The 50,756-nt window shown below is 66.7% G+C and carries 43 protein-coding genes and 1 riboswitch (1 of these 44 only partly in view); of the genes, 22 read left to right on the forward strand and 21 right to left on the reverse strand.

Annotation, left to right across the window (positions count from 1 at the left end):
• Together CV023_RS16700 and CV023_RS16705 are read left to right on the forward strand one after the other, a co-directional pair.
• On the forward strand, positions 1–1,868 hold the 3' portion of the coding sequence (locus CV023_RS16700) for a primary-amine oxidase (protein WP_230747965.1). 82 nt of this gene lie to the left of the window's left edge; 1,868 of the gene's 1,950 nt are visible here — the last part of the coding sequence; its start codon lies beyond the left edge, outside the window; its stop codon occupies positions 1,866–1,868.
• Between the two features lie 195 nt (positions 1,869–2,063).
• Positions 2,064–3,686 (forward strand): GMC family oxidoreductase, encoded by a 1,623-nt coding sequence (locus CV023_RS16705; protein ID WP_230747966.1) that lies wholly within the window; start codon positions 2,064–2,066, stop codon positions 3,684–3,686.
• 99 nt (positions 3,687–3,785) lie between these two features.
• Here the strand turns inward: CV023_RS16705 and CV023_RS16710 are convergent, their stop codons facing one another.
• Positions 3,786–6,149 (reverse strand): transketolase-like TK C-terminal-containing protein, encoded by a 2,364-nt coding sequence (locus CV023_RS16710; RefSeq protein ID WP_230748055.1) that lies wholly within the window; start codon positions 6,147–6,149, stop codon positions 3,786–3,788.
• Between the two features lie 290 nt (positions 6,150–6,439).
• On the opposite strand from CV023_RS16710, the gene CV023_RS16715 reads away from it, so the two are divergent.
• Positions 6,440–6,928: an Lrp/AsnC family transcriptional regulator gene (locus CV023_RS16715; protein ID WP_230747967.1), complete on the forward strand. Its 489-nt coding sequence runs from the start codon at positions 6,440–6,442 to the stop codon at positions 6,926–6,928.
• A gap of 33 nt (positions 6,929–6,961) precedes the next feature.
• On the opposite strand, the gene CV023_RS16720 is transcribed toward CV023_RS16715, so the two are convergent.
• Together CV023_RS16720 and CV023_RS16725 are read right to left on the reverse strand one after the other, a co-directional pair.
• A complete protein-coding gene (locus CV023_RS16720; protein ID WP_230747968.1) occupies positions 6,962–7,912 on the reverse strand; it encodes an aldo/keto reductase in 951 nt (316 codons plus the stop codon).
• 89 nt (positions 7,913–8,001) lie between these two features.
• The gene (locus tag CV023_RS16725; protein ID WP_230747969.1) at positions 8,002–8,874 is read right to left on the reverse strand and encodes a DNA-formamidopyrimidine glycosylase family protein; all 873 of its coding nucleotides are present in this window, start codon (positions 8,872–8,874) and stop codon (positions 8,002–8,004) included.
• 213 nt (positions 8,875–9,087) lie between these two features.
• Between CV023_RS16725 and CV023_RS16730 the strand changes: the two genes are divergently transcribed.
• Entirely contained in the window at positions 9,088–11,022 is a 1,935-nt protein-coding gene (locus CV023_RS16730) for an aconitate hydratase (RefSeq protein ID WP_230747970.1), read from the forward strand.
• An 87-nt stretch (positions 11,023–11,109) separates the two neighbouring features.
• Here CV023_RS16730 and CV023_RS16735 read toward each other — a convergent pair whose 3' ends face one another.
• From CV023_RS16735 to CV023_RS16745, 3 genes are all read right to left on the reverse strand, one after another.
• Complete coding sequence (locus CV023_RS16735; RefSeq protein ID WP_230747971.1) at positions 11,110–12,594, reverse strand: catalase; 1,485 nt, start codon at positions 12,592–12,594, stop codon at positions 11,110–11,112.
• A 248-nt stretch (positions 12,595–12,842) separates the two neighbouring features.
• On the reverse strand, positions 12,843–14,252 hold the full coding sequence (locus CV023_RS16740) for a hypothetical protein (protein WP_230747973.1): 1,410 nt from the start codon (positions 14,250–14,252) through the stop codon (positions 12,843–12,845).
• Positions 14,253–14,500: 248 nt separating this feature from the next.
• Entirely contained in the window at positions 14,501–15,073 is a 573-nt protein-coding gene (locus CV023_RS16745) for a HutD family protein (RefSeq protein WP_230747975.1), read from the reverse strand.
• Positions 15,074–15,319: 246 nt separating this feature from the next.
• Between CV023_RS16745 and CV023_RS16750 the strand changes: the two genes are divergently transcribed.
• On the forward strand, positions 15,320–16,753 hold the full coding sequence (locus tag CV023_RS16750) for an MFS transporter (protein WP_230747977.1): 1,434 nt from the start codon (positions 15,320–15,322) through the stop codon (positions 16,751–16,753).
• Between the two features lie 72 nt (positions 16,754–16,825).
• Here the strand turns inward: CV023_RS16750 and CV023_RS16755 are convergent, their stop codons facing one another.
• Positions 16,826–17,188, reverse strand: a complete 363-nt coding sequence (locus tag CV023_RS16755; RefSeq protein ID WP_230747979.1) for a VOC family protein — start codon at positions 17,186–17,188, stop codon at positions 16,826–16,828.
• Between the two features lie 68 nt (positions 17,189–17,256).
• Positions 17,257–17,362: riboswitch (TPP riboswitch) on the forward strand.
• On the opposite strand from CV023_RS16755, the gene CV023_RS16760 reads away from it, so the two are divergent.
• The 4 genes from CV023_RS16760 to CV023_RS16775 all read left to right on the forward strand — a co-directional run bounded on the left by CV023_RS16760 (position 17,359) and on the right by CV023_RS16775 (position 21,417).
• Positions 17,359–18,051, forward strand: a complete 693-nt coding sequence (locus tag CV023_RS16760; RefSeq protein WP_230747988.1) for a TenA family protein — start codon at positions 17,359–17,361, stop codon at positions 18,049–18,051. Its footprint overlaps the riboswitch before it by 4 nt.
• Before the next feature lie 134 nt (positions 18,052–18,185).
• Entirely contained in the window at positions 18,186–19,193 is a 1,008-nt protein-coding gene (locus CV023_RS16765; RefSeq protein ID WP_230747990.1) for an ATP-grasp domain-containing protein, read from the forward strand.
• A 72-nt stretch (positions 19,194–19,265) separates the two neighbouring features.
• Positions 19,266–19,946, forward strand: a complete 681-nt coding sequence (locus CV023_RS16770; RefSeq protein ID WP_230747992.1) for a uridine kinase — start codon at positions 19,266–19,268, stop codon at positions 19,944–19,946.
• Complete coding sequence (locus tag CV023_RS16775; RefSeq protein ID WP_230747993.1) at positions 19,936–21,417, forward strand: phytoene desaturase family protein; 1,482 nt, start codon at positions 19,936–19,938, stop codon at positions 21,415–21,417. Before CV023_RS16770 ends, CV023_RS16775 begins: the two co-directional genes overlap by 11 nt.
• A 29-nt stretch (positions 21,418–21,446) precedes the next feature.
• On the opposite strand, the gene CV023_RS16780 is transcribed toward CV023_RS16775, so the two are convergent.
• Together CV023_RS16780 and CV023_RS16785 are read right to left on the reverse strand one after the other, a co-directional pair.
• A complete protein-coding gene (locus tag CV023_RS16780) occupies positions 21,447–21,776 on the reverse strand; it encodes a hypothetical protein (protein WP_230747995.1) in 330 nt (109 codons plus the stop codon).
• A 333-nt stretch (positions 21,777–22,109) separates the two neighbouring features.
• A complete protein-coding gene (locus CV023_RS16785) occupies positions 22,110–22,778 on the reverse strand; it encodes a hypothetical protein (RefSeq protein WP_230747997.1) in 669 nt (222 codons plus the stop codon).
• Between the two features lie 111 nt (positions 22,779–22,889).
• Between CV023_RS16785 and CV023_RS16790 the strand changes: the two genes are divergently transcribed.
• Entirely contained in the window at positions 22,890–23,768 is an 879-nt protein-coding gene (locus tag CV023_RS16790; RefSeq protein WP_230747999.1) for an AraC family transcriptional regulator, read from the forward strand.
• A gap of 22 nt (positions 23,769–23,790) precedes the next feature.
• On the opposite strand, the gene CV023_RS16795 is transcribed toward CV023_RS16790, so the two are convergent.
• Entirely contained in the window at positions 23,791–24,774 is a 984-nt protein-coding gene (locus CV023_RS16795) for an EamA family transporter (RefSeq protein WP_230748000.1), read from the reverse strand.
• 103 nt (positions 24,775–24,877) lie between these two features.
• On the opposite strand from CV023_RS16795, the gene CV023_RS16800 reads away from it, so the two are divergent.
• Positions 24,878–25,792, forward strand: coding sequence for a LysR family transcriptional regulator (locus CV023_RS16800; RefSeq protein WP_230748001.1), 915 nt, complete (start codon positions 24,878–24,880; stop codon positions 25,790–25,792).
• 22 nt (positions 25,793–25,814) lie between these two features.
• On the opposite strand, the gene CV023_RS16805 is transcribed toward CV023_RS16800, so the two are convergent.
• The 3 genes from CV023_RS16805 to CV023_RS16815 all read right to left on the reverse strand — a co-directional run bounded on the left by CV023_RS16805 (position 25,815) and on the right by CV023_RS16815 (position 28,214).
• On the reverse strand, positions 25,815–26,741 hold the full coding sequence (locus tag CV023_RS16805) for a hypothetical protein (RefSeq protein ID WP_230748003.1): 927 nt from the start codon (positions 26,739–26,741) through the stop codon (positions 25,815–25,817).
• A complete protein-coding gene (locus CV023_RS16810) occupies positions 26,738–27,331 on the reverse strand; it encodes a hypothetical protein (protein ID WP_230748005.1) in 594 nt (197 codons plus the stop codon). Before CV023_RS16810 ends, CV023_RS16805 begins: the two co-directional genes overlap by 4 nt.
• Positions 27,332–27,398: 67 nt before the next feature.
• Positions 27,399–28,214: a hypothetical protein gene (locus CV023_RS16815; RefSeq protein WP_230748007.1), complete on the reverse strand. Its 816-nt coding sequence runs from the start codon at positions 28,212–28,214 to the stop codon at positions 27,399–27,401.
• Between the two features lie 128 nt (positions 28,215–28,342).
• Between CV023_RS16815 and CV023_RS16820 the strand changes: the two genes are divergently transcribed.
• Positions 28,343–28,573, forward strand: coding sequence for a DUF3073 domain-containing protein (locus CV023_RS16820; RefSeq protein ID WP_230748057.1), 231 nt, complete (start codon positions 28,343–28,345; stop codon positions 28,571–28,573).
• Between the two features lie 111 nt (positions 28,574–28,684).
• On the opposite strand, the gene purM is transcribed toward CV023_RS16820, so the two are convergent.
• Genes purM through CV023_RS16835 form a run of 3 tightly spaced genes read right to left on the reverse strand, consistent with a single transcriptional unit; the run spans position 28,685 to position 31,876 of the window.
• Positions 28,685–29,785 (reverse strand): phosphoribosylformylglycinamidine cyclo-ligase, encoded by a 1,101-nt coding sequence (gene purM, locus CV023_RS16825; RefSeq protein WP_230748009.1) that lies wholly within the window; start codon positions 29,783–29,785, stop codon positions 28,685–28,687.
• A gap of 1 nt (position 29,786) precedes the next feature.
• Positions 29,787–31,268, reverse strand: coding sequence for an amidophosphoribosyltransferase (gene purF, locus CV023_RS16830; RefSeq protein ID WP_230748010.1), 1,482 nt, complete (start codon positions 31,266–31,268; stop codon positions 29,787–29,789).
• Between the two features lie 44 nt (positions 31,269–31,312).
• On the reverse strand, positions 31,313–31,876 hold the full coding sequence (locus CV023_RS16835) for a hypothetical protein (protein WP_230748011.1): 564 nt from the start codon (positions 31,874–31,876) through the stop codon (positions 31,313–31,315).
• A gap of 237 nt (positions 31,877–32,113) precedes the next feature.
• Between CV023_RS16835 and CV023_RS16840 the strand changes: the two genes are divergently transcribed.
• Positions 32,114–33,094 carry a universal stress protein gene (locus CV023_RS16840; RefSeq protein WP_230748012.1) on the forward strand — a complete coding sequence of 327 codons (981 nt, stop codon included), beginning with the start codon at positions 32,114–32,116 and terminating at the stop codon, positions 33,092–33,094.
• 168 nt (positions 33,095–33,262) lie between these two features.
• Here CV023_RS16840 and CV023_RS16845 read toward each other — a convergent pair whose 3' ends face one another.
• From CV023_RS16845 to CV023_RS16860, 4 genes are all read right to left on the reverse strand, one after another.
• A complete protein-coding gene (locus tag CV023_RS16845; protein ID WP_230748013.1) occupies positions 33,263–34,192 on the reverse strand; it encodes an EamA family transporter in 930 nt (309 codons plus the stop codon).
• Between the two features lie 122 nt (positions 34,193–34,314).
• Positions 34,315–35,757, reverse strand: coding sequence for an aldehyde dehydrogenase family protein (locus CV023_RS16850; protein ID WP_230748016.1), 1,443 nt, complete (start codon positions 35,755–35,757; stop codon positions 34,315–34,317).
• Positions 35,754–36,155: a sterol carrier family protein gene (locus CV023_RS16855; protein ID WP_230748018.1), complete on the reverse strand. Its 402-nt coding sequence runs from the start codon at positions 36,153–36,155 to the stop codon at positions 35,754–35,756. Before CV023_RS16855 ends, CV023_RS16850 begins: the two co-directional genes overlap by 4 nt.
• Positions 36,133–37,395, reverse strand: coding sequence for an asparaginase (locus tag CV023_RS16860; protein WP_230748020.1), 1,263 nt, complete (start codon positions 37,393–37,395; stop codon positions 36,133–36,135). Before CV023_RS16860 ends, CV023_RS16855 begins: the two co-directional genes overlap by 23 nt.
• A 33-nt stretch (positions 37,396–37,428) precedes the next feature.
• On the opposite strand from CV023_RS16860, the gene purD reads away from it, so the two are divergent.
• The 9 genes from purD (at position 37,429) to purQ (ending at position 48,597) form a co-directional block, all read left to right on the forward strand.
• Entirely contained in the window at positions 37,429–39,699 is a 2,271-nt protein-coding gene (gene purD / locus CV023_RS16865; protein ID WP_230748022.1) for a phosphoribosylamine--glycine ligase, read from the forward strand.
• Positions 39,700–40,194: 495 nt separating this feature from the next.
• Positions 40,195–41,844 carry an amidohydrolase gene (locus CV023_RS16870; protein WP_230748024.1) on the forward strand — a complete coding sequence of 550 codons (1,650 nt, stop codon included), beginning with the start codon at positions 40,195–40,197 and terminating at the stop codon, positions 41,842–41,844.
• Entirely contained in the window at positions 41,841–43,028 is a 1,188-nt protein-coding gene (locus CV023_RS16875) for an ABC transporter ATP-binding protein (RefSeq protein ID WP_230748026.1), read from the forward strand. The genes CV023_RS16870 and CV023_RS16875 overlap by 4 nt, the downstream gene beginning before the upstream one ends.
• Before the next feature lies 1 nt (position 43,029).
• Entirely contained in the window at positions 43,030–44,193 is a 1,164-nt protein-coding gene (locus CV023_RS16880) for a polyamine ABC transporter substrate-binding protein (protein WP_230748028.1), read from the forward strand.
• Positions 44,190–45,146 carry an ABC transporter permease gene (locus CV023_RS16885; RefSeq protein ID WP_230748030.1) on the forward strand — a complete coding sequence of 319 codons (957 nt, stop codon included), beginning with the start codon at positions 44,190–44,192 and terminating at the stop codon, positions 45,144–45,146. Before CV023_RS16880 ends, CV023_RS16885 begins: the two co-directional genes overlap by 4 nt.
• A 1-nt stretch (position 45,147) precedes the next feature.
• Positions 45,148–46,011: an ABC transporter permease gene (locus CV023_RS16890; RefSeq protein WP_230748036.1), complete on the forward strand. Its 864-nt coding sequence runs from the start codon at positions 45,148–45,150 to the stop codon at positions 46,009–46,011.
• Between the two features lie 79 nt (positions 46,012–46,090).
• Complete coding sequence (locus CV023_RS16895; RefSeq protein WP_230748037.1) at positions 46,091–47,512, forward strand: NAD(P)/FAD-dependent oxidoreductase; 1,422 nt, start codon at positions 46,091–46,093, stop codon at positions 47,510–47,512.
• A 90-nt stretch (positions 47,513–47,602) separates the two neighbouring features.
• Positions 47,603–47,860 (forward strand): phosphoribosylformylglycinamidine synthase subunit PurS, encoded by a 258-nt coding sequence (gene purS / locus CV023_RS16900; RefSeq protein ID WP_230748039.1) that lies wholly within the window; start codon positions 47,603–47,605, stop codon positions 47,858–47,860.
• Entirely contained in the window at positions 47,857–48,597 is a 741-nt protein-coding gene (gene purQ / locus CV023_RS16905) for a phosphoribosylformylglycinamidine synthase subunit PurQ (RefSeq protein ID WP_230748041.1), read from the forward strand. Before purS ends, purQ begins: the two co-directional genes overlap by 4 nt.
• Before the next feature lie 268 nt (positions 48,598–48,865).
• Here the strand turns inward: purQ and CV023_RS16910 are convergent, their stop codons facing one another.
• Entirely contained in the window at positions 48,866–50,533 is a 1,668-nt protein-coding gene (locus tag CV023_RS16910; protein ID WP_230748043.1) for a hypothetical protein, read from the reverse strand.
• Positions 50,534–50,756 lie beyond the last annotated feature (223 nt).

Consider the following 50,756-nt stretch of genomic DNA (forward strand, 5'->3'; position numbering starts at 1 on the left):
CGACCGTGACCGCGGCACTGCGGGAGGCGGGCGAGTTCCCCAAGACCGCACGCCTGGCCTATGTCGGTCTGCTCGATCCCGTCCGAGGTGCGGGTCGGGCCGAGCAGATCACCGCCGAGGCGGACCGCCGTTTCCGCGCCTTCGTCCTCGACAAGTCCGCCGGCACGGCGAAGGACATCATCGTCTCCGCCACACATTCCCGGCTGGTCTCCGTCGCCGAGGTGGACTCCACCGTCGAGGGCGAGTTCCCCGTCATGGAGGAGGAGTTCGAGGTCGTCGAGGCCGTCCTCGCCGCCGACCCGAGGTGGCAGGAGATCCTCGAGCGCCGCGGTCTGCCTCTCGACCAGGTGCGGGTGGCACCCCTGTCGGCCGGGGTCTTCGAGTACCCCGAGGAATCGAGGCGGCGGATCCTGCGCGGTCTCGCCTTCCTCCAGCAGCACAAGTCCGATTCGGCGTGGGCGCACCCGATCGACGGCCTCGTCGCCTATGTCGATGTCACCAACCGGACCGTCGATCAGATCCTCGACCTCGAAGACGTGCCCGTCCCCGCCGAGCACGGCAACTACACGGATCCGGAGCTGACAGGGCCACCGCGCACAAGCCAGAAGCCGATCGAGATCACCCAACCCGAGGGCCCGAGCTTCAGAGTCACCGCGGGCAATCACATCGAGTGGGAGAAGTGGTCGCTCGACGTCGGCTTCGACATGCGCGAAGGCCTCATCCTCCACAACATCGCCTTCGATGACGGCGAGCGCCGACGCAGGATCCTCGATCGGGCGGCGATCGCGGAGATGGTCGTCCCGTACGGGGATCCCTCGCCCGTACGGTCCTGGCAGAACTACTTCGACACCGGTGAATACCTCGTCGGGCAGTGGGCGAATTCGCTCGAGCTCGGGTGCGACTGCCTCGGCGACATCACCTATCTCTCCCCCTGGGTGGCGAACAACCTCGGCGAGCCGCGGCAGATCAAGAACGGCATCTGCATGCACGAGGAGGACGCCTCGATCCTCGCCAAGCACTCGGACCTGTGGTCCGGGGTGGCCTACACCCGGCGCAATCGGCGCTTCGTGGTCTCGTTCTTCACCACGGTCGGCAACTACGACTACGGCTTCTACTGGTACCTCTACCTCGACGGGACGATCGAGTTCGAGGCCAAGGCGACCGGCGTCGTGTTCACCTCGGCGCTGCCGAACGGCTCGAGCGATTTCGCCTCGGAGATCGCACCCGGCCTCGGCGCTCCGTTCCATCAGCATCTCTTCGGGGCGCGTCTCGACTTCGCCCTCGACGGCGGCAGGTGCCGGGTCGAGGAAGAGGATGTCGTGCGCCTGCCGAGCTCGGCGGACAACCCGCGCGGGAATGCGTTCAGCCGGTCACGAACGGTGCTGGGCACGGAGCTGGCAGCCCAACGCGACGCCGACCAGTCCAAGGCTCGGACCTGGGTGGTCACGAACCCGAGCTCGAACAACCGCCTCGGCGAACCGGTCGGATACAAACTCCATCCCACAGGGCTGCCGACGCTGCTCGCGGCCGAGGATTCCTCGATCCACCGGCGGGCGACGTTCGCCTCGAAGGCACTGTGGGTGACGCAGTATCACGAGGACGAACGCTACCCGACGGGCGATTTCCCGAATCAGCACCCGGGGCATGCGGGGCTGCCGGCGTGGACGGCCGCCGATCGCAGCGTCGACGGTGAGGACATCGTCCTCTGGCACAGCTTCGGCCTCACCCACTTCCCGCGGGTCGAGGACTGGCCGATCATGCCTGTGGACACGGTCGGCTTCAAGCTGCGGCCGGAGGGCTTCTTCGACCGCTCCCCCGTCCTCGACGTCCCGGCCCCGGCTGCCGGCGGGCACTGCTGCGAGGGCTGACCCCTCCCACTGCTACCTGACGGGCGCCCAGCAACATGGCGCGAGGTTGCTGGGCGCCCGCCGGGTAGTTCTGAGAGTTCAACTGAGGTGGGGAATTGACGATGCGTGCGTGGGTGCGCGGCCTGGATTGGCGACGCGTGCGGATTTGCTGCCGATCCCTTTCGCTGCGGTGACCCGGCTCACTAGCCTGACGCCATGACCATCACAGACTCCGGCACCGTCGCCGAGGCGAGCGCCACCTTCCCCACCGCACTGCCCACCAAACACTTCGACTACATCGTCGTCGGCGCCGGATCCGCCGGGTGCGTGATCACCCGCCGACTCATCGATGCCGGGAAGACGGTGTGCCTGATCGAGGCCGGCGGGGATGAGACGAATCCGAACATCGACCATCTCAACAACCTCGGCCTGATCTGGCATTCGGCTCAGGATTGGGACTATTACACGGTTCCGCAGCCCGGCGCGATGAACCGGAAGATCCATCTGCCGCGCGGCAAGGTCCTGGGCGGGTCGAATGCGCTCAACGCCGTGATCTGGGTCCGCGGCGACGCCTGGGACTACGAGCAGTGGGTCGACTCCGGGTGCCCCGGCTGGTCCTGGGATGAGGTGTCCCCGGTCTTCGCGGCCATCGAGAACTTCGACGGGGCGATCACGGAGACTCGCGGCACGGACGGCCCGATGGATGTGCGCATCGACTACCCGCGCAACCGACTCCAGGAGGACATGGTCGCCGCGGCCGAGCAGACCGGACTGGCCTACAACCCGGACTACAACTCCGGCTGCGTCGAAGGCGTCTCCCGGATCCAGCTCAACGTCCGGGACGGCAAGCGGCTGAACACGTGGCGCGCCTATCTCAAGCCCCGCCTCGGCGCCGACAATCTCACGATCCTCACCTCCGCGCACGCCCGCCGCCTGCTCATCGAGACCACACAGGTCACGGGCGTCGAGGTCGACTTCCGCGGTCGCACCGGTCAGATCAGCGCCGACGAGGTCATTCTCAGCTCGGGCGCCCTGGCGTCTCCCGAGCTGCTCCTGCGCTCGGGCATCGGCCCCGCCGAGGAGCTGCGTGAGGTCGAGGTCGAACCGGTCCACGATCTGCCCGGGGTGGGCAAGAACCTCCAGGATCACTGGCTCTCGCCCGTCGTCTTCGCTACCGGCGACACCGAGGTGCCGATGGGCGAGGTGGCACCTGCCGAGGTGCATCTGTTCTGGAAATCAGATCCGGAGCTTCCGGTCCCCGACACTCAGCCGCTCTTCTTCTCCGTGCCGATGTATGCCCAGGATTCGGCTCCCGCCGCCCAGATCGGGCCGGGACCCGGCGGCGCCTTCACCCTCCAGGGCGGACTCGTCCGACCCGAATCCCGCGGCGAGGTGACGCTGAGCGGACCGAATCCGCAGGACCCGATCATCATCGACCCGAACGTCCTATCCGAGCAGTCCGACGTCGACGCCCTCGTCGCCTCGGTGCGCCAGTGCCGGCAGATCGGTCGCGCGAAGGCCCTGGAATCGTGGCAGCCGGAGGAGATCTTCCCCGGCGCCGAGGTGGCCGATGAGGATCTCGAGGACTATGTCCGCGGTTCTGTGGTGACCTACCACCACCAGGTCGGGACCTGCCGGATGGGTCGGGACGAGACCGCGGTCGTCGATCCCGCCACGTTCAAGGTCCACGGACTCGAGGGGTTGCGCATCGCCGACGCCTCGATCATGCCGCTTGTGCCCACGGGCAATACGAACGCCCCGACGATCATGATCGCCGAACGTGCCGCGGCCGCCATGGTCGGCTCGAGCGTCGAGGGGATCACCGCGCCCGGTCAGTGAGCTGCGCAGTCATCCTCCCCACTGCTACCTGACGGCGGCCCAGCCACCTGGCGCCAGGTGGCTGGGCCGCCGTCAGGTAGCAGTGGGGAGGGTTGGGGCTCAGCCGCGCACCGCGTCGAGGGCGGCGAAGACGATCGAATCAGTGTCGATGCCGTGATGGCGGTAGACGTCGTCGATGTCACCGGACTGCCCGAAGCTGCTGACCCCGAGGGCCACGTGCTCGACGCGGTTGATCGTGGCGAGGAACGACAGCGTGTGCGGGTGGCCGTCGACGACGGTGACCAGCGGCGCGGTGCTCGAGGCCGGGAACACCTGGTCGAGGATCCACGACCCCTCGGCCGCCGAGTCGGTCCCCACCTCCCCGGCCGGCGCACGACGCTGCTTCGACTGCAGCGCCCGGTAGAGCAGTCCGGGACTCGTCACGCAGATGACCTCCGCAAGAACCCCGAGCTCCTCGAGACGGTCCGCGGCGGCGAGCACCTCGGTCATCAGCGCCCCCATTCCCACCAACCGCACGACGGTGCGCTCCGTCGACCGAATCCGGTAGGCTCCGGCGACGGCCTGCCGACGGCGACGCTCACGGGCGGCGGGATCGGCGGGCACAGCCGCCAGCGACTGGTCGACCCCGCGCGTGGACAGACGCAGGTAGGCCGACTCTCCGCCGGGCCTGCCCATCTGCGCCATGGCATGGAGCAGCGTCCACTCGACGTCCTGGGCGAACGCGGGTTCGTAGGTGATCAGACCGGGCACCTCGAGCCCCGTCGAAGGGGTCGTGATCGACTGGTGAGCACCGCCCTCCGGGGCGAGCGTGACACCCGAAGGAGTCCCGACGAGGATCGACTGCCCACCGGCGTAGATGCCGAAGGTCCACGGCTCGAGCGCGCGATTGACGAACGGGTCGTACATCACGCCGATAGGGAACAGCGGTTCGCCCCACCGACTCCAAGTCGCACCGAGTTCGCCGAGGAGGCCGACGAGGTTGGTCTCGGCGATGCCGAGCTCCATGTGCTGGCCGGTCGCCGATTCGTTCCACTGCAGAATCGTCTCCGAATCATCGGCGAACCAGTTCCTCGCCGCGTCCGCACTCCACACCCCGACCTTGTTGACCCATCCGCCGAGGTTGGTCGTTGAGGACACATCGGGGCTGACGGTGACGACCCGGCGGGCCGTCTCCGGGGACTGCCGACTGAGGTCCATGAGGACCCGCCCGAGCGCCGCCTGTGACGAGGAGGTGCCTTTGTGTGACCTGCCCAGGTCCCGCGGCAGGTCCACCGCCGGGGTCGGCGCGAAGTCCGTGCGCTTGAGACGTCGGGCGGCCGCCGTGACGAGACGTTCGGCGGGAGTTCCGGGGACGAACCGGGCCCAGGGCCGCTGCGGGTCTTGGCCGACTCGACTGGCCAGCTGGGCATACTCGGCCTCGTCGATGAGCGCCGAGTGGTTCTGCGGATGCCCGGAGCTCGGGAGCCCGTGTCCCTTGATCGTGTAGGCGATGATCACACTCGGTCGGGTGTCATCGATCCGTGCGAAGGCCTCGAGCAACGTCGGAATGTCATGCCCGCCGAGGTTCCTGATCGCGGCCAGCAGCGTGTCGTCATCGAGGTCGTCAATGAGGGCGCGCAGGCTTCCCGCGTCCTCGCCCTCGCCGGGCAGACGCTCACGCAGCTGCGCGGGAGTGCAGCGCAGGATCCGCTGATATTCGGGGTTCGACATCGTCAGGATGCGGGTGCGCAGCGCCGTCCCATCCTCCTGTAAGAACAGTTCCTCGAGCAGCCGACCGAACTTGACCGTGATGACCTGCCAGCCGGCGGCGTCGAACATCGCTTCGATCCGACCGGCCGCGATGTCGGGGACGATGCGGTCGAGCGACTGCCGGTTGAGGTCGACGATCCACACGATCTCGCCGAGGTGTTTGACCCCGGGATCGTTGACGGCTTCCCACACCGCTCCTTCGTCGAGTTCGGCGTCGCCGACGAGTGAGTACTGACGGCCGGTGCCAATGGGCCGCAGACCGGAGTCGACGTAGCGGCGGGCGACGGCGCCCCAGATCGGAGCGGTCGCCCCGATGCCGACGGAGCCCGTCGAATAGTCGGCTGGGACCGGGTCCTTGGTGCGGCTCGGGTAGCTTTGGAGACCGCCGAAGGCGCGCAGGCTCGTCATCTGCGTCTCGTCGAGGTCGCCGAAGAGGTAGTTGATGGCGTGCCAGACGGGACCGGCGTGCGGTTTGATGCTCACGCGGTCCTCGGGCCCGAGCTCGTGGAACCACAGAGCGGTCATGATCGAGGCGATCGACGCACACGAGGCTTGGTGGCCGCCGACTTTGAGGCCGCTGCGGTTGGGGCGGACGCGATTGGCGTGGTGGATGATCGAGGTCGCCAGCCACAGGAGGCGGTCGTGGATCTCCTCGAGTGCGGCGAGATCGGCGGGTGCGGGTGCGGGTGCGGCTGGGTGCTCCGGACGGGCGATGGCGGACACGGTTTCCTCCTCGAAACTGGCATGCTGGGCCCCGGGTTCGTGTGCAGGTCCAACGCGATGTGTCGCGCGTGGACCTGCACACCGAGGGCGGGGTCGCCCGAAAGTTCGCCAACGGGATCGGTCGGCGGGGCACCGATCAGGATGCCGATCAGTGTAATCAGGATCCAAACAGATCTGCGCGGAGTGCTCAATACTCAGAATCGAAACTGAGCACATTGCTCAATTTCGTACAACGTGACCTATCGTTGAGTAACAGTTTCGTTCACGGAAGTTGGTGCCCCATGCCCGGAGCCAGGCAGCGCAGAATCGCCGATGCCCTCGATGCGAAGATCCTTCTCGAACTCGTGCGCGAGCCGCGGGCGACCGTGGCCGGCATAGCCCACCGGGTGCGCGCTGCCCGCAACACCGCCCAGGCGCGGCTGAGTCGGCTCGAGGCCGAGGGGCTGCATCCCTTCGATCATCGCGTCGACGCCGCGGCACTCGGCTATCCGCTGCGCGCGCATGTGATGGCCAACCTCAAACAGTCACGACTCGACGAGGTCGGTGACGAACTCGGCCGGATCCCCGAGGTGCTCGAGGTCATCGGCGTCTCCGGCACGGCCGATACGCTCATCCAGGTCGTCGCCCGGGACACGGACGATCTCTACCGCATCGCCGGCCGTATCCTCGCCATCCCCGGGGTCAAGCGGACTCGGACCCTGGTGACGATGAAGCAGATGGTCCGCTACCGGGTGACTCCGCTGCTCCACCGCACGATCGAAAGCAGCTGACAGCCGCTCGCCCCAGCGGCGACGGTCCTCGGCTCAGGCGAAGGCGGCCGAGGCCCGATCGAGGCGGGCGACCTCCTCGGCGCTGAGCTCGAGGGTCGGGGCGGCCATGAGGGCGTCGAGCTGGCCCGGCGTGCGTGCCGAGACGATCGGCGCGGTCGCGCCCTTGGCGAGCAGCCAGGCCAGTGCCGCCGTCGCCGGTGCCGCATCGTGGGCCCGCGCGACGGCGAGGAGTTCGTCGACGGTCGTGAGCCCGTCGGCCTTGAAGTAGCCCTGGACCATGCCGCCGCGGCTCGCACCTTCGAGGTCGGCCTCGGTGCGGTACTTGCCGGTGAGGAAACCGGCGGCGAGACTGAAGTAGGTGAACACGCCGAGGTTGTGCTCGCGTGCCAGAGGCGCGAGCTCGTTCTCGTATTCCCTGCGGAAGACGAGGCTGTACTGGGGCTGGATGGCGACGGGTTTCGTCAGGCCCTCCGCCTCGGCAACCTCGAGCCATTCGCCCAGGCGCTGAGGCGAGTAGTTGGACACGGCCGCATACCGGGCCTTTCCGGAACGGACGATCTCGTCGAAGACGCGGGCCACCTCGGCGATGGGGGTGACCTCATCGTCCCGGTGGGCGTAGTAGAGGTCGACGTGGTCGGTCTGCAGGCGCTGCAGGGAGGCGTCGATGGCGGTGCGGATGTAGGCAGGGTCCTGAGTCTTGTGGTCGGGATGGTCACCGACCTTCGTGGCGAGCACGATGTCTTCGCGGTTGCCGCGCGCAGCCAGCCACGTGCCGATGATCGTCTCGGACTCACGGCCGGTGTTGCCCGGCACCCAGGCGGGATAGGACTCGGCGGTGTCGAGGAAGTTGCCGCCGGCGGCGACGAACGCGTCGAGGACGGCGCGGGATTCGGTCTCGTCGGCGGTCCAGCCGAAGGTGTTGGTGCCAAGGCTGATCGGGAAGATGCTCAGGTCGGTTCCCGGGATCTGGCTGTGCTGCGTCATCTCGCTCCTTCGAGTCCATGGTCGTCTCGGTCATCGGAGACAACGAAGGGCCGGCGGCGATTATTTCCCTGTTTCAGCAGGTGGGACCCTCACTTGAGCAGGCGGTCCATTCTGCGGTCACTGAGCTTCTTCCCGCCGGTCTGACAGCCGGGACAGTACTGCAGCGATTTCTCGGCGAAGGACACCTCGGCGATGGTCGACCCGCACACCGGGCAGACCTGCCCGGCGCGTGAGTGGACGGCGAATCCGCGTTTCTTCGCCGCCTTGATCTTTCCAGGTGGCAGTCCGGTGAGTGTCTCCCGTGCGTCGCCGAGCACTTGTCTGACCACCTCGTGCAGGGCGGGGGCGTCGACGGCGTTCGCCGCGGCGAACGGGGAGAGCGTGGCGGCGTGGAGGATCTCGTCGGAGTAGGCGTTGCCGATGCCGCTGATGAGCCTCTGGTCCTCGAGAACGGTCTTGATCCGCGAGGTCGAGCCCTTGAGGACTCGGGTGAACTCCTCGACGTCAATGCTCAGCGCATCGGGACCAGCCTCGGCGATGGCGGCGACTTCGGTCGGATCGGTCACCAGGGCCACCGAGGCGTTCTTCTTCGTGCCTTGCTCCACGATGTCGACCCCGGCTCCCGAGGCCAGGCGGAGACGCAGACCCAAGGGCCCCTTCCCCATCTTCACCGGAGTCAGCGGCACCTCGTCGTGCAAGGTCAGCCAGCCCATGCGAGCGAATCGGCAGACGAGACTGAGACCCTCGAATTCGAGGATGAGGGCCTTGCCGACGCGGCGCAACCCGGTGATCTCCAATCCGGCGATCGCCTCCAGCGGAGGATCGACGGTCTTGAGGATGCTCAGCTCGCCGACGAGGGCGCGTTCGATGAAGTCCCCGGTCAGGCGCGGGCGCAGGAAGTCGACGAGTGCGTCGATCTCGGGCAGCTCCGGCATGACTCCAGTATGCTCCTGCTCGGTCATCCGCGCATCCGTACTCGATCATCCGCGTCATCCGTGTTCGGTCGTCAGCGTCATCCGCGCATCCGTGTGCGCGTGTTCCTGTGTGCCGGTGTCACTGTCACCGGAGAACGAACGGCGGTGGGAGGACAGGGTCACCTGGCTTGTCCGTGCCCGCGCTCGGGTCTAGCGTGGAAGGACCACGAGGTGGCGTCGATGCCGCCGAAGGAGGTCGCTATGGCTGAGAATGTCGCTCAGAAGCTCATCGATTCGCACCTCGAGTCCGGGACGTTCGAACCCGGCGGCGAAATCGGCATCCGCATCGATCAGACCCTGACCCAGGACGCGACGGGCACACTCGTGATGCTCGAGCTCGAAGCTCTGGGACTCGACCGGATCCGGACGGACACCTCCGTCCAGTACGTCGATCACAACCTGCTGCAGACCGATGAGAAGAACCCCGAGGACCATATGTTCCTGCGCTCGGCGGCGCAGCGCTACGGCCTGTGGTTCTCCCCGGCCGGCAACGGCGTCTCCCATCCGGTGCACCAGTCGCGCTTCGGCAGGCCGGGGACCACGCTCATCGGTTCGGACTCCCACACCTGCGCGGCCGGGGCTCTGGGCATGCTGGCGATCGGTGTCGGCGGGCTCGAGATCGCCATGTCCATGGCCGGGGAACCGCTCTACATCAGCTCCCCGCAGGTCATGGGCGTCGAGCTCACCGGCCGGCTCCCGGACTGGGTCTCGGCGAAGGACGTCATCCTCGAGATGCTGCGCCGCCACGGCGTCAAGGGCGGAGTCGGCAAGATCATCGAGTACTACGGCGAGGGCCTGGAATCTCTGACGGCCATGGATCGCCATGTCATCGCGAATATGGGCGCTGAGCTCGGGGCCACGGCCACCGTCTTTCCCGCCGATGACGCGGTCAAGGACTATCTGACGGCCAGTGACCGCGCCGTTGACTTCACCCGCATCGTCGCCGACGAGGGAGCCGAGTACGATCTGCACGATTCGATCGATCTCTCGCAGCTCGAACCTCTCATCGCGGCACCGTCCTCTCCCGGCAACGTCCGCCCCGTCCGCGAGGTCACCGGTGAGGACGTCTTCCAGGTGGTCATCGGATCCTCGGCGAACCCCGGGCTGCGTGACTTCGCCGTCGTCGCCGAGACGCTGGCCGACCGGCAGATCCACGGCCAGGTCTCCCTCGACGTCAACCCGACCTCACGGGAGATCCTCGCCGACCTCATCGCCGGCGGCTGGCTGACCTCGCTCGTCGGCTCGGGAGCGCGCATCCACCAGTCCGGCTGCATGGGCTGCATCGGCATGGGCGAGGCCCCGGCAGTGGGCCGCAACAGCCTGCGCACCATGCCGCGGAACTTCCCGGGCCGTTCGGGCACGGACGAGGACGCCGTCTGGCTCTGCTCACCGGAGACCGCGGCCGCCGCGGCACTCACCGGCAGGATCACCGATCCCCGTGACCTCGACATGGACTACCCGCAGGTGCGACTGCCCGAGCGATTCTCCGCCAATCGCTCCATGCTCGTTCCGCCCCTGCCGATCGAGGAGGCCAGGGAGGTCGAACTCGTCAAGGGCTCGAACATCTCGACCCTCCCCGAGTTCGATCCGCTGCCCGACGACATCGACCTCGAGATCCTGCTCAAGGTCGGCGACGATGTGTCCACCGATGAGATCATGCCGGCCGGTTCTCGTGTGCTGCCGTACCGGTCGAACATTCCGAAGATCTCCGAGTTCGTCTACATCCAGGTCGACGACACCTACGCCAAACGTGCGGCCGAGCACGAGGGCGGGCACGCGATCATCGGCGGGGAGAACTACGGTCAGGGATCATCGCGCGAACACGCTGTCATCGCGCCGCGCTACCTCGGTCTGCGCGTGGTGGTTGCGAAGTCCTTGGCACGCATCCACTGGCAGAACCTCGCGAACTTCGGGGTCCTCGCCCTCGAATTCGCCGCGGAGGACGACTACGACGCTCTGTCCCAGGGCGATGTGCTGGAGTTCCGCAGGCTGCGCGAGGAATTGGGCCGAGGAGAGACGATCACCGCCGAGGCGGACGGTCGGAAGTTCTCCTTCCGCCATGGCCTCTCGCCCAGGCAGGTCGAGATGGTCCTCGCGGGCGGTCGCATCGCCCAGCGGGCTGCGAAAGAAGGCTGACCCCAGCTACCTGACGGGCGCCCAGATACCTGGCGCGAGGTATCTGGGCGCCCGTCGGGTAGCAGTTGGAAGCGCGAGGTTCGAGGCTCAGCTCTCGGAGCGGTACTTGTCCTCGATGGCCTGACCCACCTCGGCGTCGATGTTCTTCCAGTACGTGAACACGTTGGTCAGCACCGGCTCTTCGACCCCGTCCTGGAGCATTCCGACGACGGTCTCGATGAGACCTTGACGCTCCTCTTCGGAGTAGACCCCGCGGACCAGGGTGTGTGCCTGGCCGAAGTCGTCATCCTCGGCGTGGAGGGTGTAGGCGCTGCGGACGAGTTCGCCGTCAGATTCCCAGCCGTTGTCGACCGGGCCCTGTTCTTCCTGGTAGGCGCGTCCGTACGAGTTCGGGGCGTAGACCGGCGCGTTGCCCGAGTGGTGGTATTCCATCTGCCCCTCCTTGTCGTACGCGTTCGTCTTCGTTACGGGTGCGTTGACCGGCAGCTGGTTGTAGTTCGTGCCGATCCGGTTGCGCTGCGCATCCGGGTAGGAGAACACGCGGCCCATGAGCATCTTGTCAGGTGAGATTCCGGTACCGGGCACGGTGTTCGAGGGGCTGAAGGCCGCCTGCTCGATCTGTGCGAAGTGGTTCGACGGGTTCTCGTTGAGGGTGAACCTGCCGATCTCCACGAGCGGGTAGTCCTTCTTCGACCAGGTCTTCGTCAGGTCGAAGGGATTGAACCGGTAGGTCTTCGCCTCTTCGTAGGGCATGATCTGGACGTTGACGGTCCAGGACGGGTAGTCGCCGCGTTCGATCGCGTCGAACAGATCGCGGCGGTGCATGTCCGCGTCCTCCCCGGCCATCTTCCCGGCTTCCTCGTTGCTCATGTTCTCCACGCCCTGATCGGTGTGGAAGTGGTACTGGACCCAGAACTTCTCACCCTCGGCATTGACCCACATGTAGGTGTGCGAGGAGTAGCCGTTCATGTTCCGCCAGGTCTTCGGCAGACCGCGCGGTCCCATGAGGTAGGAGACCTGATGGGCCGACTCGGGCGAGAGCGACCAGAAGTCCCACTGCATGTTGTTGCTGCGCAGGCCCGAATCGGGGGTGCGCTTCTGCGAGTGGATGAAGTCGGGGAACTTCATCGGATCGCGGACGAAGAAGATGGGCGTGTTGTTGCCCACCATGTCGAAGTTGCCTTCTTCGGTGTAGAACTTCAGCGCGAATCCGCGCACGTCACGCCAGGAGTCCGGTGAGCCGAGTTCGCCGGCGACGGTGGAGAAACGGGCGAGCATCGGGGTCTTCTTGCCCTGCTGCAGGAAATCCGCCTTCGTGTAAGCGGAGAGGTCTGCGGTGATCTCGAGTTCGCCGAATGCTCCCGAACCCTTCGCGTGCGGGCTGCGCTCGGGCACCCGCTCCCGGTCGAAGCGGGCGAGCTTCTCGACGAGGGCGACATCGTGGAGGAGAAGCGGACCGTCGTTTCCGACGCTCAGCGAATGGGCGTCGGATTCCCTCCGGGCACCGGTTTCGGTCGTCGAGGGCTTCTTGCTGTCGTGTCCTGGGTATTCATGATCGGTGTGTAACGTCATTGCATCTCCTTCAACCACTTGGGCGCAGGATGGCGGCTCAAGACCACGGCGTCTCGTCACACGCTGAAAATCACTCATCCTCGTGTGATGAGACGGAGGGCCGTACGCCACTCACCTGATATCGATTTCCCGGCATCGACGACCATCTTGGGGACGGCCGTCGGAGCTGATTTTCACGCTAGCCAGGTTCTCCACCCAGTACAACCAAGGCCACCCTGCCCTCATTCCCGAATCCGGAGTCGATCAGGTCACCCCTGCGCCGAGGCTGAGCCGCCCGCGCTTCCGCCGCCGGAGCCGCTGCCGGAGCCTCCCGAGCCGCTGCCGGAACCGCTGCCCGACCCCGAGGATCCGGAGCTGCCGGACCCGGAGCTCGAGGACGACCCACCGGCCGAGGACGATCCCGAGGAGCTCGAGCTTCCGCTCGAGGAGTCGGTGCCGCCGCTGGACGAGTCGGTACTGCCCTGGCTGGATCCCTCCGATGTGGTCGATCCGCTGGTGTCCGCATTCGACCTCGAGCTTGCGTCGGTGCCCTGTTCGGCCTGTTCGCCGGTGCTCGTCGACCCTGAGGTGTCCTCACCCGCCGAGGTGGACTCTCCCTCGCTCGACGTCGAGTTCTCGCTACCGCCCTGATTCGCGTTCTCTCCCGAGCCGGATCCTGAACCGGACGATCCCGAATCTGCGGAGCTGCCGCCGTCCTCGCTTGTCCCGGTCTCGTCGCCGCTGCTCGAGTTCCCAGACACAGAGCGGGAGATCTCCGATGTGCCCGGAGAGATGTCGGCGTCGGTGAAGGATTCGGCCATGACGACTGCGCCGAGGCCGATGCCGAAGGCGGCAACGCCGATCGTCAGCGGGTAGAGCACCCGCTTGCGCCGCAGCTTCTGCCACCAGGACTGCGTCTCATCGTCGTCGTCGACCGCCGTTGCCGGCTCGGAGTCCTGGGGCTCGGTTCCGGCGGCAGCGGCTGCGGGGAATTCCGCCGAGGCGGTCCCTCCCCCGGGCTCGTCCGCCGGTCGGCCGCCCGCCGCGTTCAGGGGTCGGGCGTCGACGAGGGTCGCATCGTCGACGCCCGTTCTCCGGTTCACGGCTCCGGCTTGGGCCTTGACCGCCGGGGCGAGCTTCTGCCCGACTTCCTTGATCTTCTCTTTGCCCTTGTCGAGGCTGCGACTGTAGAGGGTCACGGCCAGACCGGTGACGATGCTCGCAACACCGGCACCGACGACGGTGCCGGCCACGCCGAGCTGTCCGCCGATCACCGAGGAGGTGGCCGCGGCACCGGCACCGGCGAGCAGCTGCGTGGCCGAGATCCGGCCTTCGCTCTTCTTCTCGTCCTTGCCGTCGGACTCCTGCGGCTGGGCCTCGGCCGTCTGGACCGCGTCGCCCGCATGAGCGGATGGTGGTGTCGGGGAGGTGCGCGACAGCGCGGCGGTTCGGGACACGTCGTCCCGGCGAATCGGATTCGGGGGCATCACCGGGGTCGTCACATGCTGGGTCGGGGTCGTCGAGTCGGCCCCGGACTGTCCGGTGTGCTGGGTGGCGGCGAGTTCCTCGGTGATGAGCGGAAGCGTCTGAGAGTGCTGCGCTGCATTCTCAGCGTCCGTGGTTCCCTGCTCGTCTCCCCGTTTGTTCGGTGTGTTTGATTCGCCCTGATTCGATGCCAATGTTCCTCCAAAAGCCCGTGCTTCGAACCAGTATGCGACGGCAATGTTCGGACACCCTGACCCGCCCTCGTCGAGGCTGAGAGTCCGCTGATGGCCGCGACCGCCAATGGCGTCTCTGACCAGTAAGGACGTCGGTTCGTGTGACGCAGAGGACAGTCGACTCGCACCATTTCCTCAGGCTCGGATCACGGGTACGAGGTCGCCGCGGGAGCCCGCCGTGCGCGGCAGCTCTGCGAGTCGGTATCGCCTCAGTGCAGGATGACCGCGCCGAGCCCCGCTGGCAACACCTCGGCGGCCTCGAGTTCGAGCAGCTGGAAGCGAGAGTATCCGGGGACCTCGTCGAGGGTCACGGCGAAGCGGTGCCGTCCGACCGCAGCATCACTGTCGATATCGCTGTCGATTGAGAGCCGCATCGCTGCGGCCGCTGCACCGCCGCTCGCCACAGCATCAGCGTCGGCATCGGCATCGGCATCGGCATCGGCATCGGCGACCATGAGGTTGACCGCATGGCATGGGCGGGACAGTTCGAGGAGAGTGACCTCCTGCTCGCCGTGGAAGCGGAGGACCTGCCGCGGTTCCACCCGGTGCACACGTCCATCGATCTCGAGGACCACCTCGGCGGTGGGAAGGAACGATCGCGCCATCCCCGGCAGGGAGGAGAACCGGCCTGGCATTTCAAGTGCTGCGATGCTCAGCCGCCAGCGCCGCAGTCCGGGGGTCAGCGCCACGGAGTCGGCGAGCGAGACCAGCTCGGTCGTCTCTCCGGCGCCGTTGGCCCAGGGGACGGGTGAGAGTTCGTGAAACGAAGTGAGCACGCGCATGGGTTCACTGTAGCCGCGAGATCAGCGCTCCTGCGGTCGGAGAAGATCCCGGAAGAGGAAGAGGACTTGCCATAGGAGCTGAGAGGACTAGCCTTGAGTGGTGCTTTCGGTCGGGGCGACTCGGACGATCGCACGAGCGATCTTCACAATCGCGAGGGGCATGCCGGGTTCGACCGCGCATGATTCTCGGTTCCCTGAACGACTGTTCTCGTGTGCCTCTCACGACATCAGCAGGGAGGGAAGCACATGTTCGGTCCAGACAATGTCCGGCGCCGGTGGCGTCCGGAAGAGATCACCGTGACCAAGCCCGATGTGACCAAGCGGGCGATCGGCGCCGCGGCCATCGGCAACATCACCGAATGGTACGATTTCGGCGTCTACGGCTATCTGGCGGTCGTCATCGAGGGCATCTTCCTGCCGAAGGATTCGGGCCCCATCGGCCATATCATCGTCGCCGGTCTCTTCGCCGTCGCCTTCCTCGTCCGCCCCCTCGGAGGTCTCTTCTTCGGTCCCCTGGCCGACAAGATCGGCCGCAACAAGGTCCTCGCGATCACGATGATCATGATGGCCGCGGGCACATTCCTCATCGGTGTCATCCCCGACTACGCGACCGTGGGTCTGTGGGCGCCGTTCCTGCTGCTCGCCTGCCGACTGCTGCAGGGCTTCTCGACCGGCGGCGAGTACAGCAATGCGATGACCTTCATCGCTGAATACGCTCCGGACCGGCGGCGCGGGTTCCTCGGCAGCCTGCTCGAAGTCGGCACGTTCACCGGCTATGTCCTCGGCGCTCTGTTCGCCACGATCATCCAGGCCGCGTCCACCCCGGAATTCCTCGAATCCTGGGGATGGAGGATTCCGTTCTTCGTCGCCCTGCCGCTCGGCTTCATCGGCGTCTACCTGCGCACGAAGCTCGCCGACACTCCCGCCTACAAGGAGATGGAGAGGCTGTCGGAGCAGGAGGAGCAGAAGAATCATGCCAAGGGCGAGTTCAAGAAGATCTTCGCCCTGTGGCCGAACCTGCTCGCCTGCTGCGGACTGGTCCTGGCCTGGAACGTCACGAACTACATGCTCACCTCGTTCATGCCGCTCTATTTCCCGATGGTCGAGGACATCCAGGGCAGCGGCGGGGTCTCCGAACTGACCTCGCAGATCCTGCAGATCCTCGTCATGGCCGCCTGCCTGGGTCTCATTCCGATCATCGGACGGGTCTCGGACAAGGTCGGACGCAAGGCCGTGGTGAGAACAGGTTCGATTGCGCTCATCGTGCTCTCGTTCCCCTCCCTGTGGCTCATCCGCGGTCACAATGACGTCGTCGTCTTCCTCGGGCTGCTAGTGATGGGTCTGAGCCTCATCTGCTTCAGCGCGACGATGCCCTCGACTCTGCCGTCGCTGTTCCCGACGATGGTTCGCGCCGGTGCCCTGGCGATCGCGTTCAATGTCTCGATCTCGCTGTTCGGCGGCACCACTTCGTTCGTCATGACGACGCTGATCAATGCGACCGGGTTCCTCATGTGGCCGGCGGTCTACCTGGTGGCGGCCGGAGTCGTCGGACTTATCGCCATCCACTTCGTGCCGGAGAGCAATCGTCGTCCCCTGTGGGGTTCGACCCCGTCGGCAGCGTCGAAGGAGGAGGCGAAGGACCTCGCCGAGGAGCTCAACAGCGAGGCCGAGCACGCCTGAGGTCCGGGCGCGAGCATCTGGGTCGTCGGCACCGGCCCTCCGGGCGAGCTAGGCCCCCGACGGCTCAGTTCATCAGTTCTGGCACAGGCAGAACGGGTGTCCGGCTGGGTCGAGGAAGACGCGGAAGGTCTCCCCCGGCTGGTCGGCCGCCTTTCCTGCCCCGAGTTCAGTCACAGCCGCCTCGGCGACGTCGAGGTCATCGACCATGACGTCGATGTGCATCTGCTGCGGGTGCGCCTGACTGGGCCAGCTGGGGGCGTGATAGTCCTCGACCTGCTGGAAGCAGATCGGCGGCCAGGAGTCGGATGTGATCTCTGCCCAGGTTCCGTCCTCATCGACGTTGACAGTCCAGTCGAGGAGTTCGCCGTAGAACTTGGCGAGTTCGCCTGCATCAGGAGCGTCGAGAACGACCACGGGCTGCTTTGCGATAGCCATGATGCGAGTCTACGCCGCGGCACTGACGCAGAGAAGAGACCCTGAGCGAAGGCGCTGGTGTTAGGCTCGAATCACCCCAGGGGAGCGCCGAGAAGCGGCGCTGAGAGTGCGCAGGCAGACCCTTTGAACCTGATCCGGTGAGCACCGGCGGAGGAAGTGAGGACACGGCCATGACCACAATTGAGCTGAACGAAGACGGGCCTGTGACGGCCCTGAGAGCCCAGTCCGCAGCGGCCTGGGACGCCGCTGTCGGACACAGCTTCGTCACCGAATTGTTCGCGGGGACCGTCGATGACGCCGTGATGAGCACGTATCTCATCCAGGACTATCAGTTCTTCGAATCGTTCCTGTCCATGCTAGGTGCCTGCGTAGCACACGCCGACGAGTTGGCACCGAAACTCCGGTTCGCCAAACAGCTCGGGTTCCTCGAGGCCGATGAGGATTCGTACTTCGTCCGCGCCTTCGCCGAGGTGGGGGTGGACGAATCCGACTACGCCGATCCCGAGCTGACCGTCCCGACCGCCGGGTTCCGGGACCTCATGGACGAGGTCGTCGACTCGGCCTCGTACCCGGGTCTGCTCGTCGTCCTCGTCATCGCCGAGTGGCTCTACCTCGACTGGGGTGAGCGTTCGGATCCGCTGCCGGAACGAGACGTCCACGCCGGGTGGATCGAACTGCACCGCGGGACGGACTTCCGCGCCTGGGTGCAGTTCCTCGTCGATGAGCTCGACCGCGTGTTTCCCACCGGTGATGACCCGGAGTCCGTGGCGGCGCAAGACAGACTGGCGCAGATCTGGCAACGGGCGGTCGATCTGGAGTTGGCGTTCTTCGATGAGGCGTACGCGGTCAACGACGTTTCGTGACCCCGGCGCACTCGGTCCATATTCTGTTTCCCTCGCATGGATAAGACCACCCGGACTAAGATTGTTGAACAGATCAGAGGTGCGGGTGCACTCAGTCACCCGACACTGCCGCTGGAGGATGCGAGGTATCACCGATGAGCACACAGCTGCTTCCCGTCGCGGACGGTCCCGCGGTCTACATCATCCATGACAATCCCGAATGGATCGCCCCGTTTGCGCAGGCACTCGAGCGTCTCGGCGTCGACTATGTCGAATGGCTTCTGCCTGAGGCTCAGATCGACCTCACGGCGGAGCCGCCTCAGGGTCTGTTCTGGTCCCGGCTCTCGGCGTCAGCTCATACCCGCACGGATTCCCATGTCAAGGAGTACGGACGTGCCGTGCTCGCGTGGCTCGAGGCGGCGGGGCGCACGGTGATCAATGCGTCGCATGTCTACGAGCTCGAGGTCAGCAAGGTCCGCCAGCACCAGGAGTTGGTCGCGCACGGATTCGACGCACCTCGCACCTCGGCGGTCTTCGGCGGCACCGGACTCGCCGCGGCGGCACAGGACTTCACTCCCCCATTCATCACGAAGCACAATCAGGGCGGCAAAGGCCTCGGTGTGCGTCGCTTCGACTCTCATGCCGAGCTCGATGCCGCGGCAGGCGATTTCGCTCCCGGCGGGTCCAGTGAGCCGATCGACGGGATCACCCTCGTGCAGGAGTACCTGCAGCCCGCGCAGCCCTTCATCACCCGCGCCGAGTTCATCGGCGGCCGGTTGCACTATGCCGTGCGCGTCGATGTCTCCGCGGGATCCTTCGAACTCTGCCCGGCCGACGCGTGCGCGGTGCCCGGCACATCGGCATCTGCGGTCGATCCGTTCACCCGCCGGGAGGAGATCACCGCGCAGACTCCCCTCGTCGGCAGGCTAGAGACGCTGTTGAGTCAGCTGGGCATCGACATCGCCGGCATCGAGTTCATCGAGACCCTCGATGGCCGACAGGTCGTCTACGACATCAACACGAACACGAACTACAACCCGAGCGTCGAGGACACCGAACGCGGGGCCGGCCGGATCGCTGCCGCGGATCGGATTGCAGAATTCCTCAAGGGTGAACTCGCCGAGGCGGTGCCCGGCACCGAGGCGTTCGCGCAGTCCCGCTGAGACCGCCGAGTCCCACTGAGACTGCCGAGTGCTGCCGAGACCGCAGGGTGCGGCTCGGCTACTCTGGTCGGTATGAAGAGTGCGCGTCGAGCAGTTCTTCGCCGCCTGCTCACAGCGATCCGTGAAGTGCGACCGGGGCATCGCGCCATCGTCGCCGTCGATGGTCTCGACGGTGCGGGCAAAACGGTCCTCGCCGAGGAGCTTGTGAGGTTGGCGGCAGAGGGCGCGTGCGCTCGTTCGGTCGCCTCGGTGAGCATCGATGGCTTCCACCACCCCCGAGCGGTTCGCTATGCCGCGGGCCGAGGCCCCGAGTCCTTCTACCGCGACTCCTATGACTACGCAGCCTTTGAACGCGTGGTGGTGGCACCGTTCCGCCGGGGAGCGGTGATCACTCCGGCGGTCTGGGACGTCGATGCGGATCAACCGGTGTCGCCGGAGGTGCTCGACCTGCCTGAGGACTGTGTCCTCCTCGTCGACGGCATCTTCCTCCACCGTCCCGAACTGCGTGAGATCTGGGATGCGAGCATCTGGGTCAAGGTTCCCTTCGAAGTGTCCGTGCCGAGGGGAAACCAACGCTTTCCCCACCTCGGCGATTCAGATCCGGAATCCGAGGCGAGCCACCGCTACGTCGGCGGGCAGCGGCTCTACTTCGCCGAGGCAGCACCGTGGGAACGCGCCACTTGGGTCATCGACAACACGAACCTCGATGCCCCGAGTCTGTCCCCTGACCTAGACTGGCCCCATGAGCACTGAGGTTGATGCAGTCGTCGTCGGAACTGGTCCCAACGGGATGGCCGCGGCGGTGACCCTGGCTCGCGCGGGCCTGTCCGTGCAGGTCTTCGAGGCTCAGCCCACCATCGGCGGCGGCGCCCGCACCCTCGACCTGGGCCTGGCCCCGGGAATCACCCACGACATCTGCTCGGCCGTCCACCCCCTCGCGATCTCGAGCCCCTTCTTCGTCGACTTCGACCTCCGTGCCCGAGGCATGGAATTGACCACCCCGGACATCTCCTATGCGCAGCCGCTCGACGGCAAACCCGCCGCGCTGGCATTCCACGATCTCGCGGAAACGGTCGACCACCTCGGCGCGGCCGGACCCGAATGGCACCGGTTCTTCGCTCCGCTGCTCGAGCGCGTCGACGACGCGATCTGGCTCTCTCTCGGCGACAAACGATCCGTGCCCGAGACCCTCCGCGACGTCCCCGGCGTTGCCAACGTCGTGAAGTTCGGTCTCCGATTGCTGTCCCAGGCGAGCCCGTCGTGGAACATTCCGCTCTCGCACGAATCCACCCAGTCTCTGTTCACCGGCGTTGCCGCGCACGCGATCGGCGGGCTGCCGGCCATGGGCACGGCGGCGACGGCGACGATGCTCTCGACCGTGGCCCATGCCGCCGGCTGGCCCTCCCCCATCGGTGGGTCGCAGGCGATCATCGACCACCTCGTCGCCGACCTCGAAGCTCACGGCGGGACCGTCACCGCGGATGCGCGCATCGAGCATGTCTCGGACATGCCGGCGGCCCGCGCCTATCTGCTCGACACCTCAGCGCTGGGTGCAGCCCAGATCTTCTCCGGACTGCTGCCCACCCACGTCGACCGGGCGCTGCGCGGCTTCAGACAGGGCAATGCCGCGGCCAAGGTCGATTTCGTCCTCAACGGACCCGTCCCCTGGGCGGATCCGAACGTCAACCGGGCCGGAACCATCCACGTCGGCGGAACACGCGCGCAGATGGCCGCCGCCGAGGCGGATGTGATGAATGGACGGATGCCCGAGCACCCGGTCTGCCTGGTCTCCGACCCGACCATCTTCGACCCCACGCGTGAGGTGAACGGGCTGCGGCCGCTGTGGACGTATTGTCATGTGCCCTTCGACTGTCCGCTCGACCCGGCCGAGTACATCATCCGCCAGATGGAACGCTTCGCACCCGGGTTCCGCGACACGATCGTCGCCTACAATTCGATCCCCGCGTCCGAGATGGCCGGGCACAATCAGAACTACATCGGCGGGGACATCGCCACCGGCGTGGTGTCGTTCTACCGGATGATGGCGCGGCCGCGCACGAGCTGGGACAACTACAGCCTCGGCGTGCCCGGTGCCTACCTGTGCTCGGCAGCGACCCCGCCGGCGCCCGGCGTCCACGGCATGAACGGCTGGTTCGCCGCCCGCCGTGCGCTGAAGAACCGATTCGGCATCAGTGAGGCACCGGGCCTGTCACCGCAAGCCTAAGCCACGTCCCCGCGGGGACGTTTCGGCTCTCAGCCAGTCGGCGTCTGCCTCCACGCATCTGCGTCGTTGTCGTAGACCCATTCGACCACCTCTGCGACTCCGGCGATGACGTCGTTCAGCCAATAGGTCGTGTCCGGATTCCACCCCGCCATGAGACTTGCCGCCCGGTCATCCGTATCGCCGACCGTCGGACGTGACGGTGACTCCTCGACGAGGCTCGCGTCACCGACGTCGATGACGGCACCCGCCGAGCGCAGATAGCCGGCGGGACTGACGTGGATTCCGTCGAACTCCTCGGCCACGCGAGCCCAGTCCGGGATCACCCAGAGGCCCTTCCGGTCGGTCGTCTCGAACCACACGTGGCGGCGCTGCGCGGTGACGTCGAGTGGGAATATGCGGCACAGCTGCGCCCAGTCCTCGGGGCGGTGGATCTCATAAATCCGGGCGTCGTCATTGATCCGCAGGCGACAGGCGCGTGCCCGTTCGAGACCGAAGTCATCCTCGACGAGGTCGAGACCGACCGGCTTCCCATCCGGCCACGTCCCGGTCGAGGACCAGAGGTCGTTCGGAGGAGCTGACTCCCACTCGCCGGAAACCTGCTGGTGGGGGCCCTTCGCGAACTCTCGCCTCCACCGGAGTTCAGCGACGAATGAGTCGGCGAGCCAGTGTCGCAGCAGGTCCGCCGAGGTGGCTCACGGCTCCGCGCCATCGACCGCGTCCATGTCCGCTCGCGTAATTCCGGCGAGTTCTGATCCGTTTGCCGGATCCACAGTGAACACCGCGGGCAGTCCGTTCCGTTGATCCTCATCGTCCCAGGCCAGTGCCCATTGTGATCTCACCACCGCGGAGTGCGGCCAGGAATCGAGGAGGCCGGAGTCGACGAGGGCCACCGCGAACGGCCGGAGTGCTCGGCGCACCGCGGGAAATCCTGCCAAGAGTGCGTCCGCATGCGGCGGCTGCCAGTACATCGCACCGCCGATGACTTCAGTCATTGCGCCGCGCAGGTCAGCCTGAGTCGGTTCGCGCGGTCGGATGGCCCCGAGTGTCTCGACCACCTCGGCGATGAGCGCGTTCAGGTCCTGCTTTTCGGGGCGGTCCCGCCGCAGTGGACGCTTTGAGCCGGACGTGTAAGTCACGCCTGAGTTCCCGCGCTGCGCATCGATGCAGGACTGGGCTTCCCCTGCCGCCTGCCGGAATTCGATGTACCGACGATCGACGTCGCTCCACGGTTCGCCTTCGGCAAGGCACCGCGGATCCGTCTCCCATACCAGTCGACCGGCGAGTCCGAACACCAGAGAACGTCCCCGCGGGGACGCCAGGAGCTCATCGGCGGTGAGTGGATCGGGAGTGGATGAGTGCATATCCCCAGCCTATGCGCCTGACCCAAGTCGCACGCATGATTGAATCGGGCACAGCTTGTCGGGCGGGACGACCCCGCATTCCGGAAGCATGGATGAGCGAAGGGAGAGATCGTGATCGCCGAACTCAACACGCTCATCGACATCATCGAGTCGAGCCTGTCCGCCGACCCGGCCGAGGCCATCGAGATCAGCAGTTTGGCCGCGAGACTCGGAACGACCGAGTACCACCTGCGGCGAATGTTCTCCTCGCTGGCCGGAATGCCGCTCTCGGAGTACGTCCGCGGCCGGCGAATGACGATCGCCTCAGCTGAGGTCATCGCCGGCGAGGATCTGCTGAGCGTGGCGGTTCGATACGGCTACGGTTCGACCGAGGCCTTCGGCCGAGCCTTCCGTTCGGTTCACGGCATCGGTCCGTCCGAGGCCAGACGAAACGGTGGACCCCTTCACAGCCAACAATCGATCAGGTTCCGCCTGACCATCGAAGGGAACACAATTATGGACACCCGAATCATCGACAGACCAGCCTTCTCACTCATCGGCAACTCGACGCGGGTGCCGCTCATCCATGAGGGAGTCAATCCGCACATCCGCGACTTCCTCCAAACGATCCCGGTCGACGAACACCACCGTCTCAAGTCACTCTCGGAATCCGAGCCCGTCGGGCTCCTCCAGGTCACAGACGGCGTCGACCCCGACTACCGCGAAGGCACCGAGCTGACCTATTTGCACGGGGTCGCGGTCCCGGCGACCGCCTCGGCGCCGGCAAACCTCGACGTCATCGACGTCCCCGCGGGGACGTGGGCGATCTTCACCGCGTCAGGAGCCTACCCGGCAATGCTCCAGGAGACGTGGGCGGCTACGGCCGCCGAATGGCTCCCCTCGAACCCCTGGCGACTGCGGCCGGGGCCATCGATCGTCGCCGTCCTCGAACGCGCCGAGGACTTCAGCACCGCGACGACGGAACTGTGGCTGCCCGTCGAACGCGAGTGATCGCGTCCCCGCGGGGACGTCTTCACCACGTCCCCGCGGGGACCTCGGCTCCGTCGCCCGCACCGTCCCGGGAATCGGGCGGAGGAAGTTCGGTCTCGTCGACCGGCACCACCTCGGCGGCGAGGATCTTCGCTCCCTTCGCCGCCTTGAGCCCGGCCCCCAGCACCCCGATGATGACCAGCGCCGCACCGCACAGCTCACCGAGGGTGACCCGCTCGCCGAGGAAGACGAACGCCGCGCTCATGCCGACGATGGGCACGAGCATCGAGAACGGAGCGACGACTCCGGCAGGGTTGCGGGCCATCAGCCATGACCAGATTCCCGATCCCAGAACCGTGGCGATGACGACGGTGTAGAGAAGGCCGGCGAGGCCGAGCAGACCCGTGGGCGAGTCGAGGCCGGTGAACGAGCGGCCGATCCGCTCCGGTCCTTCGACGAGGAGCGAGAGGACGAACATCGGCACCGGCGGGACCACGGACATCCACATCGTGAACTTCACCGGCTCGGTGGAGTGGGCCTGCCGGTTGCAGGTGTTGCCGATCGCCCACCCGAACGCTCCGGCGAGAGTGAGGAGGAAGGGCAGGAAGCTCGCCGAGGAGTCCAGGCGCTGCCAGCCGACGATGCCGAGTCCGGCCATCGCCACGAGCAGGAAGACCATCTGCGAGGCGCGGACCCGCTCCCGCAGGAACGTCATCCCCAGCAGCACCGTGAAGGGCCCGGATGCCTGGAGGACCAGCGAGGCCAGCCCGGCGGGCATCCCGGCGGCCATCGCCCAGTAGAGGAAGAGGAACTGGAGGAGCCCGAAACCGGCCCCGTAGCCGAGGATCCACCGGAACTTCACGTCCGGCTTCGGCACGAACAGCAGCGCAGGCACAGCCAGGAGGGCGAAGCGGACGGCGGCGAGCAGGAAGGGCGGGAACTGATCGAGCGAGAGGTCGATCGCGAGGAAGTTCAGCCCCCACATGAGCGCCACCGAGGCGGCGAGAAGGCAGTGCTTGAGTGTCATGGTCCCATTTTCGAAGTCACCGACCATTAAAACAATCGAATGTTTCTAACCCAACAATGTAGCCACGCTTCATAATCGCTGCCCGCACCCCTACCCTTGAGCCATGGACCCCCGGCACCTCGAACTCCTCCGCGCCCTCGACGAACGCGGCAGCATCACGGCCCTGGCCGCGGCCACCTTCCGGACACCCTGCGCGGTGTCCCAGCAGCTCAAGGCCGCCACCAGGGAGTTCGGGCACACGCTGGCCGAACCCGCAGGACGCGGCCTCAGACTCACCGCTGCCGGGCGGCTCCTGGCCGCCGGAGGCCGGGACGTGGCCTCCGCAATCGCCGGCGTACAGGCGGACTGGGAGGACTACCTCGGCGAGGCCAGCGGAGAAGTGCACATCGCGGGCCTGCCCAGCGCCTTGAGCTACCTGCTGCCTCGCGCGCTGAGAGAGCTGCGGGAGACGAACCCGGCCATCACCCTGCGCACCACGGACGTCGACCTCGCCGAACACGAATTCGCGGGCCTGAGTTCCGATCACGACATCGTCGTCGCCCACAGCCTCGTCTCCCGACGCCCCGCCGGGACGGACGGGCTCAGCGTCGAATCCCTGGCCCGGGAGTCCATCGACGTCGCCGTCTCCGACAACCACCCGCTTACGGACCGGATCGAGCTGAGCCCCGCCGACGTCGTCAACGCACCGTGGATCGGGGTGCCCATCGGCTATCCCTTCGACACGATCCTCACCTCGATCGAGCACGTCACGGGTCGCTCCCTCGACGTCACCCAACGCATCCGCGACAACCGCCTCATCGAATCCATCGTCGCCTCGAGCGAGCACCTCGCACTGCTGCCCCGCTTCACCACGCCCCGGGGCAGTGGGCTCACCCTCATCCCACTGACCGGGGTGACGACCGAACGGTGGGTGGTCGCGGTGATGCGACCCGACACCGCCCGCCGAGCGGCCGTGCGCCGCGTGCTCGAGACCCTGCGCACGAGCACAGCCACGAGCACGGGCACAGCGGAGGCTTAGCCCGCACGAACACGGGGAAGGATCACCCCTCGAGGCTGCGGAACCGTTTCGGCACGAGCTTCTCCAAGGGCAGGAACGCCGCCCAGCAGATGACGGTCGGCAGGAAGTGGATGCCCAGCGCCAGGTAGGTCAGGAGGTGGAAGATGCAGAAGAAGATGACGACGCCGTAGAGCCACTTGCCCTTGACGAACAGGGCGATCGGCGAGAGGAACTCGAAGGCCAGCGTCACCCATTGCCCGGCGATGAGGAATCCGGGCATCTCGAGGAAGGGCTTCGACCATTCGGCTCCGCGGCGCATCAGCGCCCAGATGATCACGGCCCCGTTGCCCCAGTGGGCGATGTTGCCCGAGGCGATCCACTTCATCACCGCCGAGTAGAAGTAGGTGAGCACGACCGAGACCTGCACGACGCGGAAGGCCCAACCGGCCCGCGTCGAGGTGGTCCGTCCCTCGCGGAACCGTGCGATTCCGATCGTCGGCAGCACCAGGGCGGCGATGACGAGAGCCATGTGGTCGTGGGCGACGTAGCCGTAGCCCTGGGTGTAGAACATCCACGCGCCGAAGGTGATCGCGACGATCCACCCGCTGATGCGCTGGAGGATCCCGGCGGCGGCGAGGAGTGAGAAGACGATGATGAAAGCCAGCAGAATCTGCGCGCCGAGGACGCTGACCGGTGGGAGGTGGAGGAACCGGGCCAGCCACAGCGGCTGGTAGAGGTCCGGGGTCCACCCGTGCGGGATGACGTCCCCGGAGATCGTGAGCACGTCGATGATGATGAAGACGTAGATGAAGACCCGGAAGACAGCGACCCGGGCCAGAGGGATCTCGGGCATGAACCAGCGCAGGACCGGATTGCGGCGCTCCGCCTCGGCGGTGGTCAGGGTCTGTCTACCCGTGGGCTGCGTACCCGTGGGCTGTGTACCCGTGGTGGGTTCAGTGGAGTCGCTCACTGCACCTCCCAGGTCGCCAGGGTCTTGATCTCGGGTTCGCCGACGCTGCGGCCGTTCTCCAACTGGGTCACGGTGCGGCAGAGGATCATCGTCTCCGGCTTCGGCTCATCGGGGTGGAGGCGGACATAGGAGTCGGCCAGGGTCTGCAGCAGCTCCGGGTGGGTGACGACCCGGTCGATCTGGGATTCGATGTCGCCGCGTTCGATGCCGACCGTGGCGGTGTTGAAGCCGAGCCGACGCGGTTCGTCCTCGCCGGGGAACTGAGCGGCGATGCACGTGGAGTTCACGGTTCCGTTGAGATCCTTGGCCGTGGCGTACTGGGTGAGCGAGCCGAGCGGGAAGAAGTCATTGGTGTTGAGGAACTGTCCGCAGGTGAGGATGACGAAGGCCACCGCGGTCGCGCCGATGCGCCATCCGACCGAGACCCGCGACATCGGCGTGCGGCGGGCAGACTTGGGACGCCTCTTGGATGCGGCCCCGGTGTCTGCGGTGCGACCATGACCGTCGGCGGCCCCGGTGTCGGCGGCCTCGGAATCCGGGCCGGCCGTGGGGTCGGTTCGGCTCAGAAGTCGATGCTTCTTCTCTTCCATGCGCAGTGGGGATCATTCTCTCGGGGCCCGGGGTACGCAGACTATCGTAGCTTCCCCGCCGCCGAGCTCAGGAGCTGCGGGCGTAGAGGTTGAGCTGCTCCCAGGCGGCCGCATACTTCTGGAACGACGCCACCGCCGACTCGGAGTCGTCGTTGCTCAGCGCCGTCACCCACGAGTCGACGAGTTCGGGGCCTTCGTTGGGCCAGAGCACATCGCTCATCCCGCCGAGGTCGAGTTCGAGCACCGAGTTCATATCGAAGCTGTCGATCCACTGTGCGAGGTTCGCGGTCTGCTCGACCATGTCGACGACCTTCGACTTGTCCGCGACGGTCTCGGCCGCCCACTCCATCCGCGCCGAGGCGGCCAGAATGTCTGTGCGGATGATCACTCTGGGTCCCGCCTCGGTGTCGTCGGTGATGATGGTGTCCTCGCTCAGCGAGAAGAACAACCACCACGACGGCGGCACATCCCATGCCGAGACGCGGGTGAAGATGCGGGTGTCTTTGGCGTCCTGCATCCACTCGGCACGGTGGCTGGCCGCACGCCTGCGAGCGGACTTCGGAGCGATGATGTCGAGGGTGGCCTTCGAGGTGTGCTCGGTCAGCGATTCGAGCGCCTCCCACCCGCGGATGTCCTCCTGAGCAGGACAGAAGCGGTCCACCCCGTCCGCGCTCTGAGACGCCGGGAGGAAGATCGGAGTGTTCCGGAAGGAATCGGCGACGGGCCTCGGCGGCAGGGATATCAGGCGCTTGTCGGCGTCCCTCGAGATCTGGTCTTCGACCCGGGACCGGTTGTCTTCCACCTGCTTGTCTTGCAATTCGGAATGAACCACGGTGGGCTCGAAGATCCGCAGAGTGACAACGTAATCGCGACTGTAGGACATGCACTCAGCCTATCCAAGGTCGGGTCCCAAAATGGAACTTCCCAGTGCGAACAGGTAGGATTTAAGCGCATAGCAGAGATCTAGTCCGGGGCGGATCGCCCCACATGACGACGGAGGGGGTCACGCCAGTGGGTCGCGGCCGCGCAAAGGCAAAGCAGATCAAGGTAGCCCGGAAGCTCAAGTACTACAGCCCGGACACCGACCTGAATCGACTCCAGCAGGAACTGGGCGCCGATTCCTCGAAGGACGGCTCGTCCGATCCCTATGATGACGAACCGGGCTACTCCGACTACGCCGATAAGTACAACGTCGACGATGATGACGACGAGTACGACGAATATTCGCAGCGGGAGTCGTAAGCGGTCTGCATCGACGCTTCACGGTCACGGCCGTTGAGCCGACGAACTTGAGATGAGGGCGGGGACTTCGGTCCCCGCCCTCACTGCATCGTCACTGTCGCTGAGTCCTGGTCACTGGAGGATCGCGGCACCGCCGTCGACGCCTTTGGCGCCCTGCACGTAGTCGAGTTCGCAAGCCAGCGAACCGTCATCGGCCACGACCTCACCGAGCACCCACGAACCGGGGCTGGCCGCGAGCACGCTGTCAGCGGACGCGGCATCGGCGACGAGAACCATACCCACGCCGAGGTTCCACGTGCGTTCGCGGTCTTCCCGCGGCACTCCGCCCAGCTCACCGAGGACCGAGAACACTGCGGGCACCTCCCACGAGGCTCGGGACATCTTCGCCACGAGACCCTGGGGGAGCACGCGGGCGACGTTCGCCGAGAGTCCGCCGCCGGTGACGTGCGAGACCGAATGAACGGCCCCGGGCAGTGCCGCGAAGAGGGCGTTGAGTTCGCCGGTGTAGACGTGGGTGGGAACGAGAAGCTCCTCACCCAGGCTCCGCCCGAACTCCTCGACGGACCGGTCGAGACCCCATCCCGCCTCGGCGATGATGTGCCTGACGAGGGAATACCCATTGGAATGGATGCCCGACGAGGGCAGACCGATGAGCACGTCGCCGGCCCTGACCTTCTCCGGGCCGAGCAGGTCGGCGGCGTCGACGACGCCGGTGGCCGCACCTGCGACATCGTATTCGTCGACCCCAAGCAGCCCCGGGTGTTCGGCGGTCTCCCCGCCGACGAGGGCGACGTCGGCGCTGGCGCAGGCGTCTGCGATGCCGCGGACGATGTCGGCGATGCGTTCGGCCACAACCTTGCCGCAGGCGATGTAGTCGGTCATGAACAGCGGCTTCGCCCCGCACACGATGATGTCGTCGACGACCATTCCCACGAGGTCGTAGCCGATGGTGTCGTGCTTATCCAGGGCCTGGGCGATCGCGACCTTGGTCCCCACTCCGTCGGTCGAGGACGCGAGGAGGGGGCGGTCGTAGTCCCTGAGCACGGAGACATCGAAGAGTCCGGCGAAGCCGCCCATCCCGCCGACGACGTTGGCATTGTGCGTGGCCGAGACCGCGGACTTCATCAGCTCGACCGCGCGATCGCCGGCCTCGACGTCGACACCGGCTGCGGCGTAGGTAGTGGATTTCGGGGCGTCGGCTTCGGAACTCAACTCAGCATCCTTTGTCGGCGGGGGTGTTGTTGACGGGAATCGGGTATTCACCGGAGAAGCAGGCGGTGCACAGCTGGCTGCGCTCCTGCTGGGTTGCGGCGATCATGCCGTCGAGTGAGATGTAACCAAGCGAATCGGCGCCGAGGTTGTCCCGGATCTCATCGGTCGTCAGGCCGTTGGCGATGAGTTCGGCACGGGTGGCGAAGTCGATGCCGTAGAAGCACGGCCACTTCACCGGGGGTGAGGAGATGCGTACGTGGATCTCCTTCGCGCCTGCGGCACGCAGCATGCGGATCAGCGCCCGCTGGGTGTTGCCGCGCACGATCGAATCGTCGACGACGACGAGGCGTTTGCCCTCGATGTTCTCCCGCAGCGGGTTGAGCTTGAGCCGGATGCCCAGCTGGCGCAGCGTCTGCGAGGGTTGGATGAAGGTGCGGCCGACGTAGGCGTTCTTCATCAGTCCCTGTCCGAAGGGGATCCCGGACTGCTCGGCATAGCCGACGGCGGCCGGTGTTCCCGATTCGGGAGTGGCGATGACGAGGTCGGCGTCGACGGGGTACTCATCGGCGAGCTGGCGGCCCATCTGGGTTCTGGCGGCGTGGACGTTCTTGCCGTTGAGCATGCTGTCGGGGCGGGCCAGGTAGACGTACTCGAACACGCAGCGGGCGTGCTCGGCCTCGGCGAAGCGGTAGGAGCGCAGCCCGTCCTCGTCGATGGCGATGAGCTCACCGGGTTCGACGTCGCGGACGAAGGTGGCACCGACGATGTCGAGGGCCGCGGTCTCCGAGGCCACGACCCAGCCGTTCTCCAGCCGACCCAGCGACAGGGGGCGGACCCCGTGCCGGTCGCGGGCGGCGTAGAGCGTGTTCTCGTCCATGAACGCCAGCGAGAACGCGCCGTCGACCTTGGGCAGCAGCGTCAGCGCCGCCTCGGTGAGGTCGGCTCCGCCTTCGGTCGCGAACAGCTCGGTGACCAGCGAGGTGTCGTTCGAGGAATCACGGAAGGGTCTTGTTCGGGCGGTCTTCTTCGTGGCCTCTTCGACGAGCTTCGTGGCATCGTCGCGGCGGCCGTCGGCCATCGCCTCGAGCTCGTCGTAGTTCGTCAGGTTTCCGTTGTGCGCGAGCGCCACGGTGCCGAAGGGGGTCGGCCCGAGGGTCGGTTGGGCGTTCTCGAACGAGGGCGAACCCGTCGTCGAATAGCGCGTGTGCCCCAGAGCGATGTGCCCCTGCAGCAGATCCAGGTCGCGTTCGTGGAAGACCTGTGAGACCAGGCCCATATCGCGATAGATGAGGATCTGTTTGCCGTTGCTGGCGGCGATGCCCGCGGATTCCTGTCCGCGATGCTGCAGGGCGTAGAGCCCGAAGTAGGTGAGTTTGGCGGTTTCCTCGCCGGGGGCCCAGACTCCGAATACTCCGCATTCATCCTGCGGTCCACGGTCCAGGGGGTTGATTTCGTGCGTCAGCTGCCCGTCTCCTCTTGCCACGCGTGAAATTGTCTCACATCGCCGCGGTCGATTCTCACGCGTGATCAGACTGTGGAACCGGGCTCCTGGCTCCGGGGCCTCTCATCGGGCTCGACCGCCTCGGCGTCGGCAGGTTCCCCGCCACGCTCGGACGATGCGGAATCGGCGGAACCGGAGGCGACACCGGCGACATCAGAGTCGGTCGCATCGGGAGCGGAGGGGTCGGCCATGTCCGGAACGGAATGGTCGGTCGCATCGGGAGCGTCGGGGCCGGCAGAGTCGGTTGCATCGGGACCCTCGCCCCGCACCTCGGCGAGGCGACGGCGCGCGATCTCTTTCGGATCATCGACCATATCGATCTGCGCCTCGACCCGGAACTGCTTGGCCCGACGCCGACCGATCCAGTCGAGGATGAGGGCGAGCAACCCACCGAGGAAGAGACCGCCGACACCGAGGACGAGCAGCATCAGCCCGAGCCCTTTGGACACGGTGTAGCCGGTGGGCATCGCAGCAGGGTCGACGAACAGTGCGAGTACACCGGTGACCACGACGCCGAGGACCGCGCCGAGACCCATGAATACCGAGTACTTGGGGCTGCGACGAACGGCGACGTCGATCTGGTCCTTCATGATCTCCTTGGGCGATGCGGGGTCTGCTCCGGGTCGGATGCCCGGCTGAACACGTCGCGGACAGTCTAATCGAGATCTCCTGAGCCGGTTCTCAGGCAGTCCCGATGGTCCGTCCTCGTCTCACCTTCGGTCTCATCCCCGGTCACAGCCCCCAATAATCCGTGCCGATCCCATAAACTGGGGACAGGCACCAGATCAAGCACGCCGAACCGGACACCCACTCACGAAGGCTTGGACATGTCTCATACGATCATCGTCGGCATCGACGGCTCCACCAACAGCCAGTGTGCTCTCACCTGGGCGATCCGCCATGCGCGGCTGACCTCCGCCGAGATCCGGCTTGTATCCGCATACACGGTGCCCGGGGTGAATATGAGCCAGGCCGACATCGTCTATCCCGCCGACTTCGACACTGCGGTCAAGAAATCGGTCCATGACATCACCGAGGCGGCCGCAGAGCTCGTCACCGAGGCCGGGGTTCCCGTGTCGACGATGGTGGCGCCCGGGGATGCCTCCGGGGTGATGGTCGAGAACTCGAAGAACGCCGACCTCGCCGTCATCGGCGCCCGCGGTCGCGGCGGATTCGCCGGTCGGCTCCTCGGCTCCGTGGCTCTGGCGATGCCCGCCCACGCCCACTGCCCGACCGTGGTGATCCCGAGCACCTGGCCGGAGCGGGTGATGCCCGAGACTCCGCTGCCCATCGAGCTGCCGGTCCGTTCCTCGAACGCGCAGACCGTATCCGCGGGTTCCGGTGCCGAGCGCCCCGTGTTCTCCGGTGAGGTCGTGGCCGGGATCGATCCGTTCGAGACGGACACCCCGGTTCTGCGGGAGGCTGCGGCGCAGGCGCGGTTCTACGGACTGCCGCTCCACCTCGTCGGGGTCACCGCCACCCACATCCTCTCCCCCGAATGGCTGCCGAGCGAAGAGCATCTGACCAAGATGTACGACGAAGCGGCGACGGCGAGCGAATTGGCCGCGGCGAGCCTGGCCGAGGATTTCGCCGAGGTGGCCGTCCGCTGGTCGGTCTTCGACGCCCCGTCCACCGAGGTCCTCGTCAGCGCCACCTACTCCGCCGAGCTCATGGTCATCGGCTCCCGCGGCCGCGGCGGCTTCATCTCGACGATCCTCGGCTCGACCTCCCAGGGTGTGCTCTCCCATGCGGTGTGCCCGGTCCGAGTCGTCCGCGTCACCCGCCGTAAGCCCACCCGCCGCCGCTGAACTCCGGCTGACGCTGAGCACCTGCCGGTCGCGTGGCCGCACCAGCAGCTTGCCAGAAGACCCAGCGCAGTGAACTAGTCCGTAGCGCAGGGTCTTCTGGCAAGCGGTTGTCGCGGTGGCAGCGGTTGCGGTTGCGGTTGCGGTTGCGGTGGCGACAGCCAGCGGAGCTCAGCCGAGGGCGATGAGGGCGATGCCGGCGACGACGATCACGGCCCCGATGAGCTTCGCCGCGATGTTCCTCTCCCCGAAGAACCACCAGGCCAGCAGGGTGCCGACGATGATCGAGGTCTCCCGCACCGGGGCGACGAGAGCCACCGGCGCCCGCTGCATCGCATAGAGCACGAGCAGGTACGCCAGGGGCGAGAGGATCGCGACCGTGACCAGCGCTCTCTTGTGCTCGCGGAGGATCGAGAGGAAGTCGGCCCGCCGTCCTGCTCCGCCGGGAACGGTGACGATGCCCGCTGCCATGATGATCGCTACGCAGGATTCGGAGACGGCGAAGTAGAGCAGCGGCGAATCGGTGATGTGGTTGACCGCGAAGTCATCCCACAGGGTGTAGCAGGCGATGAACGCCCCGATCAGTCCGCCCCAGGCCAGGCCGCGACGGACCCCGGACGCATGCGGGGAGGCATCGGCAGTCGCGGCGGTATCCACGCGCTGCCGGCTCGGCACTCCCCGCGGACGCACCGTGACGACCGCGATGCCGGCGATGACGACGAAGCCGCCGAGCATCTCCGGGATCGTCGGCCGCTCGCCGAGGAAGGCCACGGCGATGATGATCGTGATCACCGGCCCGATCCCCCGGGCGGCCGGATACACCACTCCCAGCGGAGCATGGTCGTAGCCGGACTGCAGAGAGACCGAGTAGGCGATGTGGAAGATCGCCGAGAGCACCGCCGCCGCTACGAGTCCCCAGTTGAGGGTGTGCGCACCGGAAACGAGCAGCCAGTTCGCGATCGGGGCGAGCAGGAGAGCGGAGAGCCCGTGATAGGCAAGGACGAAGGCATACCCCTTCCCGGACACGGACTTCGCCGCAAGATTCCACAGGGCGTGGGCGAACGAGGCGCCGAGGACCAGAGCGAGGACAGCAGGAGTCATCGAGACACGCGACCATGCGGCGGCGCAGGTACACGACCACGCAGCGGCGCGAGCCTCGGCTCCACCGCAGGCCCCGCCCCCACCGCGATGCCCGTGCCGGCCGACCTCACAGCTTCACGGCCTCACAGCTTCACGGCGACGGTCTTCGTCTGCGTGTATTCGTCGAAGGCTTCAATGGACTTCTCGCGCCCGTAGCCGGACTTCTTGAAACCGCCGAAGGGCAGCTCGACTCCCCCGCCGGCACCATAGGTGTTGACGAAGATCTGCCCGGCGTCCACCTCGGCGGCGACCCGGTGTGCCCGGGAGATGTTCTGGGTCCACACGGCCGAGATCAGCCCGTAATCGGTGCCGTTGGCCAGGGCCACGGCCTCCTCCTCGTCACCGAAGGTCATGGCCACGACCACAGGGCCGAAGATCTCCTCCTGGGCGATCGTCGAACCGGGTGACACATTGTCCACGAGGGTGGGACGGACGAAAGCCCCGCCGGCGAGGTCGGCGGCCAGCCCTTCGGGCCGGGTGCCGCCGGTGATGATCTGGCCGCTGCCGACCTGGGACAGGAAGCCCTCGACCCGGGACTGCTGCTTCGCGGAGACGAGCGGGCCGAGCATCGGATCGTCGAGGCCGTAGCCGATGGTCACCTGCTCCATCGCTGCCGCCATCTTCTCGACCACCTCGGCGTGGACGTCCTGGGCGACGATGAGCCGGGACCCGGCCGAGCAGGTCTGACCGGCGTTCTGGATGATCGACCGGACCAGGGACGGGATCGCGGCGTCGATGTCGGCATCGGCGAAGACGATGTTCGCGGACTTGCCGCCGAGCTCGAGGACCGTCGGCACCACCCGATCCGCGGCGGCGTGGGCGATGGCCGAGCCGATCTGCGTGGACCCGACGAACCCGAGATGCGCCACTCCGGGGTGGGCGGACAGGGCGGCTCCGGCTTCGGCCCCGAGCCCGGTGACCACGTTGAACGCCCCGGCGGGGAAGCCCACGGAATGGATGAGTTCGGCCAGCCGCACGGTCGAGCGCGGAGTCTCGTCGGCGGGTTTGGCGACCGCGCAGTTGCCGGTGGCCAGGGAGGTCGCCGCCGCCCGGCCGATGAGCTGCAGCGGATAGTTCCAGGCCACGATGTGCCCGGTCACCCCATAGGGTTCGCGGCGAGTGTAGACGTGCATGTCCTCACCGAGCGGGATCTGATGCCCGTAGTACGACTCGATGGTGTGACCGTAGAACTCGAAGTAGCGGGCGCAGACATCGACGTCGGCGTAGGCCTGGGTCAGGGGTTTGCCGGTGTCCTCGGATTCGAGCCGGGCGAGCTCGTCACGGTTGGCCCGGACCACCTCGGCGGTGGCCACGAGCAGCTTCGAGCGCTGCTCGGGACTCGAGCGCTTCCACTCCTGCTGCGCCCGGGCGGCGGCCTTGACCGCACGGTCGACCTCGTCGGCCCCACCGCGGGAGACGTCGCCGAGGTGGTCGCCCGTGGCCGGGTCGATGTTGGCGTAGGTGGTCAGGGAGGGAACATGGCGACCCCCGATGAAGGAGGTGGTCTGGGTGATCTGCGCGCTCATCGTCGGCCTTCCAGTTCTTCCCGGGTGTACAGGGGGACGAAATCTCCGATGTCGGCGCGGGTGCCCGAGGCGTCGACCCGGCCTTCGGCGAGCGCGGCAGAGAAGTCGGTCGCTCCGGTCACGATCTCCAGCCACACCTGTGCGGAGGTCTCGACGACGTTCGGCGGGGTCCCGCGAGTGTGCCGGGGCCCGGGAATGCACTGGGTGACGCCGAAGGGCGGGACCCGAACCTCGACGCTGTTGCCCTCGGCGCGGTCGGCGAGCTCCTCGAGCGTGAACCGCACGGCCGTGGCCAGGGTCGCCCGATCAGCCGGCACCGCGTCTGTGTGCGCGTGCGCCACCCACATCTCGAGGGCGTTGCGCCCCTCGACAGGGTCAATTCTTCTGCGAATCGCCATCAGTCCGTCTCCCTCTCGATCCTTGGCTCACATCTTCACCCAGGTCGGTGCGCCCGACAACCGCCGTCCGCCCCTCGGAATCCGCGCCGCCGGTGACGGGCTCGGTGATCGCCGCGATCACTTGCGCCAGCAGTTCCTCGGTGATGACGGGATCCGACGCCGAGGCGGCCCCGTCCTCGGCGCCCGCACCTGACCGGGCGAAGGCTCCCGCCTTCTCGAGCAGCCGCAGCGCCACGAGTCCCGTGGCTCGGGAGGATCCGTCGAGGCATTTGAGTGCCACCGAGTAGCCGGTCTTCGTGGCCATGACGATGACGCCTTCGGCTCCGCCCTTGGCGAAGACGCCGAGGCGGTCGATGACCGTGGAGTTCGGTCGCCCATGTCCCTCGATCGCCCAGGGGTGGGCGAAGACTGCGTCGATGAGGGTGCGGGCCTCGGCAGCGTAGGCCGTGTAAACCGTGTAGTCAGACGATGATTCCGGCGCCGAGGCGGTGCCCGGGTCGACGTCGTCCGCGACGGACCCGTCCACCCCGTCCGCGCCGTGCCGGTTCACCCCGTCCGCGACGGACCCGTCGCCGCTGCCCAAGCGCACGACCCGGCCGATCGCTCTCGCGAGTCCGAGCAGGCTGAGCGCGAACACCGGGGCACCGCAGCCGTCGATGCCCACGGCCGCGGGAGTCTCGTCCGCGAAGGTCTCGACCACCTCGGCGACCTTGGCCTGGACCGGATGTGCCGGGTCGAGGTAGTCGGCGGTCCTGGCCCCCTGGGCGACGGCGGCTGCGAGGAAGGCCGCGTGCTTGCCGGAGCAGTTGAAGTACAGGCGCGACTTCGGGTCGATGAGTCCCGACTCCCCGCTGAAGCCTTTGGCCTGGAGGCTGCGCCGGAAGGACCCGTCGGCCGGATGGGCGGAGGGGCATCTGAGGTCCGAGTCGGTCAGACCGACATCGGCGAGCATCCGCTCGACGACCTCGACGTGCCCGGCCTCGGACTTGTGGGAGGCACTCGCCAGCGCGGCCGAGACGCCCTCGAGGCGCGCACCGAGGCTCATCGCCGCGATCGCCTGCAACGGTTTGAGGCTCGAACGGGTGAAGACGGGGACGGCGGGCGCGCCGAGGCTCAGCACCGGTGAACCACTGGGATCGAGGACGACGGCGGATCCGATGTGCCGGGATTCGACGAATCCGCCGCGGATGACCACGGCGAGTTCGGCCGCCTCGGCGGGGGTGAAGGTGGAACGAGTCACGCACTCAAGCCTACGACCTTATAGGCTGGTGGTGTGAAGGTTCTTGTCATCGGTTCGGGCTCCCGTGAACACGCCCTCGTCCTTGCTCTCTCCCGCGACCCCCAGGTCGACGCCGTCATCGCCGCTCCCGGCAACCCCGGGATCGCGCAGATCGCCCACACCGAGGCGGTCGATGCGAACGATGCCGCCGCCGTGACCGCGTTGGCGGAGACCCTCGACGTCGACCTCGTCGTCATCGGGCCCGAAGCTCCGCTGGTCGCCGGGGTCGCCGACGCCCTGCGGGAGGCGTCGTTCCCGGTCTTCGGCCCCAGCTCCCACGCCGCGGCGCTCGAGGGTTCGAAGGCCTTCGCGAAGGAGATCATGGAGTCCGCCGGCGTGCCCACCGCCCGCGCGGTGGTCGCCTACTCCGTCGACGAGGCGGCCGCGGCCCTGGCCGAATTCGGTGCCCCGCACGTGGTCAAGGCCGATGGCCTGGCCGCCGGCAAGGGCGTCGTCGTCACCTCCGATCGCCATGAGGCCCTGGCGCATGCCACCTCCTGCCTCGAGGTCTCCGACCGGGTCGTCATCGAGGACTATCTCGACGGCCCCGAGGTCTCCCTCTTCGTCCTCTGCGACGGGCAGCACACCCTGCCCTTGGCTCCCGCGCAGGACTTCAAGCGCATCGGCGACGGCGACACCGGCCCGAACACCGGCGGCATGGGCGCCTACTCCCCGCTGCCATGGCTGCCCGCCGGCACTGTCGATGAGATCGTGTCCACCGTCGCCCAGCCGGTCGTCGACGAGATGACCAAGCGCGGCACCCCGTTCGTCGGATTGCTCTACTGCGGTCTGGCGCTGACCTCGAAGGGCCTGCGCGTCGTCGAGTTCAACGTCCGCTTCGGCGACCCGGAGACCCAGTCGGTGCTCGCGCGTCTGGCCTCCCCGCTGGGCCAGACCATGCTCGCCGCCGCCGAGGGTCGTCTCGACGAGGTGGGCGAATTCGAGTGGGATCCGCGCACCTCGGTGACCGTGGTCATGGCCGCCGAGAACTATCCGGGCACACCTTCGGCCGGCGACATCATCCGCGGTCTCGAAACCGCCGACGGACTCGATGACATCAGCGTCCTCCACGCCGGCACCGCCCTGGCCACCGGCCCGAGCGGCGGGTTCGCCCCCGAGGATGCCGTGATCACCGAGGACATCGCCGAGACCGGCGACATCGTCACCTCCGGCGGGCGCGTGCTCTCCGTGGTCTCTCTGGGCACCGACCTCGACGAGGCACGGGCCAAGGCCTATGCGGCCGTGGACGAGATCCGATGGGACGGTGAGCAGCACCGGACCGATATCGCCGAGGCGGCCGCCCGGGGACGCATCCAACTGCCCGAGATCTACGGGGAGCCGGCAACCACCTCGGCGCCGGCGACCGGACTCGACACGAACGCCCCCGAGCTGCCGGGCTGGACGCACGTGTACTCGGGCAAGGTCCGCGACCTCTACATCCCCGAGGGTGCCGCCGATGCGGCCTCGGCCGAGCGGCTGCTCATGGTCGCCTCCGACCGCATCTCCGCCTACGACTGGGTGCTCGACACCGAGATCCCCGACAAGGGCAAGGTGCTCACCGGACTGAGCCTGTGGTGGTTCGACCAGCTCGCCGAGCTCATCGGCAACCACGTCATCAGCTCCGATGTGCCCGCCGCCGTGGCCGGACGGGGACTGATCGTGAAGAACCTGTCGATGATCCCCGTCGAATGCGTGGCCCGCGGCTACCTCACGGGTTCGGGCATGGCCGACTATCAGGCGACCGGCTCCGTGTGCGGCATCCGCCTGCCCGCAGGACTCGTCGAGGCCGACCGTCTCGAACCGCCGATCTTCACCCCCGCGACGAAGGCGGAGCTCGGCGATCACGACGAGAACGTCAGCTTCGACCAGGTCGCCGAGACCATCGGGGATGGCACCGCCTCGGTGATCCGCGATCTCACGATCGAGATCTACCAGCGTGCCGAGGCCATCGCCCGCGAGCGCGGCATCGTCCTCGCCGACACGAAGTTCGAGTTCGGGACGCTGCCCGACGGCACGGTCGTGCTCGGCGATGAGGTGCTCACCCCCGACTCCTCCCGCTTCTGGGACGCCTCGAGGTACCAGGCGGGACAGGCGCAGGCGAGCTTCGACAAACAGTTCGTCCGCGACTGGCTGACCACCGAATCCGGGTGGGACAAGTCCTCTGACACTCCTCCCCCGGCCCTGCCCGCCGAGGTGGTCGAGAAGACCCGCGCCCGCTACATCGAGGCCTTCGAGAAGCTCACCGGAGAGACGTTCCCCGGCTGAGTGCTCACCGCGGAGCGAATCCCGCTCCCCTGCCCTGCGAATAGGTCAGAGAACCGAGGCGAATCGTGTTTTCGTCTCGGTTCCCTGACCTATCGGCGCAGGCGAGAGCACTGCCCACCCGCCCGCGATAACCGCACCTACGGATACTGATCCCGCACCCGGTAAACGCTCCCGCTGAAACTTCCGACTCCGCAAACCGTCTCACACAACGGATTCGGTGGATTCCACCTCGGCGGTGGGCTAAGGTGTTCCGTTAGTGACCGGGAACACACTCCCCGGTCCGGTCGACGACACGGCGAGTCATGCTCCCGCACACCCGCGGCGCATCCTCGCTGACCAGCAGGAGAACCCATGCAGGTCATTCGTCGAACACGAACGGATAACGGCTGGGCAGAAGGCCTATTGGACGCCGCGACCCGGACTTAGACTGACATTCTGCGGAGCGCGTCCGGCGCGTCTTCGCCTGATCTTCGGCATCGCAGTCGGGAGGCAGCCATGGACCTCGACATCCTCGACGTCAGCATCTTCGACGGTCACTCCCTCCTGCCCGCAAACCGGGTGAGCATCCGCGGTGGCATCGTCACCGAGATCGGCACCGGCGAAGCCGCCGAGCCAGCCCCGCGCACCATCACCGCCACCGGAGCGCTGCTCACCCCCGGATTCGTCGACGCTCATGTGCACACGACTTTCGGCGGTCAGGAATCCCTGGCCTGCGACATCAGCGGGGCGCAGGACCTCGAGGAGACGCTCGACCTCATCCGCCTCCACCTGACGAAGACCCAGGTCTGGGTCACCGGCGGCGGCTGGTCGATGGCCGGCTTCCCCGGCGGGGCACCGACCGCGGACATCCTCGACGAAGTCAGCCCGGATCGTCCGATGTTCCTGCTCAGCGCCGACCACCATTCGGCCTGGGTGAACCAGGCGGCCCTGGCTCTCGCCGGCATCGACATCACCACCCCGGACCCGCCCGGCGGCGTCATCGTCCGCAACGACATCGGCGAACCCACCGGCTGCCTGCACGAATCCGCCATGGACCTCGTCTCCGCCTACATTCCCCCGGCCGCGGACGAAGTGATCCGCGCCGGACTGCTCGCCGGACAGTCCTATCTCCACTCGCTCGGCGTCACCGCGTGGATGGATGCCATCGTCGGCGACTACTCCGGCCACCGCTCCCCCTTCGAGACCTATGTCGAGGCCGAGCGGACGGGCGATCTGCGCGCCGAGGTGGTCGGGAGCCTGTGGTGGCCCCGTGACGTCGAGGACATCGACGCCGAGGTCGACCGGCTGCTGAGGCTGCGCCGCACCGAGGGAGGCTTCCGCACCACCTCGGTGAAGTTCATGCTCGACGGCATCGTCGAATCGCAGACAGCCGCGATGAGCGCGGAGTACGCCTGCGCGTGCGGCGGATTCGGCACCAGCTACTTCACCCGCGAACACCTCGAACGCTCCTTCGCCGCCCTCGACGCCGCCGGCTTCGACATCCACTGCCACGCGATCGGCGACGCTGCGGTCAAGGCCGCACTCGACGCCTTCGCAGCGATCGGGGCGAGCGCCGGCAGCGACGCCCGCCATCACATCGCCCACGTCCAGGTCGTCGACCCGATCGACGTGCCCCGCTTCGCCGAACTCGGGATCACCGCGAACCTGCAGGCGCTCTGGGCCTGCCACGACCAGCAGATGATCGACCTCAATCTCCCCGTCCTCGGGCCCGAGCGCAGCACCTGGCTCTACCCCTTCGCCTCCTTTGCCGAGGCGGGCACCCACCTGGCGATGGGATCGGACTGGCCGGTGTCGACGGCGAATCCGTGGGAAGCCATCCACGTCGCCCTCAACCGCTGCCACCCGAGCGCCGGGGACCCCGCACCTCTGCTGCCCGAGCAGGCGATCGACCTGTCCACGGCATTGACCGCCTACACCTCCGGTTCGGCGCACCTGCTGCGCTCGGAGGCCAACGGCACCATCCGCGCGGGCGCACCGGCGAACCTCGCCCTGGCGAGTAGGAACCCCTTCGCCCTCGATCCCACACAGATCGCCGGCATCACCACCGAGCTGACGATCGCCGGCGGCCGCATCGTCCACGACGCGGCCCGGCTCCACAGCCGCACCTCGACCATCCCAGCCGACGACGCTGAAAGGCAATCATGACCAGCACAGCTCAGGCCGACACCTCGGCGACCACGCAGTTCGAGCACCTCGAGATCCAGGGCGTGAAGAAGGTCTTCGGCGAGAACACGGCGATCGAACGCCTCGACCTGTCCGTGCGCAAGGGCGAGTTCCTCTCCCTGCTCGGACCGTCGGGCTGCGGCAAGACCACCCTGCTGCGCATGATCGCCGGCTTCGAAGTCCCCACCGACGGTGCGATCCTCCTCGGAGGCAGGGACATCGTCTCCCTCCCGCCGCACCGGCGACCGGTCAACACGGTGTTCCAGTCGTATCTGCTGTTCCCGCACATGAACATCGCCGACAACATCGCCTACGGGCTCAAGCAGTCGAAGACCCCGAAGCCCGAGATCGCCGAGCGCGTCCGCGAGGTCCTCGCGCTGGTGCAGATGGAGGACTTCGCCGGGCGCAAGCCCGAACAGCTCTCCGGCGGTCAGCAGCAGCGCATCGCACTGGCCCGGGCCCTGGTCAACCGCCCGCAGGTGCTTCTCCTCGACGAGCCGATGTCGGCGCTCGACCGGAAGCTGCGCGAGGAGATGCAGCTCGAACTCAAGCGCCTGCACACGAGGTTGGACACCACCTTCGTCTTCGTCACCCACGACCAGGACGAGGCGCTGGCGATGAGCGACCGCATCGTCGTCATGTACAACGGCGTGATCCAGCAGATCGGGTCCGGGGAGGACATCTACGCGAACCCGGTCAACGGCTTCGTCGCCGGGTTCATCGGCAAACAGAACTTCGTCCCCGCCGAGGTGGTCGCCGCCGAGTCCGGCACCGCGCGCCTGCGCACGGCGAACGCGATCATGGAGGCCTCGTCCCTGAACCGGCGACCCGCCTCGGCGTCGGGGACTGCCGGGACCCTGAGCGTCGGCGAACGGGTGCGGGTGGCCATCCGCCCCGAACGTATGCGCGTGGCTCCGGCCGGCCAGGAGGGACCGGGAACGAACTCCGCCCGCGGGACGGTGATGTCGGTGTCCTTCCTCGGAGACGTCATCCAGTACATGATCATCGTCGGCGACAACGACGAGATCCTCGCCCGCGTGCCCGCGACCGGCAATGAGCTGCTGGCCGCCGGCGCCGAGGTGGACCTCAGCTGGGATGCCGACGACGTGGCCGTCTACGGCTACGAAGACGGTGCGTCCGCGCCGGCCGGTGGGGACGGTGCCTGAGATGGTCAGACGACGACCCGATGTGACATTCCTGGCGCCGAGGACCGCCTCGGCGAGACTGACCCGACGCGCACTGCTGGCCGGGTTCGGGGTCGCCGGACTGGGTGCACTGTCGGCCTGCGGACGGAACACGAAGATGGCGGAGTCCCCGGCCACGGACGGTGAGCTCGAGTCGAAGCTCAACCTCTACTCCTGGGGCGACTACGACAACCCCGAACTCATCGAGGCCTTCAAGGCGCAGAACGACGTGCTCGTCCAGGTCGACTCCTACGGATCGAATGAGGAGCTCATCGCGAAGCTCTCAACCTCGCGCGGAACCTCGGGCTACGACGTGGTGGTGCCGACGGGGTCGAACATTCCGCAGATGCTCGAGCACGACTTGCTCCAGGAGTTGCAGATGGATCTCATCCCGAACTTCGAGCACATCGACCCGAACTTCACGAACCAGTACTTCGACCCGGACAACCGGTATTCGATCTGCAAGGCCTGGGGCACCACCGGCTTCGTCTACGACACGAAGACGATCACTCACGAGATGACGAGCTGGCAGGACTTCATCGATGCCGCGCAGAAGGAGGGCGCGGGGACCACCTCTCTGCTCGAGGACCCGTGGGAGGTCTCGGCCATCGCCCTGGCCGCGCTCGGCTACAGCCTCAACACCGAGGACGAGGGCGAGCTCGATGAGGCGCGCACGATCATCGTCGACCAGCTGGCGCCGAACACGAAGGCCTATATCGGCAATGTCGCCACCGGCATGATCCAGGGCAGCTTCACCCTGCTGCAGGCCTTCAACGGCGACGCCCGCCAGGGCCTGTCCGAGGTGCCGAACCCGGAGGACTGGAAATACGTGTTCCCGACCCCCTCGGCGAATCTGTGGACCGACTGCTGGGCGATCGCCACCGGCGCCCCGCACCCAGACTCCGCACACGCCTTCATCAACCACATGATCTCCCCGGACACCGCAGTCGACCAACTCGACTACATCGGCTACCCGATCGGCACGAAGGGCCTGGCCGAGCTGGCCAAGGAGGCCGATATCGACGAACGCGATCTCATCTTCCCCACCCAGGAGGTCCTCGACCGACTCGAACCCAGCAAGCAGACGCCGGCCGATCAGATCCGCACGAAGATCTTCGCTGATGCGCAGGCAAGGAGCGGAGCATGAGCACCCGAACACCGACTTCGACACCAGCGAGGAAGAAACCTGTGAAACCCGGCGGCATGTCGACGAGATTCTTCGGGGCCTCAGCGATGTCGTTTCCGACCTGGGCGTATGCGCTGTTCTTCTTCATCATCCCGGTGGCATTGGTCATCTTCTACAGCTTCGGCTACAAGCCCGATGAGTTCACCGCCATCGCCACCGATCAGCTGTCCTTCGACCGCTATCCGGAGGCGATGTCAGCAAGCTTCGTCTCCACATTCTTCGCGACCCTGCGGATCTCGATCCTCGGCACGATCCTGTGCCTGCTCATCGCCCTGCCCTTCGCCTACTGGCTGGCCATCAAGGTCTCCCCGGCCAGACGGTCGCTGGCCCTGGCTTTGGTGATGGTGCCGTTCTGGACGAACTTCCTCGTCCGCACCCTGGGCTGGCAGATCATGCTCTCCCCCGACGGGTTCCTCTCGAACTGGCTGCAGGGACTCGGCCTCCTCGACGCTCCGCTCGACATTCTCTACACCCGCTCGGCCGTGCAGATCGGCGTCGTCTACAACTATCTGCCGCTGATGATCCTGCCCCTCTTCGTCGCCATCGACGCCTCGGGTCAGAAGCTGCGCGAAGCCAGCTACGACCTCGGCGCGGGGAAGGTGAAGACGTTTCTGCGGGTGACCCTGCCGATGGCGATGCCCGGTGTCGTCTCCGGCTGCCTGCTCGTCTTCATCCCCCTCAACGGCGACTACGTCACGGCGACCGTCCTGGGCGGGGCGAGCGGATCGATGGTCGGTCAGCTCATCGCCAACCAGTTCAACACCGCTCAGAACTGGGCGGTCGGTGCGGCGATGGCGATGATCCTCATCCTCTCGACCCTGGCGGTGGTCGGAATCGGCTTCGGGCTGCTCAAATTGGGGCAGACGATCGCGGCGAGGCTGAACAGCGTGCCGCTGACAGATGGGAGGGCCTGAGATGTCACGTAAGAACACCTTCGCCCGACGCACGCCCACGGACATCGGGCTCCACGTCTGGGGCATCCTCGTCTTCGCGTACCTGTTCATCCCGATCGCGGTGATCATCGCCTACTCGTTCAACAACGGCAAGGTGCTCGCGAACTTCCGCGGCTTCGGCCTCGAGGCCTACATCTCAGGGCTGAACAACGACATCATCATCTCCTCGATCGTCACCAGCCTCCAGGCCGCCGTGGGTGCGGCGCTCGTCTCCACGATCTTCGGGACGCTGGGCGGAGTGGCCCTGGCCAGGGCGCCGAAGGGCGCCTGGTGGGCACTCGGGCTGACGGCGATCCTTGGGCTCACCCTGGTCACCCCAGAGATCGTCGACGGCATCTCGTTCCTGCCGTGGTTCGTCACCGTCGGCGTCGACTGGGGCATCACACCGCTCAACAACGGCCTGGTCAGGCTGATCATCTCCCATGCGATGTTCTCGATGGCGATCGTCACCTTCATCGTCCGTGCCCGGTTGGCCGGCATCGACACGCAGCTCGAGGACGCGGCCGCGGACCTCGGGGCGAGTCCGTGGAACCGGTTCAAGGACATCACGCTGCCGATCGCGGCTCCCGGCATCCTCGCCGGTGCGCTGATGTCGTTCACGGTCAGCCTCGACAACACGATCCTCTCGAGCTTCGTCCAGCAGCCCGGGTACACGCCGTGGCCGGTCTACATCTTCTCCGCCGTGCGTGTGGCGCTGCGCCCCGAGGTCGCGGCGATGTCGACCGTGATGTTCCTGCTCACGCTGCTGGCCCTGGCCTTCGTAGGCTTCGTGCTGCGAAAGGCAGGCGGAAGTTCGACGGAGATCATCAAGACCATGGCCGGGTGAGGACCGAGATTCCCCGCTAGACAGATCCCTGATGCCGTATGACCGATATCTGATGCCGCAAGGCAGATTGAGAAGTGCAATGAACGTCAAAGCCGCATTGGCCGACGCCTCCACCGTGCCGTTCTGGCTCGACACCGACGAACGCCCGCAGCCGCTCCCGCCGCTGGGCCGCGACATCTCCGCCGACCTCCTCGTCGTCGGCGGCGGCTTCACCGGACTGTGGACCGCCCTGCAGGCCAAGGAACGCGATCCCGACCGGCATGTCGTCCTGCTCGAGGCGAACTCGGTCGGATGGGCCGCCTCGGGGCGCAACGGCGGGTTCTGCGCCGCCAGCCTCACCCACGGCTACGACAACGGCGAAGCCCACCTGCCGAAGGAGAACGAGCGCCTGGCCGAGCTGGGACGAGAGAACCTCGATGAGATCGAAGCCGCTGTGGCCCGCTACGGCATGGACGTCGAGTTCGAACGCACCGGTGAACTCGACGTCGCCACCGAGGACTACCAGGTCGCCGAGCTGCGAGATGCCCACGACCCGGAAGCGGGGTTCATCTTCTACAACCAGAAGGAGCTCGCCCAGGTCGTGAAGTCACCGACCTACAAGGGGGCTCTGTGGGATTCCCGCGAGGTCGCTATGGTCAACCCGGCGAAGCTGTGCTGGGAGCTGCTTCGCGTTATCCGCGAACTCGGCGTCGAGGTCTACGAAGGCACGAAGGTCACCGATGTCAGCGACCGGCGCTCCACGGTCCTGCTCACGACGAAGGTGACCGCCGAGACTCTGGACGACTGTCGGGCGGCGTCCTGCAGCACCATCACCGCCGACCGCGTGGCCCTGGCGACGAACGTGTTCCCCTCGCTGCTGAAGCGGGTCAGCCTGCACACGGTCCCCGTCTACGACTACGCGCTCATGACCGAACCCCTGACCGAGGCCCAGCTGGCCGCGATCGGCTGGGACGGACGGCAGGGAATCGGGGACTGCGCGAACCGCTTCCACTACTACCGGCTGAGCGCCGACAACCGGATCCTGTTCGGCGGCTGGGACGCCGTCTACCACTACGGCAGGCGAGTCTCGTGGAAGTACGACCAGCGGCCGGAGACCTTCGATACCCTCGCCGAGCATTTCTTCACCACCTTCCCGCAGCTCGAAGGTCTGAGGTTCAGCCACAAGTGGGGCGGGGCGATCGACACCTGCTCGCGCTTCTTCTCCTTCTTCACCACGGCCTACGGTCAGAAGGTAGCCATGGCGGCTGGGTTCACCGGCCTCGGCGTGGGTGCCTCACGATTCGCGGGCACGGTCATGCTCGATCTGCTCTCCGGTGAGGAGACCGAGCTGACCCGCCTGGAGATGGTGCGCAGGCTGCCGCTGCCGTTCCCGCCGGAGCCTGTGGCGTGGTTGGGCATCACCCTGACGACGAACGCGCTGATCAAGGCCGATGAGAACGAGGGCAAGCGCGGTCCGCTGCTCAAGGTCCTCGACGCCGTAGGCATGGGCTTCGACTCCTGAGACGGTGACCGCTCGCGCCCGCGGCACTTGATAGACTCTCGGCGAGCGCGGGAGGACGTCCCGAGACTTTCATGAAGGAGCAGAACACGCATGGCACGTGTCGTCGTTGAGGTGATGCCCAAGCCCGAGATCCTGGACCCTCAGGGCAAGGCGATCTCCGGTGGATTGACCCGACTCGGCTTCACCGGGTTCGGTGAGGTCCGGCAGGGCAAGCGATTCGAACTCGAGGTCGACGGCGAGGCCACCGATGAAGTCCTCGCGCAGGCCCGTGAGGCCGCCGAGAAGCTCCTGTCGAATCCGGTGATCGAAAACGTCGTCGCCGTGCGCGTCGCCGAGGACGCCCGATGACCGCAGTTGCCAACGATCCTTCCGTCGCCGAGGCGGGAGCCGAGTCCGGAGTCTCGATCGGCGTCGTCACGTTCCCCGGAACGCTCGATGACCGTGATGCCGCACGCGCGGTCCGACTGGCCGGGGCGAAGCCGGTCAACCTGTGGCACGCCGATGCGACGCTGTCCGGTGTCGACGGGGTCATCCTGCCCGGCGGCTTCTCCTATGGGGACTACCTGCGCTGCGGGGCCATCGCCGGATTCGCACCGATCATGGAGGCCGTGGTCTCTGCGGCGAATGCCGGCATGCCGGTGCTCGGCATCTGCAATGGATTCCAGATCCTCTGCGAATCCCATCTGCTGCCCGGGGCGCTCATCCGCAACGACCACCAGCACTTCATCTGCCGCGACCAGGAGCTCGTCGTGGAGAACGCGAACACGGCCTGGACCGGTGATTACACCCAGGGCCAGACCATCCGGATCCCGCTGAAGAACGGTGAGGGCGGCTTCGTCGCCACCGACGAGGTCCTCGACGAGCTCGAATCCACCGGACGAGTGGTCTTCCGCTACCAGGGACTCAACCCCAACGGGTCCCTGCGTAACATCGCGGGAATCACGAACGAGGCCGGAAACGTCGTCGGCCTCATGCCCCACCCCGAGCACGCCGTCGAGGCCGGTTTCGGCCCCGAGGACGGCGGCGGGATCGACGGCCAGGGGTTCTTCTCCTCGGCCGTGCGGACCCTCGTGAGCGGGAACTGACCGGCTCCAGCTGAGTCGGCCCACCGCAGATTGCGTCGCCCCAAGCGTTCTCGTCTGCCGGCGCGGTTTCTGTGGGGCATTGTCGATGATCGGATCGTTATCCTCGACTGCAGGGCACTTTCCTGCCCACCGGAATTGCGTCCGCGGCGCACACGGATCTTCCCCGGTTCCTTCCCAGATGTGCGAGGAACCGGGGACGATCGCTGCTCGGTCAGTGTTGGTTCGCGCCGTCGGGCCGGGACTGGTCACCAACCCGACGGGTCACCGGTCACCGCCCGAGCATCCCGCGGCGACGAGCCACAAGAATCGATAGCGCTCCGCCGATGACGAGCAGGGCACCGACTCCGAGTCCGGTGAGTTCGGCTCCGGTGCGCGGCATCGAGCCGGCGTTGTCGGAGTCACCGACGTCGCCCGCACCTCCGCCGGAGCCTCCTCCGGATCCTTCGACAGTGACGACGAACTTTCCGTCCATACTCTGCTCCATGCACACGGCAGTCACCTCGTAGGTGCCGACGTAGGCCTCGGGCCGGTCTTCGAGGCCGTAGACCTGAACCCCAGCAACACCCTCCTCATTGGTCGTGGTCGTCTGGTCATAGAGCTTGTTCGAGGAGTCTTGGTCCCAGACCTGGAAGTTGACCTCCGCGTCCGCTGCGCACTCGGTGGCCGTGAGACTGACCCCCTTTTCACGGTTGGCGAAGTCCGCGCCGGAGATCTCGGTCGGGTCGATCGAGAGCTTCGGGTCGAGGACGCTGCCGTCGTCGGTGACCGTGAATGTGGTCTCTGCGCTCTTGTCGGCGCAGGAGGCCATGACGAGGAATTCGTCTGCCCATCCAGCCCCTCCATCGCCGTCCGGTGTGAACTGCACGGATCCGGCCGCATCTTCACCTGCCTTCTGAGTCTCCTTCCAGATCTCGGTGTCGGGGTCGCGCTTGGTACTCACACGGAACGTCACGTCTGAATCGACATGGCAGTTGACCAGAGTGATGTTGACACCATTGTTGAGGAAGTCCTGCAGCTTCTGAGTCTTCGGCGTGACAGTCAGATCCGCATCCGATTCGTCGCCGTCCTCGGTCACTGTGAAGGACGCATCGGCACTCTGGTCACCGCAAGTGGCGGTGGCGACGAAGTCACCGATCCAGCCGTCGGCTCCGGTTCCTGGGATGAAGGTCATGAAAGATGCGCCGTCCTCATCGGCCTTCTGCGTGTCCTCCCAGTAGAACTGGTCGGGGTCGTCGGCGGCGTGAATCTCGAACTTCACTTCTTGTCCGGGTTCACAGTTCGACATGGTCATGCCGACTCCGTTGTCGAGGAAAGTATCGATGCCCTGGCTCTCAGGGTCGACGCTGAGACCGACGTCGGAGTCATCATCGTCGGCGGTGATCTCCACGCTGTCGGTAAGTGTCTTCGACTCCTGACCCTCGCGGGCGACGGTCACGGTGACGTCGAGGACGGCGCCCTCCTTCAGCTCGGTGTTGCCGCGGAGCTCTCCCTTGAACGTTCCGTCGCTGTCGACGGTGTGTGCACCGCCTTCGCCCGGCTCGGCGGTCACGGTGTCCCCGGCCTTGAGACCGGTGACGGTGTACGGAATCGCCTTGGCCGCCTCGTCGACGGTCATCTCCGTCTTGTCGAGGGAGAGCGAGGCATCGATCGGCTCGGATTCCTCGGAGCCATTCTCGCTGCCTTCGGCTTCGTCGGCTTTATCATCCGGCGGGGTGGTCTCGTCGGAGTCCGCCGAGTCCTCCCCGTCCTTCGAGCCTGTGCTCGTGTCCTCGCCGGTGTTCTGATCCTCGCCGTCGGTCGCGTCCTCTCCCGGAGACGGCGATGCCTCCTGGGCCGCGAGCTCGGTCGTGCTGTCCGTTGTCTCTGCAGCTGCCGGGGCCACCCCGATCGTGGACGCCGTCAGGGCGACGGCAGCTGCCAGTGCCAGCCGTTTCATGATGATCCCTCCAGAGTTCATTCTGGCTGCCGTATGTGGTTATGGCTGGGACCGTACGCATGTAGTCATACAGTCGGCGACTTTTGGTCGTTTAGTGGCTCATCGTAAACGAGAGTGTAGAACCGGTCTGAAACCACCGGACTCGAGTAAGCACCTCGCGATGTAATGCGTGAGGTTGCGGAACCCGAGGGCTGATCCCCGAAGGTGTTCGAGCCTGCCATTG

Source organism: Brevibacterium sp. CCUG 69071, from assembly GCF_021023135.1.
Lineage (GTDB): Bacteria > Actinomycetota > Actinomycetes > Actinomycetales > Brevibacteriaceae > Brevibacterium.

Bases quoted from the DNA above. Each gene is read 5' to 3' on its own strand.
- CV023_RS16705 (WP_230747966.1), top strand. From the start codon at position 2,064: ATGACCATCACAGACTCCGGCACCGTCGCCGAGGCGAGCGCCACCTTC.
- CV023_RS16715 (WP_230747967.1), top strand. From the start codon at position 6,440: ATGCCCGGAGCCAGGCAGCGCAGAATCGCCGATGCCCTCGATGCGAAG.
- CV023_RS16720 (WP_230747968.1), bottom strand. From the start codon at position 7,912: ATGACGCAGCACAGCCAGATCCCGGGAACCGACCTGAGCATCTTCCCG.
- CV023_RS16725 (WP_230747969.1), bottom strand. From the start codon at position 8,874: ATGACCGAGCAGGAGCATACTGGAGTCATGCCGGAGCTGCCCGAGATC.
- CV023_RS16730 (WP_230747970.1), top strand. From the start codon at position 9,088: ATGGCTGAGAATGTCGCTCAGAAGCTCATCGATTCGCACCTCGAGTCC.
- CV023_RS16735 (WP_230747971.1), bottom strand. From the start codon at position 12,594: ATGACGTTACACACCGATCATGAATACCCAGGACACGACAGCAAGAAG.
- CV023_RS16745 (WP_230747975.1), bottom strand. From the start codon at position 15,073: ATGCGCGTGCTCACTTCGTTTCACGAACTCTCACCCGTCCCCTGGGCC.
- CV023_RS16750 (WP_230747977.1), top strand. From the start codon at position 15,320: ATGTTCGGTCCAGACAATGTCCGGCGCCGGTGGCGTCCGGAAGAGATC.
- CV023_RS16755 (WP_230747979.1), bottom strand. From the start codon at position 17,188: ATGGCTATCGCAAAGCAGCCCGTGGTCGTTCTCGACGCTCCTGATGCA.
- CV023_RS16760 (WP_230747988.1), top strand. From the start codon at position 17,359: ATGACCACAATTGAGCTGAACGAAGACGGGCCTGTGACGGCCCTGAGA.
- CV023_RS16765 (WP_230747990.1), top strand. From the start codon at position 18,186: ATGAGCACACAGCTGCTTCCCGTCGCGGACGGTCCCGCGGTCTACATC.
- CV023_RS16770 (WP_230747992.1), top strand. From the start codon at position 19,266: ATGAAGAGTGCGCGTCGAGCAGTTCTTCGCCGCCTGCTCACAGCGATC.
- CV023_RS16775 (WP_230747993.1), top strand. From the start codon at position 19,936: ATGAGCACTGAGGTTGATGCAGTCGTCGTCGGAACTGGTCCCAACGGG.
- CV023_RS16785 (WP_230747997.1), bottom strand. From the start codon at position 22,778: ATGCACTCATCCACTCCCGATCCACTCACCGCCGATGAGCTCCTGGCG.
- CV023_RS16795 (WP_230748000.1), bottom strand. From the start codon at position 24,774: ATGACACTCAAGCACTGCCTTCTCGCCGCCTCGGTGGCGCTCATGTGG.
- CV023_RS16800 (WP_230748001.1), top strand. From the start codon at position 24,878: ATGGACCCCCGGCACCTCGAACTCCTCCGCGCCCTCGACGAACGCGGC.
- CV023_RS16810 (WP_230748005.1), bottom strand. From the start codon at position 27,331: ATGGAAGAGAAGAAGCATCGACTTCTGAGCCGAACCGACCCCACGGCC.
- CV023_RS16815 (WP_230748007.1), bottom strand. From the start codon at position 28,214: ATGTCCTACAGTCGCGATTACGTTGTCACTCTGCGGATCTTCGAGCCC.
- CV023_RS16835 (WP_230748011.1), bottom strand. From the start codon at position 31,876: ATGAAGGACCAGATCGACGTCGCCGTTCGTCGCAGCCCCAAGTACTCG.
- CV023_RS16840 (WP_230748012.1), top strand. From the start codon at position 32,114: ATGTCTCATACGATCATCGTCGGCATCGACGGCTCCACCAACAGCCAG.
- CV023_RS16845 (WP_230748013.1), bottom strand. From the start codon at position 34,192: ATGACTCCTGCTGTCCTCGCTCTGGTCCTCGGCGCCTCGTTCGCCCAC.
- CV023_RS16850 (WP_230748016.1), bottom strand. From the start codon at position 35,757: ATGAGCGCGCAGATCACCCAGACCACCTCCTTCATCGGGGGTCGCCAT.
- CV023_RS16855 (WP_230748018.1), bottom strand. From the start codon at position 36,155: ATGGCGATTCGCAGAAGAATTGACCCTGTCGAGGGGCGCAACGCCCTC.
- CV023_RS16870 (WP_230748024.1), top strand. From the start codon at position 40,195: ATGGACCTCGACATCCTCGACGTCAGCATCTTCGACGGTCACTCCCTC.
- CV023_RS16875 (WP_230748026.1), top strand. From the start codon at position 41,841: ATGACCAGCACAGCTCAGGCCGACACCTCGGCGACCACGCAGTTCGAG.
- CV023_RS16880 (WP_230748028.1), top strand. From the start codon at position 43,030: ATGGTCAGACGACGACCCGATGTGACATTCCTGGCGCCGAGGACCGCC.
- CV023_RS16885 (WP_230748030.1), top strand. From the start codon at position 44,190: ATGAGCACCCGAACACCGACTTCGACACCAGCGAGGAAGAAACCTGTG.
- CV023_RS16890 (WP_230748036.1), top strand. From the start codon at position 45,148: ATGTCACGTAAGAACACCTTCGCCCGACGCACGCCCACGGACATCGGG.
- CV023_RS16895 (WP_230748037.1), top strand. From the start codon at position 46,091: ATGAACGTCAAAGCCGCATTGGCCGACGCCTCCACCGTGCCGTTCTGG.
- purS (WP_230748039.1), top strand. From the start codon at position 47,603: ATGGCACGTGTCGTCGTTGAGGTGATGCCCAAGCCCGAGATCCTGGAC.
- purQ (WP_230748041.1), top strand. From the start codon at position 47,857: ATGACCGCAGTTGCCAACGATCCTTCCGTCGCCGAGGCGGGAGCCGAG.
- CV023_RS16910 (WP_230748043.1), bottom strand. From the start codon at position 50,533: ATGAAACGGCTGGCACTGGCAGCTGCCGTCGCCCTGACGGCGTCCACG.